Origin of the sequence: Bacillus sp. P14.5, from assembly GCF_003316765.1 — a bacterium.
GTDB lineage: Bacteria > Bacillota > Bacilli > Bacillales > Bacillaceae_B > Rossellomorea.
Window position 1 is genome coordinate 286,711 of the sequence record NZ_NIJF01000083.1, and the last position, 55,368, is coordinate 342,078.

The 55,368-nt window shown below is 41.7% G+C and carries 52 protein-coding genes, 1 other RNA gene, 2 pseudogenes and 1 riboswitch (1 of these 56 only partly in view); of the genes and pseudogenes, 13 read left to right on the forward strand and 42 right to left on the reverse strand.

What is annotated here, in order from left to right; translation table 11 throughout:
- The 12 genes from B9Z54_RS16085 to B9Z54_RS16140 all read right to left on the reverse strand — a co-directional run.
- Positions 1–419, reverse strand: the 5' portion of a protein-coding gene (locus tag B9Z54_RS16085) for a dihydrofolate reductase (RefSeq protein WP_113929332.1). 67 nt of this gene lie to the left of the window's left edge; the window shows 419 of its 486 coding nt (coding positions 1–419); its start codon is at positions 417–419; its stop codon lies off the left edge, out of view.
- The gene (locus tag B9Z54_RS16090; RefSeq protein ID WP_113929333.1) at positions 416–1,210 is read right to left on the reverse strand and encodes a thymidylate synthase; all 795 of its coding nucleotides are present in this window, start codon (positions 1,208–1,210) and stop codon (positions 416–418) included. Before B9Z54_RS16090 ends, B9Z54_RS16085 begins: the two co-directional genes overlap by 4 nt.
- 12 nt (positions 1,211–1,222) lie before the next feature.
- A complete protein-coding gene (locus B9Z54_RS16095; RefSeq protein WP_240189964.1) occupies positions 1,223–1,867 on the reverse strand; it encodes an anthrax toxin lethal factor-related metalloendopeptidase in 645 nt (214 codons plus the stop codon).
- 1,089 nt (positions 1,868–2,956) lie between these two features.
- Positions 2,957–3,550: a YpjP family protein gene (locus tag B9Z54_RS16100; protein ID WP_113929335.1), complete on the reverse strand. Its 594-nt coding sequence runs from the start codon at positions 3,548–3,550 to the stop codon at positions 2,957–2,959.
- A gap of 278 nt (positions 3,551–3,828) precedes the next feature.
- Entirely contained in the window at positions 3,829–4,608 is a 780-nt protein-coding gene (locus tag B9Z54_RS16105; RefSeq protein ID WP_113929336.1) for a class I SAM-dependent methyltransferase, read from the reverse strand.
- An 88-nt stretch (positions 4,609–4,696) separates the two neighbouring features.
- Positions 4,697–5,134 (reverse strand): BrxA/BrxB family bacilliredoxin, encoded by a 438-nt coding sequence (locus B9Z54_RS16110; RefSeq protein WP_113929337.1) that lies wholly within the window; start codon positions 5,132–5,134, stop codon positions 4,697–4,699.
- Positions 5,135–5,393: 259 nt separating this feature from the next.
- Entirely contained in the window at positions 5,394–6,518 is a 1,125-nt protein-coding gene (locus tag B9Z54_RS16115) for a conserved virulence factor C family protein (protein ID WP_113929338.1), read from the reverse strand.
- 72 nt (positions 6,519–6,590) lie between these two features.
- Entirely contained in the window at positions 6,591–8,477 is a 1,887-nt protein-coding gene (locus B9Z54_RS16120) for an ABC-F family ATP-binding cassette domain-containing protein (protein ID WP_113929339.1), read from the reverse strand.
- A complete protein-coding gene (locus tag B9Z54_RS16125) occupies positions 8,474–9,121 on the reverse strand; it encodes an HD domain-containing protein (RefSeq protein WP_113929340.1) in 648 nt (215 codons plus the stop codon). The genes B9Z54_RS16120 and B9Z54_RS16125 overlap by 4 nt, the downstream gene beginning before the upstream one ends.
- Positions 9,122–9,209: 88 nt before the next feature.
- Positions 9,210–10,043, reverse strand: a complete 834-nt coding sequence (locus B9Z54_RS16130) for a DegV family protein (protein WP_345840743.1) — start codon at positions 10,041–10,043, stop codon at positions 9,210–9,212.
- Positions 10,044–10,098: 55 nt separating this feature from the next.
- Positions 10,099–10,590, reverse strand: a complete 492-nt coding sequence (locus B9Z54_RS16135; RefSeq protein WP_113929341.1) for a hypothetical protein — start codon at positions 10,588–10,590, stop codon at positions 10,099–10,101.
- Between the two features lie 27 nt (positions 10,591–10,617).
- A complete protein-coding gene (locus B9Z54_RS16140; RefSeq protein WP_113929342.1) occupies positions 10,618–12,306 on the reverse strand; it encodes a formate--tetrahydrofolate ligase in 1,689 nt (562 codons plus the stop codon).
- 143 nt (positions 12,307–12,449) lie between these two features.
- Here B9Z54_RS16140 and B9Z54_RS16145 point away from each other — a divergent pair, with 143 nt between their 5' ends.
- On the forward strand, positions 12,450–13,589 hold the full coding sequence (locus B9Z54_RS16145; protein WP_148952915.1) for an MGDG synthase family glycosyltransferase: 1,140 nt from the start codon (positions 12,450–12,452) through the stop codon (positions 13,587–13,589).
- Complete coding sequence (locus tag B9Z54_RS16150) at positions 13,590–14,405, forward strand: metal-dependent hydrolase (protein WP_113929344.1); 816 nt, start codon at positions 13,590–13,592, stop codon at positions 14,403–14,405. It abuts the gene before it with no gap.
- A gap of 291 nt (positions 14,406–14,696) precedes the next feature.
- On the opposite strand, the gene B9Z54_RS16155 is transcribed toward B9Z54_RS16150, so the two are convergent.
- Positions 14,697–15,392, reverse strand: a complete 696-nt coding sequence (locus B9Z54_RS16155; RefSeq protein ID WP_113929345.1) for an AIM24 family protein — start codon at positions 15,390–15,392, stop codon at positions 14,697–14,699.
- Between the two features lie 14 nt (positions 15,393–15,406).
- Positions 15,407–16,090, reverse strand: a complete 684-nt coding sequence (locus B9Z54_RS16160; protein ID WP_113929346.1) for a class I SAM-dependent methyltransferase — start codon at positions 16,088–16,090, stop codon at positions 15,407–15,409.
- Positions 16,091–16,596: 506 nt separating this feature from the next.
- Between B9Z54_RS16160 and B9Z54_RS16165 the strand changes: the two genes are divergently transcribed.
- Positions 16,597–16,815: a DUF3892 domain-containing protein gene (locus B9Z54_RS16165; RefSeq protein ID WP_113929347.1), complete on the forward strand. Its 219-nt coding sequence runs from the start codon at positions 16,597–16,599 to the stop codon at positions 16,813–16,815.
- A gap of 290 nt (positions 16,816–17,105) precedes the next feature.
- On the opposite strand, the gene mntR is transcribed toward B9Z54_RS16165, so the two are convergent.
- Positions 17,106–17,528, reverse strand: a complete 423-nt coding sequence (gene mntR / locus B9Z54_RS16175; protein WP_113929349.1) for a transcriptional regulator MntR — start codon at positions 17,526–17,528, stop codon at positions 17,106–17,108.
- A gap of 331 nt (positions 17,529–17,859) precedes the next feature.
- On the opposite strand from mntR, the gene cspD reads away from it, so the two are divergent.
- Positions 17,860–18,060: a cold-shock protein CspD gene (gene cspD, locus B9Z54_RS16180; RefSeq protein ID WP_113929350.1), complete on the forward strand. Its 201-nt coding sequence runs from the start codon at positions 17,860–17,862 to the stop codon at positions 18,058–18,060.
- 166 nt (positions 18,061–18,226) lie between these two features.
- Here cspD and B9Z54_RS16185 read toward each other — a convergent pair whose 3' ends face one another.
- Positions 18,227–18,403 carry a zinc-finger domain-containing protein gene (locus B9Z54_RS16185; RefSeq protein WP_113929351.1) on the reverse strand — a complete coding sequence of 59 codons (177 nt, stop codon included), beginning with the start codon at positions 18,401–18,403 and terminating at the stop codon, positions 18,227–18,229.
- A gap of 28 nt (positions 18,404–18,431) precedes the next feature.
- Positions 18,432–19,085 carry a reverse transcriptase-like protein gene (locus tag B9Z54_RS16190; RefSeq protein WP_113929352.1) on the reverse strand — a complete coding sequence of 218 codons (654 nt, stop codon included), beginning with the start codon at positions 19,083–19,085 and terminating at the stop codon, positions 18,432–18,434.
- A 167-nt stretch (positions 19,086–19,252) separates the two neighbouring features.
- Between B9Z54_RS16190 and B9Z54_RS16195 the strand changes: the two genes are divergently transcribed.
- The 3 genes from B9Z54_RS16195 to B9Z54_RS16205 all read left to right on the forward strand — a co-directional run bounded on the left by B9Z54_RS16195 (position 19,253) and on the right by B9Z54_RS16205 (position 21,411).
- Positions 19,253–19,930, forward strand: a complete 678-nt coding sequence (locus B9Z54_RS16195) for a queuosine precursor transporter (protein ID WP_113929353.1) — start codon at positions 19,253–19,255, stop codon at positions 19,928–19,930.
- A gap of 130 nt (positions 19,931–20,060) precedes the next feature.
- A complete protein-coding gene (locus tag B9Z54_RS16200; protein ID WP_113929354.1) occupies positions 20,061–20,465 on the forward strand; it encodes a reverse transcriptase-like protein in 405 nt (134 codons plus the stop codon).
- A complete protein-coding gene (locus B9Z54_RS16205; protein WP_113929355.1) occupies positions 20,458–21,411 on the forward strand; it encodes a DMT family transporter in 954 nt (317 codons plus the stop codon). The genes B9Z54_RS16200 and B9Z54_RS16205 overlap by 8 nt, the downstream gene beginning before the upstream one ends.
- Before the next feature lie 357 nt (positions 21,412–21,768).
- Here the strand turns inward: B9Z54_RS16205 and B9Z54_RS16215 are convergent, their stop codons facing one another.
- Both B9Z54_RS16215 and B9Z54_RS16225 read right to left on the reverse strand, forming a co-directional pair.
- Complete coding sequence (locus B9Z54_RS16215; protein WP_240189965.1) at positions 21,769–22,047, reverse strand: DUF6123 family protein; 279 nt, start codon at positions 22,045–22,047, stop codon at positions 21,769–21,771.
- A gap of 754 nt (positions 22,048–22,801) precedes the next feature.
- Positions 22,802–23,287 (reverse strand): divergent PAP2 family protein, encoded by a 486-nt coding sequence (locus B9Z54_RS16225; RefSeq protein WP_113929415.1) that lies wholly within the window; start codon positions 23,285–23,287, stop codon positions 22,802–22,804.
- A gap of 111 nt (positions 23,288–23,398) precedes the next feature.
- Here B9Z54_RS16225 and sspL point away from each other — a divergent pair, with 111 nt between their 5' ends.
- Positions 23,399–23,539: a small, acid-soluble spore protein L gene (gene sspL, locus B9Z54_RS16230; protein ID WP_113929359.1), complete on the forward strand. Its 141-nt coding sequence runs from the start codon at positions 23,399–23,401 to the stop codon at positions 23,537–23,539.
- A 386-nt stretch (positions 23,540–23,925) separates the two neighbouring features.
- Here the strand turns inward: sspL and B9Z54_RS16235 are convergent, their stop codons facing one another.
- The 6 genes from B9Z54_RS16235 to B9Z54_RS16260 form a co-directional block, all read right to left on the reverse strand.
- On the reverse strand, positions 23,926–24,828 hold the full coding sequence (locus tag B9Z54_RS16235; RefSeq protein ID WP_275887816.1) for a 5'-3' exonuclease: 903 nt from the start codon (positions 24,826–24,828) through the stop codon (positions 23,926–23,928).
- 440 nt (positions 24,829–25,268) lie between these two features.
- A complete protein-coding gene (locus tag B9Z54_RS16240) occupies positions 25,269–26,102 on the reverse strand; it encodes a sulfurtransferase (RefSeq protein ID WP_113929361.1) in 834 nt (277 codons plus the stop codon).
- A 193-nt stretch (positions 26,103–26,295) separates the two neighbouring features.
- Positions 26,296–29,928: a dynamin family protein gene (locus B9Z54_RS16250; RefSeq protein WP_162785257.1), complete on the reverse strand. Its 3,633-nt coding sequence runs from the start codon at positions 29,926–29,928 to the stop codon at positions 26,296–26,298.
- A gap of 205 nt (positions 29,929–30,133) precedes the next feature.
- On the reverse strand, positions 30,134–30,301 hold the full coding sequence (locus tag B9Z54_RS24940; RefSeq protein ID WP_162785258.1) for a hypothetical protein: 168 nt from the start codon (positions 30,299–30,301) through the stop codon (positions 30,134–30,136).
- Positions 30,302–30,789: 488 nt separating this feature from the next.
- A complete protein-coding gene (locus B9Z54_RS16255; RefSeq protein ID WP_113929364.1) occupies positions 30,790–31,359 on the reverse strand; it encodes an isoprenylcysteine carboxyl methyltransferase family protein in 570 nt (189 codons plus the stop codon).
- Positions 31,356–32,429: a type III polyketide synthase gene (locus B9Z54_RS16260; protein WP_113929365.1), complete on the reverse strand. Its 1,074-nt coding sequence runs from the start codon at positions 32,427–32,429 to the stop codon at positions 31,356–31,358. The genes B9Z54_RS16255 and B9Z54_RS16260 overlap by 4 nt, the downstream gene beginning before the upstream one ends.
- A gap of 244 nt (positions 32,430–32,673) precedes the next feature.
- Here B9Z54_RS16260 and B9Z54_RS16265 point away from each other — a divergent pair, with 244 nt between their 5' ends.
- Positions 32,674–33,132, forward strand: a complete 459-nt coding sequence (locus B9Z54_RS16265; protein ID WP_113929366.1) for a chemotaxis protein CheX — start codon at positions 32,674–32,676, stop codon at positions 33,130–33,132.
- 509 nt (positions 33,133–33,641) lie between these two features.
- Here the strand turns inward: B9Z54_RS16265 and B9Z54_RS16270 are convergent.
- From B9Z54_RS16270 to B9Z54_RS16280, 4 genes are all read right to left on the reverse strand, one after another.
- On the reverse strand, positions 33,642–34,412 hold the full coding sequence (locus tag B9Z54_RS16270; protein ID WP_113929367.1) for an SDR family NAD(P)-dependent oxidoreductase: 771 nt from the start codon (positions 34,410–34,412) through the stop codon (positions 33,642–33,644).
- A 77-nt stretch (positions 34,413–34,489) separates the two neighbouring features.
- Complete coding sequence (locus tag B9Z54_RS26230; RefSeq protein WP_275887817.1) at positions 34,490–34,621, reverse strand: hypothetical protein; 132 nt, start codon at positions 34,619–34,621, stop codon at positions 34,490–34,492.
- 287 nt (positions 34,622–34,908) lie between these two features.
- Entirely contained in the window at positions 34,909–36,204 is a 1,296-nt protein-coding gene (locus tag B9Z54_RS16275; RefSeq protein WP_162785259.1) for a nucleobase:cation symporter-2 family protein, read from the reverse strand.
- Complete coding sequence (locus tag B9Z54_RS16280) at positions 36,201–36,785, reverse strand: xanthine phosphoribosyltransferase (RefSeq protein ID WP_113929369.1); 585 nt, start codon at positions 36,783–36,785, stop codon at positions 36,201–36,203. Before B9Z54_RS16280 ends, B9Z54_RS16275 begins: the two co-directional genes overlap by 4 nt.
- A 311-nt stretch (positions 36,786–37,096) precedes the next feature.
- A riboswitch (purine riboswitch) is annotated at positions 37,097–37,198 on the reverse strand.
- A 318-nt stretch (positions 37,199–37,516) separates the two neighbouring features.
- Here B9Z54_RS16280 and B9Z54_RS16285 point away from each other — a divergent pair.
- Genes B9Z54_RS16285 through B9Z54_RS16295 form a run of 3 tightly spaced genes read left to right on the forward strand, consistent with a single transcriptional unit; the run spans position 37,517 to position 39,807 of the window.
- A complete protein-coding gene (locus B9Z54_RS16285) occupies positions 37,517–37,666 on the forward strand; it encodes a cytochrome c oxidase subunit 2A (RefSeq protein ID WP_113929370.1) in 150 nt (49 codons plus the stop codon).
- A gap of 19 nt (positions 37,667–37,685) precedes the next feature.
- Positions 37,686–38,165 (forward strand): cytochrome c oxidase subunit II, encoded by a 480-nt coding sequence (locus B9Z54_RS16290; protein ID WP_113929371.1) that lies wholly within the window; start codon positions 37,686–37,688, stop codon positions 38,163–38,165.
- Position 38,166: 1 nt separating this feature from the next.
- A complete protein-coding gene (locus B9Z54_RS16295; RefSeq protein ID WP_113929372.1) occupies positions 38,167–39,807 on the forward strand; it encodes a b(o/a)3-type cytochrome-c oxidase subunit 1 in 1,641 nt (546 codons plus the stop codon).
- A 326-nt stretch (positions 39,808–40,133) separates the two neighbouring features.
- On the opposite strand, the pseudogene B9Z54_RS16300 reads toward B9Z54_RS16295, so the two are convergent.
- The 13 genes and pseudogenes from B9Z54_RS16300 to B9Z54_RS16360 all read right to left on the reverse strand — a co-directional run bounded on the left by B9Z54_RS16300 (position 40,134) and on the right by B9Z54_RS16360 (position 54,307).
- Positions 40,134–41,728 (reverse strand): annotated as a pseudogene (locus tag B9Z54_RS16300) (carboxypeptidase M32).
- A 136-nt stretch (positions 41,729–41,864) separates the two neighbouring features.
- On the reverse strand, positions 41,865–43,769 hold the full coding sequence (locus B9Z54_RS16305) for an ATP-dependent DNA helicase (protein WP_113929373.1): 1,905 nt from the start codon (positions 43,767–43,769) through the stop codon (positions 41,865–41,867).
- A gap of 197 nt (positions 43,770–43,966) precedes the next feature.
- Positions 43,967–44,152 carry a hypothetical protein gene (locus B9Z54_RS16310; RefSeq protein WP_113929374.1) on the reverse strand — a complete coding sequence of 62 codons (186 nt, stop codon included), beginning with the start codon at positions 44,150–44,152 and terminating at the stop codon, positions 43,967–43,969.
- Between the two features lie 102 nt (positions 44,153–44,254).
- Positions 44,255–44,995, reverse strand: a complete 741-nt coding sequence (locus B9Z54_RS16315) for an AAA family ATPase (protein ID WP_113929375.1) — start codon at positions 44,993–44,995, stop codon at positions 44,255–44,257.
- Between the two features lie 20 nt (positions 44,996–45,015).
- Positions 45,016–45,183, reverse strand: a complete 168-nt coding sequence (locus B9Z54_RS24945; RefSeq protein ID WP_162785260.1) for a hypothetical protein — start codon at positions 45,181–45,183, stop codon at positions 45,016–45,018.
- A gap of 383 nt (positions 45,184–45,566) precedes the next feature.
- Positions 45,567–46,703, reverse strand: a complete 1,137-nt coding sequence (locus tag B9Z54_RS16320) for a THUMP domain-containing class I SAM-dependent RNA methyltransferase (protein ID WP_113929376.1) — start codon at positions 46,701–46,703, stop codon at positions 45,567–45,569.
- Positions 46,704–46,981: 278 nt separating this feature from the next.
- An RNA gene (rnpB, locus tag B9Z54_RS16325) (RNase P RNA component class B) lies at positions 46,982–47,366 on the reverse strand.
- Positions 47,367–47,438: 72 nt separating this feature from the next.
- Positions 47,439–47,747 (reverse strand): cell division regulator GpsB, encoded by a 309-nt coding sequence (gene gpsB, locus B9Z54_RS16330; RefSeq protein WP_113929416.1) that lies wholly within the window; start codon positions 47,745–47,747, stop codon positions 47,439–47,441.
- Between the two features lie 71 nt (positions 47,748–47,818).
- Complete coding sequence (locus B9Z54_RS16335; protein ID WP_113929377.1) at positions 47,819–48,376, reverse strand: SLOG family protein; 558 nt, start codon at positions 48,374–48,376, stop codon at positions 47,819–47,821.
- Positions 48,377–48,817: 441 nt separating this feature from the next.
- Positions 48,818–49,138 (reverse strand): CotD family spore coat protein, encoded by a 321-nt coding sequence (locus B9Z54_RS16345; protein WP_113929379.1) that lies wholly within the window; start codon positions 49,136–49,138, stop codon positions 48,818–48,820.
- Positions 49,139–49,825: 687 nt separating this feature from the next.
- Positions 49,826–51,073 carry a ribonuclease H-like domain-containing protein gene (locus tag B9Z54_RS16350; RefSeq protein WP_113929380.1) on the reverse strand — a complete coding sequence of 416 codons (1,248 nt, stop codon included), beginning with the start codon at positions 51,071–51,073 and terminating at the stop codon, positions 49,826–49,828.
- 44 nt (positions 51,074–51,117) lie between these two features.
- A pseudogene (locus B9Z54_RS16355) lies at positions 51,118–53,414 on the reverse strand (DEAD/DEAH box helicase).
- A gap of 107 nt (positions 53,415–53,521) precedes the next feature.
- Positions 53,522–54,307: an alpha/beta fold hydrolase gene (locus B9Z54_RS16360; RefSeq protein WP_113929381.1), complete on the reverse strand. Its 786-nt coding sequence runs from the start codon at positions 54,305–54,307 to the stop codon at positions 53,522–53,524.
- Positions 54,308–54,446: 139 nt separating this feature from the next.
- Between B9Z54_RS16360 and B9Z54_RS16365 the strand changes: the two genes are divergently transcribed.
- Positions 54,447–54,890, forward strand: coding sequence for an Hsp20/alpha crystallin family protein (locus tag B9Z54_RS16365; protein ID WP_240189966.1), 444 nt, complete (start codon positions 54,447–54,449; stop codon positions 54,888–54,890).
- Positions 54,891–55,368: the final 478 nt, after the last annotated feature.

The window sequence follows — 55,368 nt, forward strand, 5'->3', positions numbered from 1 at the left end:
GTGGAGACCAGTTCATACTCGTCCCAATTTAGATCAGGGAAGTAAGTGTCTCCTTCGAAGGTTTCATGTATTCTTGTCACATACAGCTTGTCAGCATAGGGGATGAATTTTTCGAAAATCTCTGCTCCGCCTGTCACCATAACCTCTACTTCCATCTCTTTTGCATGATGGAGGACTTCTTCTATTTCATGATATACGATGCAGCCTTCCGCTTCATAAGAAACATCTCTCGTAAGGATAATGTTTTCTCTTCCAGGCAGCGGCTTTCCAATGGATTCAAACGTTTTTCGTCCCATTACGATTGGATGGCCCATTGTGGTTTCTTTAAAGAACTTCAAGTCCTCAGGAAGTCTCCATGGCAGTTTATTTTCATGGCCGATGACACCATTTTGATCCATTGCCCAAACAAATGAAATCATACACTTACAACTCCTTTAATATGGGGGTGAGGGTCATAATTTTCCAGTGAGAAATCATCAAAGGTGTAGCTGAAAATATCTTTGACATCCTTATTGATACGAATGAATGGAAGAGAACGGGGCTCTCGAGATAACTGCAGCTTAACTTGTTCTATATGATTTTGATAAATATGAACATCCCCGAAGGTATGGACAAACTCTCCCGGCTCTAAATCACATACATTGGCAATCATCATTGTTAACAGTGCATATGAGGCAATATTGAACGGAACCCCAAGGAAAACATCTGCCGACCTTTGATATAACTGGCAGGACAATTTCCCATCTGCCACGTAGAATTGAAACAAGCAATGGCAAGGAGGAAGCGCCATCTTTTCGATTTCTCCTACATTCCACGCATTTACTATTAACCTTCTCGAATCGGGGTTGTTCTTAATGGTTTGGATTAATTCGGATATCTGGTCGATTGTTTCTCCCCCGGCACCTTCCCAAGAGCGCCATTGTTTTCCATACACCGGGCCGAGGTCTCCAGTTTCGTCCGCCCACTCATTCCAAATGCGGACACCGTTATCCTGCAGGTATTTAACATTGGTATCACCATTGAGAAACCAGAGAAGTTCATGAATGATCGACTTCAAATGAAGCTTTTTCGTCGTGATCATCGGAAACCCTTCACTGAGGTCAAAACGCATTTGGTACCCGAAAGTGCTGACTGTTCCAGTACCAGTCCGATCACCTTTCTTAGTGCCATTGTTCAATACATGTTCGCATAGCTCAAGATATTGTTTCATGTCGTACCCCTTTTACATAGATTCCAATTCTCTGAAAAATTGGTGTGTCGCTGGAGCTGTTTCTTCCAGCTCCTCATTGGTTTTCAAGTTTAGATAATACATCGCAAATGCCTCTGCGAAATATTCCTCTTCGTAATTAAGGAAATAACCTTCATCCGGAAAAAGAAGATGAGCTTCCTGCTTCCAAATGGCAGTGAACTTCATTTTATAGTACAGGTCATCCAGCACGTAACGATTGATGCTGTGTGCCAGTTCATGGAGTTCAAGATTGATCGATCCGTGGCCGGAGCCTTTTTCGCTGTGGCCAATTTTCACAAGAACCAGCTTGGAACCTCCGATACCGGGGACCTCATCCCAAGTTCTTTCTGTATTAGTGTACCCTCTCGGTGTCTCTCCTTTCAAGTGTTGAGTCGTGGGGAAATTTGTTAACTTATCCTGAAACAAGCGGATCATAATTCCTTCTGTTTGAACAGATTGCAGAAGTCTGGGAGGAAGATGGTCAAGGCGGTATATAATATGCCGCACCTGCGATTCATCATATGGTTCCTCAGGCAGGAGTATAATTTTCTCCAGAATATCAGAATTCAATTTAATGTCTTTTTTTATAGGAGCCTTTTCAAGTAATAACCCGGGGTAATCAGCTGAGGAATTTTGCATATAAAAAAAGACTCCTGCAAAGACAGCAGTGACAAGTAATGAAAGTTTCTGATACATCCAATTGTCACCCTTTCTATAGCATGAGGCTTAGAATTAATAGGTTACGGTCAGTTTGACTATGAAACTAGTATAACATATATTACAATAATATTTCTCTGTAAGATTATTGAAAAATCGGATTAATCCGTCAAGATGTTAAAGAAGTACTTAACGGCTTTTCCGTATGTATTGCCTCTTAGGAAAAGGCTGTTTACACATGTATTGGTGCTATAAGAAAAATCCAAAGAGCCGGATTTTCCCCAAGAAACTAAGGGTTTCCTCTCAAATCAGTGAGAGCAGCTCTTTTCTTTTCTTTATTATCAACAGATTATTCCAGGGTATAATGGTTGTTTTTTAGGGATTCGTATCAAATAGCAACAAAGTTTACGAAGAGAGCCTAGTAAAATCCCAAGCGAGGCTTCTCTTCTTTGCTTAAGGGAAAAACTTTTAATAAAGGAAGTTTCAGCAGGTACCCAGCACGCTTGCACTCCTCGGAGTCTAACCTGTATAAGACACCGTTCGTGTGATTCTTCCCACAAAAAAACAAGAACGCGTTGACTAACGGGTTCTGTTTTGAAGTACAAACTTCAAATTATCCAAAGAAATGGTTGAGTTATTCACACCCAAAAAGAATGTCTATTGATTTCCACTCCAGGTGCGTGACTCCGCGGGGCGTGCGGTGAGCCTCCTCGGCTTCGCCTGTGGGGTCTCACCTGTCACGCTAGTCCCGCAGGAGGTCACACACCTTCCGTTCCAATCAAATCATTGCTGACTTTCTTAAAATATATACTCTCCTTTATATTAATATGGGAATAAAAGTGCACAGGAAATCGTGCCACAAATTTTGAAGAACAAAAAGTTCTGTCATTTGCTTTTTAGGTTACATTTTGTATTACCAATTGAACAGATTAACCAACAAGAATACCGTTAAACCAAGGAAAAAGGATTGTCAAAATCGATGCGATTTGGTACTCCTTTTGATATGTAAATTTTTATTTTGTACTCGAAAACAGAACCCGTTACGCGTTGACGTCCTTGTTTTCTAGCATTTTATGACAGGCTGCTCCATTGAGGAGGTACGTTTTTGTCCCAGTATATATCCCCAAGGCTGTGGTGCTCCTGAAAGTTATCATGCTTTGTATGATAATGGAAATTAAAATAGTAACCCTCTAGAGGAGGGTGGTCCCGTCTTACATGGAAACGGATGATATCTTCGCCGCTCCGTTCATCATAAATGTGAAAAATCTTTTCGCTTTTCGCGTAAGCAGGAACTTCTGAAATGGTTAAGTGTGAAAGCTCATTTTCTGGAAATTGCTCTGTCGTTTCTTCAATTGCAGCTTGGATCTTTGGCAGGATGATACTCTGGAATTCATTTTCAATGACCGGCTTGATTTTGCTGCCAAATTTGATATAAGCCTGGTTTTCTGCTTCTGTCAGCATCTTTTGGACAAAGACCTCATGATCAACTTCGGCTTCTTCCGCAGCTTCGGTTACCTCAGTCTGGCTATGTAAGCTTGAAGCGGCTTTCGTATTAGATTTATTTAAGGTCTCATTTTCATTTAAAAAAGCTTGTGAGGGAGTAACCAGGCCAAATGTTAAAATGGATATCAGTACAACAAACGATTTTCTCATCCAATTAGACATCGAGATTCTTCCTTTCTATATGTATCTCTCTCTTTTTTATTATACATATATAGACGGATGAATGGTCAAAAAGGTTTCGAAAATTTTATGAAGGATATTAAATGAGGAATATGGTACTATATTAAAAGAACTTGTATAGAGGAGGAGTATCCATGAACGTTGAGATTATGGTCAGCATCGGTTTCTTGCTTCTGCTGTTTTATTTTATTACCCTTACTATTACAGATTGATCAAAATACTTACACGGAGACGGGATCATGCTAAAAGAGCTGATCCCGTTATTCATGGACATTTATAAAACCATAATGAAATTTTGCCGATGGACGTTTGTCCACCTGGAAGCCAAGTTCTGTGAATAAGGGTGAGTTGTAGTGTTCCTTTAAGATGACCTTTATCTTTGCGACACGTATTGCCTCTTCCACCGATTCTAAGTCAATAGGGTTATAAACAGCCCATTTCCGCAACGGGCTGATTCCGGCAGAGTCTTCTATCGGTTCCTCAAACATGGGATCAAAGTATACCACGTCGTAACTGTTATCCTGCAATGATCTCAGATAGTTCACAGCATCGTCATTTACAACAGCAATTCTTTTCATTGCGGCATCCATTTCCACTACTCCAGAATCCCAGGTTTTCAACCCTTTTTCAATTACATAGGATATTGCCCGGCTCGCTTCTATTCCTTTCACTTTTCCTTCTCTTCCAACTGCATGACTGGCGATGATACTGTCTGAAGCCATACCCAAAGTGCAATCCAGCAGGCTCATCCCTTCCTTTAAACCAGCTGCTTCAATAAATGTATCTTTTTGCCCTTTAAGCATCCTCTTCATCCGAAAAGAAGCAGAATTGGGGTGGAAGAAGAAAGGCAGATCAGAATCTGCTGAAAATAGTTCAAGGCGTTCCTTTCCGACTACCAGGATATCTTCGCCATACCTCTCTCTCAGACCTTTTACGGTTTTCTTTTCTCTATGTATATAGGAGAGGCCCAACTCATCTGCCACCTTTTTTGCCTTTTCGATCATTTCATTGTTTGTTCTCCCCGCCGTTGTAACCAACAAAGCTGTAGTCACCCTTCCATAGTCTGTAATAGAAAATCCAGGAAGTCGGAATGACGCATTCCCTCCCCCCTGGATTCATTACCCCTGTTTAGTTCTTTGTCTTTTCAAGCCCGCTCTGGATATCAGACATGATTTCTTCAATAGAATGGTCTTCGATATTGTCCCGTGGTATGAAATGTATAACTTCCTTTCCCTTCATGATGGCCATGGACGGAGAAGAAGGCTCATATCCTTCAAAATATTCCCGCATTTTCGCGGTGGCATCCTTATCCTGGCCGGCAAAAACCGTCAGGAGTTGATCAGGCTGAATTTCACTGTTTAAAACAGTTTGAGTGGCTGCGGGTCTCGCAAGGCCGGCTGCACATCCACAGACAGAGTTTACGACTATCAATGAGACACCCTCTGACTCTTCCATTGTCTGTACCACTTCTTCTTCTGTTACCAGTTCCTTGAATCCGGCTTGCGTTAATTCTGCCCTCATCGGCTTGACTACTTGTTTCATGTATTCTTCATATGCCATTGACATGCTCATCCATCTCCTTTTCCTATTTCTACCCTCAGGCTTTGACTAAGGTATTACAAATTTGTTTTTTAGAAATCTCTATTCATAAGCCTCATTTCACTTTCGGAAAAATCCTTTGAGCAGAATTAATCCGCTGGATACTAAGATTTTTCTTTGACGAGGAAGCAGCCCTTTTCTTTCTTACTTGGCATTATATTGCCGGTAAATTATTGGGTTATCTTACGTCTTTTACGAAAAGAACCTTATAGAAACAAATTTATCCTTATTGCTTTCTAGCCTCTGTCATCTGCTTCCATACTGAACCTTTGGCTGCTTCTCCGCCTTCAATCCGTTCAATCGCCATTTTCACTTGCAGTTTCACTTCAAATTCAGGATCCTCTTCTGCTGCTTTTAAAGCAGGCAGTACGCTTGTATCTCCTGCTTCATAAAGGAACATGGCCGCACGCCACCGCACAAGCTTATTTTTATCCTGCAGGGCATCCGCCATTTCATCCATGGCCTCCTTGAAACCGAGGTCTGAGAGGCAATCTCCAGCAGTTCTTCTCACTGTCACTGTTTTATCTTTTAAGCCTTTATACAATAAAGGCAGAACCTTTTTATCCTCGATCATTCCAACATACACGACAGCGAGTCTGCGGATTGAGGCTTTCTCATCATTCAATGCTTTCTCAAGAAGCGGCAGATCATCAATATCAGGATCTTTCAAGCTTTCAAGAAGCTGATATCGGGTCTGCCAATCAGGTGCATTGAAATCTTCAACGGTCACTTTTTTTCCGCCTTTACCTGTCTTCTCTTCTTTACTTTCTGGATTCCGGGCTTTTTTGACAAGTGAGTCAAGACGATCTTGCGGGTAGGCTGCAAGGAGCTCTTCCACCACACTCTCACCGATTTCTTCCAATTCGCCATAGCGGGCACCCTGTTCTTTCCATTTTCTAAGGAGAACAACATTATCCCCTTCCATTTGAGCATCGCCTACAGCCTTCACGAACTGTTCGGGCATGGAAAAGCGTTTCTCTTCTGAATCATCTGCCAGCTTTACCTGCATGGGAATTCCTTTGAATTCCTGAACACTTACCGTGACTTCTCCAAAGTGCTCATCCGCTTTCATTGCTTCTGCAGCTGCCTCTGTATCCTCACCAAAAGCTTTTCTGACTCTCGGAAGGAGTTCCTGCCAATCAAATTTGGCATTCCTTTCAACAGCCAGAAAATCGGCTACGTGATAAACTCCTTTTATTCCTTCAATCTCAAGTATGTCCTTGATACGCTTAGGTGCCGACTCCGCATCTTCCCTTTTATAGTTGTTGCTTTTTCCGCCAGCCATTTCTTCATCCAGAATGATTTTCATAGTATTCGGGCTTGGCGTTGGTTCTATGGATTTGATCCTCATGAACTTGACCCCTTTCTCCGTCATAATTATCTTTAGTTTAACATAGACAGAACAAGTTACGAACGGATGAGCTTAATCCTCTGCGATTTCGGAAAGATAGGACCAGCGTTCGATTAACGTTTCCAGGTCCGTATTATACTGCTCTATTTCATCCATGAGCTTTTGGGCTCTTTCAAAATCGCTTCCGACAGCTTCAAGCGCGGTCTCGGCCTCAGCCAGCTTCTCTTCTGTTTGGGCAATCTTGTCATCAATTGCTTCCCATTCTCTTTTCTCGTTATAGTTCATTCTCTTCTTCTTTTCTGAGGCAGGCTTTGCTGATTGTTTAAGAGATGGCTTCTTTTCTTTGATTTCAACCTTCTCATCTGCCTTCTGAGCAAGATATTCTGAGTATTCACCTAGATAGGTGCCGATATGACCTTTTCCTTCAAAGACGAGGAGCTGCTCAGCTGTTTTATCAAGAAAATAACGATCATGTGAGACGGTTATGACTACTCCTGAGAAATCCATGATATAGTCTTCGAGAACGGTCAATGTTTCTGTGTCAAGATCATTGGTAGGTTCGTCGAGCAGGAGTACATTCGGTTTGGTCATCAATAACTTCAGCAAGAAGAGCCTTCTTTTTTCTCCGCCGGAAAGTTTTCTGATTAATGTTCCATGAGTTTGCATGGGAAACAGGAAACGTTCGAGCATGCTCGCGGCAGATATTTGGTCTCCATTTCCTATTGTAATTACATCTCCCGATTCCCTGATATATTCAATCATCCTCATATTTTCATCCATTTCTTCGTGGCCCTGTGTATAGTAAGCGATCTTCACTGTCTGTCCCTGGTTCAAATCTCCCGAATCCAGCTCATCAATACCTGCCAGGATATTCAGGAAGGTAGATTTTCCGCTCCCGTTCTTGCCTACGATGCCGATCCGGTCTCCAGGCTTAATCAAGTAATTGAATCCATCGAGAATCGCCTGTCCGGGGTAGCTTTTTACAGCATCTTTGAATTCAAAGACCTGCTTGCCCAGCCTGCTGCCTGAAAGAGACATATCGATTCCATCACTTGCACCAGAGGGAGACGTGTTATCTTCCAGATTTTCAAATCGCTGGATCCTTGCCTTCTGCTTGGTGGTCCTAGCTTTTGCCCCCCGTCTCATCCAGGCCAGTTCCCTGCGATAAAGATTCTTTTGTTTTTCAGCTATATTCTTTTCTTGTTCATTTCTTTCAGCCTTTGCCTCTATGAATGCCTGATAGTTCCCTTTATAGGAATAAAGGCTTCCTCCATCAAGTTCAAAAATCTTATTCGTTACTCGGTCCAAGAAATACCTGTCATGGGTAACAATGAGGACGGCACCTTGATATCTGGACAAGTACTCCTCAAGCCACTTAATTGATTGATAATCCAGATGGTTTGTAGGTTCATCGAGTATGAGAAGATCAGGTGTTTCAATCAATACCTGTGCCAAGGCTACACGTTTTTTCTGCCCGCCGGAAAGTTCGCCGACCTTTTTTGAAAACTGGGAGATGCCAAGCTTTGTCAGTACTGCTTTGGCGTTGGCATTGGCATCCCAGGCATTATCGATTTCCATCTGCCTCTGAGCTTCAAATAAAACTTCTTGATTCCTCTGGTCCTCTGGGTTTTCCTCTAACTGCAGCAGGGCTGTTTCGTACTCACGCATGGTCTTGATAACGGCGGCATCACTCTGGAAAACCTGGCTGAGTACATTCAATTCAAGGTCAAGGTCTGGTTCCTGTGACAAATAAGAAATAACATAATCATTTGGCTTGGTTATTTCTCCGCTGTCAGCCTCATCCAACCCGGCTATAATTTTCAAAAGACTTGATTTACCTGTACCATTGACCCCTATCAGACCTGCCCTCTCTTTTTCTGTTATTGTAAAACCTATATTTTTGAAAAGGGTCTTCTCCCCATATGATTTGGTGATATTTTCAACTGTTAACATCCTCATTGCTGACCATTCCATTCTTTGTAAAATTGCTTAAGAAAAAGTTCCATAAATTCATGACGTTCCTCAGCTATTGCTCTTCCAGTCTCTGTGCACATTAAATCCTTCAAAAGAAGCAGTTTCTCATAGAAGTGATGAATAGTGGAGGATTTTCCATTCCTATATTCTTCAAGAGTCATCTTTTCTCTGACGGAGAATCCTGGTTCATAAATTGGATTGCCTTTTTTGCCGCCGTAGGCAAAGGTCCTGGCAATTCCGATAGCACCGACAGCATCCAGCCTGTCTGCATCCCTGACCACTTTGGCTTCAAGAGTATGAAGTGCCTCCTCCTTGCCGCCGCGATAGGAAACAGCCGCTATAATATCAAGTATCTTCTCTTTTTCTCCATTATGTAATTCTATACTATTCAGTACTCTATGTAACTTATCCTGCCCCTCCTGCTCACTTTCATTTAGCTTGTCATCTGCCACGTCATGCAGCAGGGCCGCTGCCTCTATCCTTTCCAGGTGGTGGCTTCCTTCATTTTTTCCTATATATAAAGCAAGTTTCCTTACTCTGTCTATGTGATGCCAGTCATGTCCGCTTGAATCTTCAGCATGAATTTCTTTTACCAGCTCTTCAAGGATATTGAGATTATTGTTTATCATGGAGGGTGCCTCCTTTTTTATCTATTTTAACAGATTACAAAAAAAGCTTTTATCAGACAAAAAAGAAGAGGGACGCCCCCCTTCATTCTCAATCAGCAAACCAGCTGATTCCCAAAGTGTTTTCTCCTGCATGAACTCCAATGACCGCACCGAGTTCATGTGAGGAAAAGTTTATTCCAGGGTACTTGCCGGCAAGATCATTCACCCAGGAATCTGCTTCACCTTTATTCAAACCATAAAGAATATAGACCTCATTGATCTCTTTGCTCTGCAGCACATCATCTAAATAGTCTTTCATCCTGCTGTAGCCTTTTACAGTGCTTCTAACCTTCTCCTCGACTTCCAGTTTTCCATCTTTTATCGCCAGGATCGGTTTTATTTTCAGTACGGAACCAAGAAAAAATGATACTCCGTTCATTCTCCCGCTTTTGTGCAGCTGCTCAAGGCTTCCTACCATAACATACGTTTCACCAGTATCAATTTTAGCCAATAAGACCCTTTCTATTTCAGAAGGACTCATTCCTTTGCTTTCTGCTTCCATACCTTGCAGTAAAAGTTTCGTCAAAGGATAGGAGAGAATTTTTGAATCTATTACGGTTACCGGTATATCCACGAGCTGTGCTGCCTGGCGGGCAGAAGAAATGGTTCCGCTGAAAGCAGCCGACACATGAATGGAAAAGATGTGATCATACTCCTCTTGAAGACTGCAGTAGAGCTCCTGGAATACGCCGATGGATGGCTGAGATGTTTTCGCATCAGAACCCTTTTCTTTTAAAAGATGAAATAGTTCCTGCGGAAATAAATCGATGCCATCTTTATACTCTTTGCCTCCTATCAATATATTCATGGGCACCACAAATACATTATTGAGCTTCTCCACCGTCCTGCTTGCCGTACTGTCTGTCACCCAGGCTATCTTCATAATCATCATCCCCCTTACCCTATGTGTATGTCCAGGCCCTGTTTATCTATGAACCTTAAGAAAATAATTCTAGTAAAGAATTCTCTATGTGAACCACAACTTCCTCCAAATCATCCACCATTTCTTCCGTAATGATCCGATTAAATTCAACAATTCCCTGATGAAGAGATGGGCGGCTTGTGGAAGTAACTTTCCGCCATTCAATATTCCTGCTGGGTCCCCACCGTTCTTGCAAGCTGGTAATAAAGGTTTCAGAAAATAGACTTCCTTCTGATTCATATTGAACTTGAAGCCTAGCTCCGGGTTCACCCCCGATCCCCGGAAAAGCCTCTGCATTCCATTCTTCAGCACCGGCAGTCAAGGTTACCGTCACTGTAACATTATCTATTGCAGGGTTGCAGATGGTTAAAGAATACCTCCTTTCCATACTAGCCAGATCGATAATATCTTTTCTATTAATCACCTTCAGTGAGCCCGCTAATTCAAGATCATATAGAGCTCCTTGCAGAATCACTTTAAGATTTTCATAGGCTGCAGGATCAAACATAATCCTTTCCCTCCCTTCGTCCCTGACTTAATAAAGTCCGCTTACATTTCCTTTTTGGTCGACATCCATTCCATAAGCTGCAGGGGTTTTTGGAAGCCCTGGCATTGTCATGACTTCGCCTGTCATAGCAACAATGAATCCTGCCCCGATTTTTGGTCTGAGTTCTCTTATATGTATGGAAAAGTCTCTGGGTCTTCCAAGTTTTTTTGCATCGTCGGAAAGAGAATATTGGGTTTTAGCCATGCATACCGGCAATTGCCCCCACCCATTATCTTCAATTTCTTTAAGCTGTCTTTCTGCTTTTGTAGAAAATTCTACGTCGCCTGCTCCGTAAACATTGTAAGCGACCGTCTTAATTTTATCTTCCAAGCCCACCTGATTGTCGTACAATCTTTTAAAAGATTTTTGTCCATCAGCAATTATATCAATCACTTTGCGTGCTAAATCTTCTCCTCCTTTTCCTCCTTTTTCCCATACTTCGGTTAAAGAAACAGCTGCTCCATGGCTTTCACACCAATTCATAAGATAAGCAAGTTCCGCCTCTGTGTCAGTGATGAACTTATTTACTGCTATAACATAAGGAACCCCGAAAAGGCCGATTGTCTCCATATGTTTTTGAAGGTTTTCTAGTCCTTTTTCAAGCGCAGGTAGATTTTCCTGAGATAAATCCTTTTTGTTCTGACCACCATGCATTTTCAGCGCACGGACTGTTGCCACCAGTACAACCGCATCCGGACTGGTTCCAAGCGCGGATGTTTTGATATTCATAAACTTTTCCGCGCCTAAATCTGCGCCAAAGCCTGACTCTGTCACAACATAATCGGCAAGCTTCAGAGCAGCACGGGTGGCAATCACTGAATTGCAGCCATGCGCTATGTTCGCAAATGGGCCGCCATGAACTAGAGCTGGTGTATGTTCAATGGTCTGGACAAGGTTGGGTTTCACGGCATCTTTAAGAAGCATTGCGAGCGCTCCCTCTACACCAAGCTGTTTGACAGTAACAGGCTCTTTACGCATGTTATAAGCGATGACCATACTTCCCAGGCGTTTCTTTAAATCATCAAGGTCATTCGCAAGGCAAAGTACTGCCATGATCTCGGATGCAACAGTTATGTCAAATCCATCTTCTCTTGGCACCCCCTGTACCGGACCGCCCAACCCGATGACAATCTGTCTTAAGGCACGGTCATTAATGTCAAGGGCGCGTTTCCAAGTAATTCTTCTCTGATCGATTTCAAGTTCATTTCCTTGATGCATATGATTATCAATCATAGCTGCCAAGGCGTTATTTGCAGTAGTTATAGCATGGATGTCACCCGTGAAATGAAGATTGATATCTTCCATTGGAAGAACCTGGGCATATCCGCCGCCTGCCGCTCCCCCCTTGACTCCCATTGTCGGACCTAATGAAGGTTCCCGCAGGGCAATCATCGTTTTGTTGTTGATAGTGTTCAGGGCGTCGCCAAGTCCTACTGTTACAGTTGATTTACCTTCTCCAGCTGGTGTGGGGTTGATAGAAGTGACAAGTATCAGCTTCCCATCCTGGTTTCCTTCCAGTTTATTTAACGTTTCAAACGATAATTTCGCTTTATATTTTCCATACAGCTCTATATCCTCGTCCTGAAGACCAAGAGATGCTGCTATGTCCGTTACAGGGAGCATTTGGGCTTTCTGAGCGATTTCAATGTCTGATAAGTACTTTTTCTTTTGGTCCATTTTCATTCCTCCTGAGTTCAATACGACTTACACTATGTAATTTTAACAAAAAAGCTTTCGTTCCTTCATATACAGTTTACAAATCCTTTGTAACCTATTTTTATAGGATACCATTTTTTCTTTATATTAAGGGGGCTCTGTTTGTGCATAATACAATGAGGATTTTGATTTTGACTGCCCACTATGGAGAAGGGCATGTCCAGACTGCCCAAACACTTGCTGATACATTTATTGAGAAAGGTGTGCAGAATGTCCATGTTTGTGATCTGTACGGAGAAGCCTACCCGGCTGTACACAGCTTTGCACAAACTCTTTTGAAGAAAAGTTTTTCGAAATTAGGGGCTCCTTTGTATAAAGTGTTTTACTACGGCACAGATAAGCTTTCGACTAAAGGCCTTTCTTACTTTTACCAACACCTTGGAAAGAAAAGACTCATTGAATTATTTCAAATGTACCGCCCGGATATAATCATTACAACTTTCCCTATGCATGCCGGTGCCTACTTGCGTTCACGTCCGGCATTCAACATCCCGACATACACCGTCATCACCGATTATTGTGCCCACCCTTTATGGACCCATCCCTTAATAGAACAGTACTATGTCGCCTCCCAACAAGTCAAAAGCACTCTTACCAAATTTGGAGTGAACGATAAACAAATCAGCGTAACTGGCATTCCTATCCGAAAAGGATTTAATACCCCCCCTGCCCGTTCGCCAGGAACCTTCCATAAATTTGGTCTGGACCCCAGCAAAAAAACGGTAGTAATTGCTGGAGGAGGACTTGGGCTCCTTCCTGATATTAATGTAATCTATAAAGAGTTGAATTCTTGTAAAATCCAGATAGTTCTCATGACGGGCAGGAATAGCGACTTAATGAATCATCTTTCAGCTGTTTATAATTCTTATGATAATATCAAAATTTTCGGCTATCTCGAGAACATACTCGAACTTATGTCTGTAACAGACTGCCTTGTCACAAAGCCAGGCGCTATCACGCTTACAGAAGCAGCCTCATTGAATATCCCGGTAATATTAGTAAACCCTAATCCCGGGCAGGAGGCTGAAAATGCACAATTCTTCACCAGTAAAGGGGCAGCCATCATCGCCAAAAAATCTGATTCCATAAGCTCTTATATATCTTCCATCCTTTCAGATGAAGTGCTCAGGCAGCAGTTTTCCAATGGCTATCAATCAATTTATAAAAGAGAAGCTGCATTGAAGATTGCCGATGATATACTTGACCGGAATAGTCATATACATCAACATATAGGGGCCAACTAAATGGATACGCTGACTCATGTTGTCATTGGCGGCGGTATTGCAACCTTAAGCATGCTGGACCCTGTAATAGCTGAAGCAGGACTTTCTCCATTAATCTATGCTTCTTGCATTCTAGGCTCTAATGCGCCTGACCTTGATTACTTTTACAAGATGAAAGGGAAAAGTGCCTATTACCGTAATCACAGAGGCTTTTCTCATTCCATCCCCATGGTAATCATCTGGACGCTTTTGATTTCCTTGCTTTTCGTTCCGTTTGTATCCCCGGCCTTCTTGCTTCATTTAGCTTTTTGGACTTATCTTTCTGTGCAATTTCATGTCATTTCGGATATCTTAAATATTCATGGAACACAAGCACTGCGGCCATTTTCATCGAGATGGATTTCGCTGGACGCTGTCCCTCTCTTTGATTTTTTCATTATAGTCGTTCATGCAGCAGGTTTTGGTGCAGTATTATTAGGGGAGCCTCCCGGTGAAACCTTTCGCAATGTTTATGGAATCCTGGCGGTCTATATAACTGTAAGATTAGCTGTCTCATTTTCAGTCAAAGCACACTTGCGGGCTCATTTCAAAAACGCAGAGAGAATAAAAATTGTTCCTTCAATGAATCTCTGGAGTTTTCGAGTCATCATTGAAACAAAAAAGATTTTATTCTTGGTAAGTACTCAGTGGGAAGTCTTATCATCGATACCATACTCAGCAAATCCTTTGAGATGGAAAACAGTGTTCAACTTTCCTTACAAAATGAAGAGATCACCAATTTCCTTTTCAGCACTCCGTTCGTCCTTCCGAAGATTGTCAATCGAAAAAACAGGATAGAAGTCTGGTGGATCGATCTGCGCTTCAGGAAAAAGGGGTTCTTTCCTTTTATGGCTGTACTGGTTATGGATAAATCCCTTTCTAACGGTAAGGCGTATGCTGGCTGGTTCCACAGTCCATTTCAATTCAAAAAGAAGGTAAGTGAATTAAATAGTGAACTATAAATAGATCGTTATTAGCATAACTTCCTTTCATAACAAAACTCATCAAACAAAACCCCACTCATCAATAGGAAAAAGTGGGGTTTTACTGTACTGAAAGGAAAACATCTTCCCTTCTTAAAGTATTTCTTTATTGCTGTTCACTGTAATACACTTCTTCAAACGGCTGGACTACTACGAAACCTTCTCCTTCGAATTTCATTTGAATGGATTCTCCGCTGCCTCTGCCAAAAAAGGTCTTCAATGAGACATCAGTCACAAAATCAGGCTCAAGATCCCCTGACCAGGCTACAGTAGCATTAGGGTCTGTATAAACAGGGCTTCCCGGCCTCACAATTAGTGTCAAAGGTTCATAATGCGATGTTATTGCCACCATTCCGGTACCTTCGATGTGCACATTGAATAATCCACCTGCCATCATGCCTGCTACCCTTCTCATCAGTTTAATATCCCACTTCATTCCCGGCTGAAAGGCCAGCAGATCATTTCCATTCACATAAATCGATTCATTGCTAAGGTGAAGGATCGATATTTTCTTCCCTTGGTCAGCTAAATATAATTTCCCTTGACCTGCTGCTTTCATTAAAGAAGTGCCTTCACCTGTAAATGCCTTTTTAAACATCTTGCCCAAACCGTGCTCAAGGACACCTTCCCTCTCAAATTTAATCTGGCCTCTATAAGAAACCATCGCACCCATTTTCGCCCACACCTCTCCATCAAGGTTGACTTCGAGCATCCTGGGTGTTTCCAGTTCAAATAATCCTTCACCCTTATCTTCCTGTTGTGTCTGCTTGATAAATTCATCTATTGAAAAACGCTGTTTCATGTCTAAACCTCCAATTAGTTATTTTTAATTCTGAACATGAATAGGGTCATAAATGATAAAGCCTGCTTTAATTCAGAGGAAAGATTCATAATATGCTTCTCGGTCACACCTTTTTTGTAAATCCATTTTTCATCCTCTTTCATCATCCCGCTATCAAGGGCAAGCTTTTCCAGCTCCCATGGCATCATGGTATTACATATTACTTTTTCCCCGTGTAATCGCGGAAAGGAGTTTCCCCGTGGGTGGGCAGTCGGTCCAAGAATACCAATACATAACATTCCATCCTGCTTCACCAATTCTTTAACTTGATTCAAGGCATGGAGAGGGTCTTCGGTCCATTCCAATGAATTAATCATCATGACTGAATCGAATTGTTCTTTCTCAAATGGGGGATTTGAAAGGTCTCCCTGTATAAAATTCAATCCATCCTTTTCTTGCTGTTTTGCAAATTCCACCATTTTTTCCGACAGGTCCATTCCTATTACTTTAAAACCGTTCTCATAAAGCAGATAAGACCCAAATCCGTCACCGCACCCTAAGTCGGCCACCATGCTACCTTCAGGAATGTGCTTCACCATAAAAGGAATAATTTCTTTCCTGCTGCCCTCTGTCCACATATTCACACTTCTGCTATGCCAGTTGCTTGCATTATGATTCCAGCGCTCTTGTGCACTTTCATGCCATTCATTCTTGTTCACTCTGTCACCTGCTTTGTCAGTAAATTATGTAAGTATATTCTCCATCAATACTATTTTCCCACCAGACCTGCAAAATCCTTCTTTTCGAGGCTTCTTTTTAAGGTGTTTCTATCATTTGCGCCGTTTTTATACTGTTTGACTAATCAAGGATGAAATGCGGCTGCAGCCTGGAAGCAGGTGCTCTCTCAGTGGATTCACCCTCCCAGCCATTCAGCAGAATCTGTCCAACTGGCTCTTTTCGTGAACTTTGGTTGCTAATTCATATGAAATTCGTAAGATGAAGTTATTATTCATTGAAGAGATCCTGGTAAGCAAGAAAGAAAAGAGCTGATCCCTCCATGTTAAGGAGAGAAACCTTAGCATCCATGGTACTCCCGTATCTTGGGGATTTTTTTAAACAGCCCCTATCTTTACCAAAATAGCCTTCCAATTTTAAAATCACCCTTTTAATTTTGCTTATTTTGACCATACTAGGTGTGAAAATAATTGTAAAGGGTGGATAATAGATGGAAGAAATCACTAAGATCCAAAGGAAACACGACGGGGAAATCATCAGTTTCCAGACTTCAACAGGACGGATCATCTCTTATCAGAAGGCATTGATGGAAGCTCAAGAGGGAAGTTTAACAGGTGTCAGCTTAGAACTTGATGATAATGGTATGACTCATTTATCCAGCAGTATGGACGGAGATACCGGGTTTTCCGGGCTGCCAGAGATTTTTTAAGAATAAGACTGCTTCCCAATATACTTCTTAATAAGATGCAGAAGGAAATCTGTATAAATAAGGCTCTTTTCGTAAACTTTGTTGCTATTTGACGCCAATTCTGAAAAAAAAAACCATAGTTCAGTGGAATAACCTGGTAAACATGAAAAGAAAAGAGCTTCTCTCCCAGATTTGAGAAAAACCCTTAGTATCGGGGGGAAAATCCGGCTCTTGGGATTTTTCCGAAAAGCAACAATGTATGCGAAAACAGCCATAAATAAAAGAGGACGATTCAGGAAATCGTCCTCTTTTCAGTCGTTCTCATTTTTAGCTTGTATATCCCTTAAGCTTTTAAGAAGTTCATCATTATCTTCAAATAGCTGTACGAGATCCCCGATCCTGTCAATCGAATCCCAGCTTAGGTGATGCTCGATTCCTTCAACATCTTCATAAATATTTTCTTCTTTCACACCGATAATATTCAAGAATTGTTCCAGGAGCTCATGCCTGAAAACCAGCCTTTTCCCGATTTTGGTTCCTTTGGCAGTCAAGACGAGACCCCGGTATTTTTCATATACCAGATAATCATCTTTATCTAATTTCTGTACCATCTTGGTTACTGAGGAGGGATGGACAGACAGGGCATCAGCTATATCTGAAACTCTGGCGTATCCTTTATTATCGATCAGTAAATAGATCTGTTCTATATAATCTTCCATACTTGGCGTCGGCATATCGAACCCTCCACATTGGTAAAATATCATTAAAAGTTTACTATAGATGCTTATTGAATACAACAGCAAGTATTGAAACCATCATTTCCGAACCCATGATGAGCTATATTTTTTCTTCTTCAGCAATGCTCAATCATCATAATTGAAACCTTTAAAATTTTCTCACAAAATCTTCTCAAACTTCCTTGACTCATCAGAACGCCGTATTGTATATTTAAGACATCATTAACAGAATACTATGTCTTCTGCTAAGAATGGCAAAAGGTTCTTACAATGATAATATTTCCAGGAGCACAAAAATGTGCTTGAAAGATTTAGGAGGAACAGTATTATGCAAAACGGTAAAGTAAAATGGTTCAATAACGAAAAAGGTTTTGGATTCATCGAAGTAGAAGGCGGAGACGATGTATTTGTTCATTTCACTGCTATCCAAGGTGAAGGATTTAAATCATTAGAAGAAGGTCAAGAAGTTTCTTTCGAAATCGTAGAAGGCAACCGCGGACCTCAAGCTGCTAACGTAACTAAATTATAATTCTGAATATTATAGATGGTAAAGGAAGCTGTATTGACAGCTTCCTTTTTTACTTTCCTTCAGGCGCTTTACCAGTCTCAAGCACGAAGAGAGCCTTTTTGTGCTTGAAACTGGTAAAGCGCGCAGGAATGCAGCTCATACCCCATGCTTCTTTACATTAAAATTATTATGTTAAGTTTTTGCCCAATTCTTTGATTTGTTGGCCAACTGTACATTTCTCAATACAAAAACGATGAGCATATGTTTTTCCATGTTCTTTCCTAAAGTGCGCTTTCAGCAGGCAGTCCTCACAATATGTGGCATGAAGTTCATCCAACTTTCCTATGACTTGAGTTCGCTCCACTTCCATCACCTTTCTTATATACAATACTTCAATATCTTGAGTGGCTGTGAATAAATGTATCCTCCAGCGCTTGATTTGCCAAATGATCTGCTTCTTTATTTTGTTTCCTGCCGATTGCCTCATATATTGGCCTGATGCCAAGGGATTTTATTTTAGCTTCAATCCGGTCGAGCCAATCATTCAAAGCTTCTTCGTAGCAGGGCCATTCTCCTTCAAGCTGTTTCAGGACCACTTGCGAATCCCCTTTAATAACACAAGGAACATGGTGAACACCAAGTTCTTCGAGCAGCCCCATACATGAATAGAGAGCCGCGTATTCAGCTTCATTATTATTCTGGAGTTCGAGAAGTTTTTCATTCTTCCTGATCCTGAAATCTTCCCCGCCTTTTTGATAATATATCACCATGCCGAGACCGGCAAGTGCATTTTCCTTATTGTATCCTCCATCAAAGTAAACTGTAATATTTTCCGGTTCCTGTTCCAGTTCTTCATTCAATTTGAGGAACTCTTTTCTGTTCCACTCATTCTCCATTTCATCTCTGATGATGATATTCTTCGCTCTCCCTGTTCTCATCAGATCTTCAATCAAATAATCCACATACTTACGATTCATCCATTCGGATTCAAACGTGATCTTCTCTGGTATTTTGCCGTTGTAATTCCAAATCACTTTCATTTTCAAAGCTTCCCTCTCCTCTCAGTCATCTTATTTGTCCAATTCACCCCTACTATGTATAATGTACAAGGTCTTTTATTTAGCGTATTATGCACGCGTTGTGTAAAGAATAGATACTATCGAGTGTTTATAGTATATGCATAATTTCACTATAATTACAGGGAGATGCTGTTATGTTTAATGAATGGTTTGGACTTATTTTCATTCTTGTCAATTTCATCCTGGTGCTGGCGATGTACCGAATCTTTGGAAGGACCGGCCTTTTTGTCTGGATAGGCGTCTCAACTATATTAGCCAATTTGCAGGTCATTAAAACCATTGAGATCTTTGGGCTTACCGCCACTCTCGGCAATGCCATGTATGGGACCGCGTTCCTTGTGACGGATATCCTGAATGAAAAATACGGAAAAAAAGAAGCTCAGAAAGCAGTGTGGCTTGGATTCTTCACCCTGCTGACGATGACGATCATCATGCAGCTGGCTCTTATTTTTGAACCGCATCCTGACGACATCGCACAAGGCTCATTGGAAACAGTCTTTGGGATGATTCCCAGAATCGCTTTAGGAAGTCTTGCCGCTTATCTTGTCAGCCAATTTGCGGATGTTTATATTTTTGCGTTCCTTAAGAAAAAATTTCCGAAGGACTCCCAATTCTGGATCCGCAATAATGGAAGTACGATGATCAGTCAACTCCTTGATACCCTTGTCTTCACCTCAATCGCCTTTTTAGGTGAATTTCCGTTTGAAATATGGATTCAGATCGCTTTCACTACCTATTTATTAAAGTGGATCGTCTCTGTAATCGATACTCCTTTCGGCTATCTGGCCAAAAGGATATCTCCAAAAGAATGATACATGCTGCCGCTTGTAACTTATCTTGGTTCAAGCGGTTTTTCTATGAAAATCCTTGATTGGATTGATGTTTTTTGTATTTCTGATTAAACTGATAATAATTAATTGTTTAAATAGTTGAGGTGAAGAAATGGTTGAAGTATACATAGATGGCGCGAGCGCTGGAGATCCCGGACAAAGCGGGGCAGGCATTTACATAAAAAATAACGGAGAGAACTACTCCTATTCCATCCCATTGGGCATAAAGGAAAATCATGAAGCTGAGTTTTACGCTTGTATTAAAGCACTGCAGATCTGTAAAGAAAAGGATTACAGCGTCCTTTCCTTCAGAAGTGATTCTCAGGCAGTAGTCAATGCGGTAGAAAAAGAATTCGCAAAAAATAAAAAATATGGAACACTCTTAGAAGAAATCTTAATTCTTGCGAAAGAATTTGATCTGTTCTTTATCAAGTGGATTCCCAGTAAAGAAAATAAAAGAGCCGATGAGCTCGCGAGAAAAGCCATCCACTTAAACAGTGAGCCCGCAGATGAATAGACAAAAGCTGGGAGCTGACCTGTCACTGCTGGCGGTCGCGTTTGTTTGGGGAACTACATTTGTCATTATTCAAAATGCCATCTCTACCCTTCCCCCTTTCACTTTTAACACAGTGAGGTTTTATCTCGCAGGTCTCTCTCTTCTCGCCCTCCTGCTTATTAAAGAAAAGGGCAGGATACAACTTAACCCTCGCAGTTTATTGCCAGGGCTCCTGTTAGGCTTCTTTTTGTTCCTTGGTTATGCCTTTCAAACATTTGGTCTATTGTTTACAACTCCGGCAAAAGCAGGCTTTATAACAGGGTTGAGTGTCATCCTGGTTCCTTTTCTTGGCATACTGCTTTTGAAGCAGAGGCCTCTTTCGGCATCCATTACAGGAGCGATATCGGCCTGTTTCGGTCTGTACTTACTGGCTTCAGGTCATGCTCAGTCTGTTAACTTTGGCGATTTGCTTGTCTTGGTCTGTGCATTGGGATTTGCGTTTCATATTATTTTTACAGATAAATATGCCAAGACCATTTCCGCTTTGCAGCTCACTGTCATTCAAATCATGACTGTAGCTGTATTATCATTTCTGTCCATGCTTTTCTTTGAAGATTGGCAGAGCTCCCTTTCCTTGGACACTTTGCTTCAAATGAATGTCCTGTCTGCACTCATTGTTACAGCTCTCCTTGCTACTTCGGCAGCCTATTTCATCCAAACTTCCGCCCAAAAGTACACCACTCCAGCAAGGGTCGCGGTCATCTTGACAATGGAACCTGTATTCGCTGCCCTCTCCTCTTACCTATGGATAGGAGAAGAATTAACAGGACTTGCTCTAGTAGGCTGCTTGTTCATTTTCATGGGTATGCTTGTGACTGAGTTGCCTGGGCTTATAAGATTTGCAACAAAAAAAGCCATAAAGAGGCTTAATTTTAGTAAGACTGTTTTTTTATGGCTTGTCGCTTGAGAGCTTTTTTCTGGTACCATGACCGGCTGGGTAACTAAGGTGTTTTTTTATTACCTTTTCATGGTTTATTTGTTGGATTGGGCATCTAGGGGGACTTTTTGGTAAATCCTTGATAACCTTGGGAAGCTTTTCTTTGATGGTTTGGGCATCCAGGGCTTTCTTGTTGTTTCCCCATCAATGCTTATTTTTTGATTATCGGTGCCTTTGAAATCCCGAGTTAGCTCATATTTAATACAATTGTCTTTGAGATTTAGTCCAAGAATAAAAGAGAACATGAAACAATTAAAGTTTTCGTCTTCCTAAAGCCGGTTAAAGTTCAATTTTTATTTTCATTAGTGCGCATAGAAGTTACCCTGGTCAAGCCAGCAGTTCCAGGCTTTCCACATGCCTCCAGGCGTCCTTCCTCGTCGTAATTTTGCTTGAGTGTAAAGTTTCCAATAAAGACATATAAAAACTGTTATCGAACCTCTTTTGCGCCTTTAACGTAATCTCAATAGCAGTATTGACTATTTCATCAGTGACATTTAGTGACCGTTTCCCAAAGTAAATAAAACCGATTGCATCTTCCCCAAATTTGAATCCTTTGTTCTCTAAATGAATAAGAAATTCTTCAGTTGTTTGTTTACTGTACTTCACTATTTTCCTCACCCTGCATTTTAGTTTAGAACTTCTTCTTGTATGTAATCAACTTTTATCTATTAGTAAAAGGCTGTTTTCGCATTAATTGTTGCTTTCGGAAAAATCCCAAGAGCCGGATTTTCCCCCGGATACGAAGGATTTCCTCTATAAACGGAGGGTGTAGCTCTTTTCTTTCTTGCTTACCAGGATATTTCGGGGGAATTACGGCGTTTTTTTCCGAATTACATATTAAATAGCAACAAAGTTTACGAAAAGAGCCTAGTAAAAAGATTTTTAGCGGAAGTTCATCAGTTTGTACGCGGCTGTAGACCGCTTCCGCTTTTGTCTCCGTCCAGCTCCCGTGCCCCAAAGGGTGGAGGACTGCCAACCTCCTCCTTGCGATAAGTCAACAAGTTCATTTCCTCAACCTTTTAAAGGCAGATACAAAAAAATCGGATCTTGGATTTTTTTCTATTATCAATGGGAAACTTTTTACACGTTCTCTTTCTTGAATGGGAAATGAACATCGGATCGCTTCGCTCAACGTGTTTCCTTTTTCTCATGCGGAGCTGGTACAGTCCGTTCGCCGCTGAGCGGGGCACTTCCGCTTTTGATTCCGTCCAGCTTCAGTGTCCCCAACGGCTTAGCGGACTGCCCATCTCCTCCTTGCGATTAGTCAACATCAACTCACTTCGTTCGTTGTGTTTCCTTTATCTCATGCGGAGCTGGTACAGTCCGTACGCCGCTGAGCGGGGCACTTCCGCTTTTGTCTCTATCTTACAAAATATTTTCTTTTTTGTCTTTGTTTTTTTTCGAGGAGGAAGCTGGCTGCGCCCATGAGGGTGCCGAAGATGGCACCGCCTACTACTTCTGCCGGCTGGTGGCCCAGCATTTCCTTTAGTCTTTTTGGTTTTTCTTCGAAGGGGATGGATCGGTCCTGGTCGGCTTTGCTTATCAGTTCATCTAAAGAATTAACCTTCAATGTCAGTTCACCTGTTTGCCGGCGAATTCCCTGGGCGTCGTACATTACGATCAGCCCGAAGACAAAGGAAAGAGCAAAATCGATAGTTGAAAATCCTCTTTTTAATGCTATGAAGGTTGTCAAAGAGGAAACCCCGGCTGAATGGGAGCTTGGCATCCCCCCGGTCTGAAATAATAACATAGGGTTCCATTTTCCTGTTTTAAAATAATACAACGGAATCTTTAGAGCTTGAGCTGCTACTATGCTCAATAGTGAAGTAACGACTCCTCTATTCATCATTTAACGCCTGCCTCTCGTTCGAGTTATATTCACACCAATAGTGTATCCAATTGATTTAATTACATTAAAACCATCACAGGTGGTGAAAATAAAAACGGAGGTGAAACCATGAGTAAAAACCATAGCAGCAACAGAGGTACCAAGGCACCAGGTGTTAACCCGCAAGGATTCGGACAAGATGGCGTAAAAACGCCAGATCCCAAAACGGAACTTGAAAACAGAGCAAAGCGCTCTAATACAAAAAGATAAGTCTTAATCTTAATCAGGTACGATTAGACAGGAAACGTACCATTAAGTCAGAGCAACCCGAAGATAATGGTACGTTTAGCAGTGAAACATACCATTAAGTCAGTGCAACCCTAAGTTAATGGTACGATTAGACAGGAAACATACCATTAAGTCAGTGCAACCCTAAGTTAATGGTACGATTAGCAGGGAAACATACCATTAACTCAGAGCAACCCGAAGTTAATGGTACGATTAGCAGGGAAACATACCATTAAGTCACAGCAACCCGAAGATAATGGTACGTTTAGCCAGGAAACGTACCATTAAGTCAGTGCCACCTAAAGTTAATAGATAGAAAAGGGACTGTTCAAAGGCATAATGCTTTTGAACAATCCCTTTTATAAATGTTAAGCATGCTGGCTGAGCAAATGATCCTTGCCGATCAAATACCTTCTCAATACTCTTAACTCAAGCTCGTCCATCATGGAGATGGCGTCTGGAGCAATCGATTCCCATTTGGCGGAATTCATATTGAACTCCAGCGGGACATCGCATTTAATTTCAGCAAGCTGGCGGGACACATGCAGCATCTCCAAATCAGTCTCAATTTTCTTTCGTTGAGCCGGAGTCAGGAGATGGATCCCCTCAAGGATTCCTTGGATATGCTGGTGTTCCTGAATAAGTTTAACTGCTGTTTTTTCGCCGATACCCTTAACACCCGGATATCCGTCGCTTGTATCTCCCATAAGAGCTTTAACATCAATGAACTGCGTGGGAGTCAGTCCTTTTTCCTCGATAAAGAAGTCCTTTGAATAAGTGTGATAGTTTCCGAACCCCTTTTTCAAAAGAACAACATCTATATTATCATCAAGCAGCTGAAGCAAATCCTGATCACCGCTCAAGATTGATACTTTTGTCTCTTTGGAAGCACTTTTGGCAATCGTCCCGATACAATCGTCAGCTTCAAAGCCTCTTAATCCTATATTGTAAAGTGCAAACCCTTCTGCTACCTCTTTTGCAAGGTCGAATTGAGGAATCAATTCAACTGGAGGAGCGTTTCGGTTGGATTTATAATCTGTATAAATTTCATTACGGAAAGTCGAGCTTCCCATATCCCAGCAGACAGCTGTATGAGTTGGCCCAATATGTTCAACAGCCATTAGAAGATGCTTCATGAACCCCTGAACCCCGTTGGTCGGCTGACCTTTTGAATTAATCATGAATTGTCCTGAAACGGCAGTAGCAAAAAATGAGCGAAATAGTAATGCCATCCCATCTATCAATAATAAATGTTCGTTATGTTTTTCCACATTGACCACTCCTTTGTTCACCTTAGCATTATAACATATTTCCGTATGAAATTTTTTAGGAATTCTTAGGAGAAGGACATTAGCACATACAGATTATTAAAATTGAGTGATTAATCTCAGCAGCCATTTATCCCCACTGAAAAATTTTCAAGAAATAAGCGGAGAAATCCGCTTATTTGCTAAAAACTTGTCAAAGATAGTCTATTTTACTGTGCATAAGCAGAAAAATTCCGCTTATATACCTCATTTCGAATGTAATTTCGCAGCTTAGCCGGAATAAATCCGCTTATTTTAGAATATTCATGTCCTCCACAGGTAAACCGCCTGCTTGAATGGGAAGAAGTGTTAGGGAACCCTGCTTATCCTCTCGTGAAAGAAGAATTTCAGGACCATAAAAAAGACAGGCTCCTTTAAGAAGCCAAGCCTTTGTTCAATCCTGTCTATTTTTCCTTTTCCACACTATGCTCCTTATAAGACACCCAGTCACTATAGCTGCCAGTATAAAGCTTTGCGTTTCTATACCCTGCTGTCCATAAGGAAAGGATGTTCGCAGCCGCTGTTACTCCGGACCCGCAGTAAACTATGACGGTTTCATCCTTTTCAATATCAGACCATCTTTTCTCGTGATCATCTTTTGAAAGGAAGCTGCCATTCTTGAGTGAATCTGTCCACTCATAATTCACTGCCCCGGGAATATGGCCGGCAACTTTATCAATGGGTTCGTACCGCCCTAAATACCGGTCCCTTGCTCTTGAGTCAATCAGCAGTCCTTCACTTTCTCCTGCCGCTATTTCTCTGACATCCTCTACAGAGGCTGCTATGTCAGGCTGTAAAACTGGATGATACTTCTCAGCAGGATACTCTGTTATCTGGGATGTTACCTCAAAGCCTTCATTCTTCCAAGCTTCAAAACCACCATTTAGAATGAAAGCTTCCTCATGGCCGAGGTATTTTAGCATCCACCAGCAGCGTGCAGCAAATGCTCCTTCTCCCGAATCATAGGCAATCACTTTAGTTGAGTTGGTTATTCCGGCCTTTTGCACTTTCAGGACAAAATCATCTATATCGGGAAGCGGATGGCGACCTCCATGCACCTCAATTTCGCCCGAAAGATCATCTTCCAGGTCAAAATATACCGCCCCGGGAATATGTGCTTCTTGAAAAAGTGCCTTACCGTAATGAGGTTCGCCCAGTTTGTAGCGGCAGTCTATGATTCTGACTTCTTCACTGAGATAATTGGATGAGAGCCACTGTATCTCTTTAATGTTTTCCATCAGCATCCTCCTCCTTTTTCATTAGATTCCTAATGTGTTCTTTAGGACTCCAGCAATTGAACTGATAGTGCGGCTGGGTTTCAAAACCAAGTCTGGTGCATTGGTAGAACATCTCCCCGCTCACCCTCTTTGCAGAAAAGTGCTCACAGGTGGCACATGCATGAAATCGGCTTTTCCTCATATGCTTCTCCCCTTATTGGTCCGAAGACAGTTCGGTGTATATTTCCTTCCACCTCTCCAGGTTTTCAACGGAGTGCAGTGCTTCCAGCCAAGAGTCAATCTGATCTGCGGATTGTGATAATAAGGAGTCCGTCAACCGGCCATGCTCCATTTCCAAATATTCCATAGCCCACTTAAGAATGATGTTTTTTGAATCGTCGAGATAACGATCTGCCGGGGCTTCCAAATCATCCTTCAGCTTTTCCATCACTTTTTTCTTGCCGTTATTCTCAAAAAAGTCCTTCGTGTTCTTGAACAGTCTAAGAGCCGGCTGGAACCGTTCCCTCTCTACTTCTGAAAAAGCATTGGAAAAATTAATGGCTTTTGGTCCTCCCAGTTCATATGGAGAAATAACGAGATCTTCTTGCAGCTTACTGATTTTCCCCAAGTATACTTCAAGTTGCGAATTCAATTGTTTTTCTGTAAATTTTTCTGTTCTTAAAGTTGTTGCCCGCATCTCCTGTGCAAAATCAAACCCGGCTGAATCAAGCAATTCTTCAAGCGCTGAATAAAGAGCTGCCTTGGAAGATGAATGCTGAGAGAACAAAGCCGGATGGAATGCTTCCTTGAAGAAATCGGAATACCGCAGAAATACCCTTTGTTTTACATAATGGATCAGCTCTTTTATCTCTTGAGTCACACGGAGCTTGATGCTTTCCGGAGCCTCGCTCTTTAGGGTATCCTTCAGTTTCTCTTTTAGCTGAAGGAATTCTTCTCTTCTGGCTTCACGCTTCTGTTCATCCATGGAGGAGTTTTCAATTAACGTCCTCAACCGCTCCAGACCTCTTTTCCATTCTGCTTCGGCTGATTGAGCGGCCATCCATTTTAACTCGCCATCGATGAATTGATCGAATTCTTCTTTGAAAGAATCCATTCCAGAAAGACTGGCAGTCTCTTTTTCTATGGCCATCTTGGATGAAACTCCAAAGATTCTAGGGAAACGGATACCGTACTCAACCAGCTGGCTCGATACATAATCAATGACTTCATGCTTTTCGTCCTCATCTTTAGCAAGGTCCACTGCATTGACGACAAAGAACATCTTATCCATTTCAAAGGCATCCTTCACCCTGCCGAGCTGGATCAGGAATTCACGATCTGCTTTTGCAAAAGCATGATTATAATAGGTCACAAACAAAATTGCATCTGAATTTTTAATATATTGGAAAGCCACGCCGGTATGTCTGGCATTAATTGAATCTGCCCCTGGAGTATCCACCAGCGTGATTCCCTGTCTGGTGATAGGAGAATCATAGAAAAGATCAATGGATTCTACGAAGCAAGACTGACTTTCGTTAGCGACAAATCCCTTAAACTCGTCGAGATCCACTTTCAAAACCTCTCCAAGCTGAGACTTATATTGATTGTATCCCTTTAGAAACGCGGCAAGGAATGAAAGATGAACTTTTTCCTTTCCCTCCCCATCCTTGCTGTTTAACAGGTCAGGAATGCGCTCAGCAGCTTCACTGAGTGAGTCCGCTCTATACCGGAATACATTCATAGAATTCTGGACGTCTATCAACATCTCCTTTTCACTTTTCAAGAACACTCTTGCAGTTCCATGCTGATTTCCGTTCATTGGCGGCCTGATACGATTGATTGAAGCTGTAGTAGGATTTGGACTTACCGGAAGCACCTTGCTTCCCAAAAGGGCATTGGCAAAAGAAGATTTACCGGCACTGAAGGCACCAAATAACGCTATGGTAAAGTGCTGATCCCGAAGTCTTTCTGCCTTCTTTTGCAAAACCTCCGCTGTTTGTTTTAATCCCTTTATGCTTTCAAATTTTGAACCCATGTCATTAAGGCGCTGAATTAATGGCTCCAAAGAAAGATTGCGCCCGCCGGCGGCTGATTGCTTTTCCTCATTTTCTGAGATAGCCGTATCCTTTTCCGTCAACGCTTCTTCTACGTCACCTTCACTATATAATACATAGTCTTTCTCTTTCTTCTTCCACTCTTCATCCCACTGGTTGATCGTCTCTGCGGATGAAAGATTTACTTTATCTTCAATGATACTCTGAAGGTTATGAATCTTGATTTCCAAGTCTTCCTTATAAAATTCAAGTTTTTTCAGAGCATCGGTTTTATTCTTTATCTCCTTATACCTTAATTCTAATTCTTCATTTTCTTGGTTTTTCTCTGCTTCAATCAACTCTATGAGCATGTTTTTTAAATTTTCCGTTTCATTTCTTGCTTTTCTTTTCAGCTTCCCTGCAAGTTCTTCGCAGTAATTAAGGACATACTCTCCAGTAACCCTTGCTCCCGGCCTTGCTGTTTCCTTCAGATCTTCTTCTGTAACTTGCACGGTAAGTCCTTCTGATTTGGCAATTAAATCTTCGTCATGAAATCCTGCCTTTTTCATCACAAGACTGCCTAGTCCACGCAAATGCCACTCCAGCTGTGACTGAACATTACTTCCAAGATTTCGAATCAGGTCTTTCATACGCTGCTGCCGTTCTTCTTCTGTTTTCTTCTTGGCAAATATCATGCCTATCTTGAAGTCGTCTTGCAGAGATTCCAGGTACTTCTTGGCCAATTCCCTCGTTTCAAACGGCATTAAGTATGCATTTTTAAGAATCTTTTCCCTTTCCTGATCGAAGATTTCCACATAATGCTTTGAACTGTTTTGGGCAATCTTCTCGCTTAGACTGGACTCTTGTTCGTATAGCGCATCTTTGTCCTTGAAATCTTCATCTGTAATGATATCAGCAAGCGAATCCTGCTGTCCCTTTAAGTTTTCTCTTAGCCATCTTTCATGTTCACTGACAAGGAGGTTGACTCCTGCGGCAAAAGAATGCTGAAGAAGTTCATCTTTATTTTGAAATTGAGTGTTGATCAAGTCCCTGACTTCAGAAAATTCATTATGCGGGTCAGCAGTATCCCGGAGTGATGTGAAAAATATCCTTTCCGGATTCACCTGCCATGCCGAGAATGACTCTGATACCGATTGCTTGAAATTTTCAAAAGACAATTCATCTTCATTATGTTTATCAATTTGATTTACTATGAGATAAAGCCTCACACCATTGTTAGCAAGCTCCCGTGCATATTCGAAGTTCAACTGAGACTGTACATGGTTATAATCCATTACATAAAATACAATATCCGCCAGATGCAGGGCCGACTCGGTTGATATACGGTGAGCATCATCCGTACTGTCTACCCCGGGTGTGTCCAGGACGGTCACTCCATCAGGAAGCTTAGTATCCTTCTTGCCTATTTCGATGCTTTGAACATTTTCTCCATCTTTGCAATATTTTTTCACAATATTAAAGTCATAAGCACCATCGAAGATAACCGACTTCCGATCATGATAATGAACCTTTGCGAAATCTGTCTCTGCATGATGAAGCTTTACCAGATTTGCAGAAGTCGGAATCGGGCTTGATGGCAGTAATTCCTCACCAGCCAGTGCGTTAATCATAGTGGATTTACCCGCAGAGAAATGACCGCAAAATCCCGCGATAAATTCGTTTTTCCAGAACTTATGAGCCAGTAATTCGGCTTTTGCAGCCGTTTCTTTATCACCTGCTTCAACAAGAGTTTCATATAAAGAAGCTAGTTTATTTAATTTCACTGTAGTCTTTTTGTCTGATAGCGTTTGCAAAAGAACCTTCCCCTTACACCTTTGAGTAGTCATGATAATGATATGCATCTTTATTTTAGCTTATAATTCGATTCTTTCCTATTAAAACATAGCGAAAAACCATGGAGGCACGGTTCAAATACCTCAGGAAGCGGAGCACACTATAACTCAGCAAAAAAGGACTCAATATTCAAGAGTGCTTGAACATTCAGTCCTTTTTCGGAAGCTATTGACGATTATAAGCAGGGATAAGTTCCCTTAGTTTTTCCTCATCTTCCGGCACATCAGGAACAGTAACGGCGGAAGCCCCTTTTGTAACGAACACGTTATTTAAAACATACTTCATGACCAACCCATAAACTGCTGCTGTCAAGATGACCAAAAATAAAACCATGCGGAAACTCCTTCCCTCGAACTCGCGTTGAGAATAATTTTCATCTTCAATTAGAATATTATCAGAAATGATAATCATTTTCAATCATATTCAGTGCATTTTTGTTAAACTTTCTGGCATTCCATGCTTAAAGGATAGCCGGGTAAAGTTGAATGGACTTCAGCTTTTTTTAAAAGGCTCTTTTCGTAAACTTTGTTGCTATTTGTTACTAATTCCGAAAAAGTAACCATATTAAGTGGGGGGTAAATCTGGGAACACCGAAAAGAAAAGAGCTACTATCCCCCGATAAGAGATAAAACTCTTAGTATCTGGGGGTAAATCCGGTTCTTGGGATTTTCCGATAGCAACAATATATGAGAAAACAGCCTTTTGAAGAGAGTCTATAGAAAAGCGCCTTCACATTTTATGGTCTTCAAGTAATAAGAATTCATCTAAGAAAAAACCCTCAAATATTCGATAGGAATACGGAAACAATTTTTTATAATATTTCATTCCATTTCTTCTCTTTTCACCATAGGTATAAACCGCTTTTTACCTTGATGCACACTCTGGTAATTTGTTGCATCTTCCAATGCCTTTTCTTCCAGGGGAATTCTTACAGATAAAATAAATTGGTTAAGCAAAGCAAAAATGAAAAGTGTCCAGTATGCGTTGAATATCAGAGGGATGACGATTAGTTCTATCGTGACTATAAGGTAATTAGGATGCTTAATGAATTTGTAAGGACCTTTCGCTATTACTTCAGCCTGTGGCAGGACAATGATTTTCGTATTCCAGTACCTTCCCAATGAAGTAATCACCCACACCCTCCCGGCTTGAGTGAGCAGAAAAAGGATGAACAAGGCAGCCCAGTATTGATTCAGCGGCCTTTTCATAAAGAATTCTTCCGCCAATAAGGAAATGAAAAAAAGAAGATGGATGGAAACCATCAACTTATAATGTTTCTGTCCATACTCTCTGGCACCCTTTCCCTTCATCCATTTTTCATTTCTTTTAGCAATAACCAATTCTGCCATTCGTTGAACCGCGATTACGGTGAACATTAAATAAAACATCATTCCCACCTCATTAGCAGCAATTCAGAACTGAACCCTGGCCCAAGAGCGACGCCAAGTCCGATCTCTCCAGCTTGTATATCTTTGCTCAGGTGCTCTTTCAGTACATAAAGAATGGTCGCTGAAGACATATTGCCGAATTTCCTTAACGTATCTTTTGAAATATCCAGAAGACCCTCTTTTAACATCAATGCTTTATCATAAGCTTCTATTACCTTCTTCCCTCCCGGGTGTGCAACAAAGTGCTGGATATCCTTCAATGACAACTTATGCTGCTTAAGCAATTTCTCAACATTCGGCTTTAACCAGCCTTCAATAATGGAAGGAATATCTTTAGAAAATACAACAAAAAGTCCATCATCTTTGATATCCCATCCCATGACATCCAGCGAATTTTTCATGGTAGTTGATTGCGTCGCAAAAATGGCGGGCAGCGGGCCATCTGCTCTTTTTACAGCCTGGCTTTCATCACCGCTGACAAGGCAGCAGGCGGTTCCATCAGCAAATAAAGAAGTGCCGATCAGGTTGCTCTTTGATCGGTCTCCATGCTGAAAGGTCAGGGAGCATAGTTCGATAGTCAACACCAATACGTTTGCCTTTGGAAAAGCGAGACAGTATTCATATGCCCTTGACAAGCCGCTTGCTCCTCCCGCACAACCTAGACCCCATATCGGAATCCTTTTAACGTGTTCAGGGAATGGCAGATGATTCATGATCCTTGCCTCAATACTCGGTGTGGCTAAACCAGTCGTACAAATAGTAAAAATAGCATCAACATCCTCATATGATACCGCACTGCTGCTTTCAATACACTTCCGAATCGCTTCTATACCCAGTTCGACTGCATTTTCGATAAAAGAATCATTTTTCTCCTTAAACGAGCGTGGCCTTTTGAACCATTCAATATCATGGACAAAATACCTGGATTCTATCTCCCCATTTTGGAAAACAGGTAAAAGCCTTTTTATATCCCTGAAATCCTCCGAAAACAGGTTTTCAGCGAACATCGCCACTTTATCTTGCTTAATGGAGTAGGGGGGGAGGGCTGTTTCTACACTTATAATCTTTGGCATATTTATCTCTCCTTACCTCAGTAAGGATATCTTTACCAAGCCGGTAAAATTCATTCATTTTCTCTATAAATCAGTAAACATGCAGAGTTTTTAACCGATAAAAACTATATACATAAAAACCATGAGAATAGTACTATTTTTGCTGCGAGGAAATTCCCCTGAATTTATAAAATTCATAATCATCATTCTTTTTTCCTGGATTTTATGCTATTCTAAAAAAAGACAAAATAACGGAGGATTCGACATGACTACAACAACCTCAAGTGTTACCGATATAGTAAATGGTACGATACAGTCGATTAAATCGGTCATTCCCCTCCCTGTAAAAGTCGATCAGCCTGCACTGCTTTCGGAGCCGTTAAAGACACATAAAATCGGTGTACTAATTGGTCTTACTGGCGACATTCGGGGGCAGATCATATTCGACGGAGATATAAATGACTTCCAGGGTCTTGGCACAGCCATGTTCGGTATGCTTCTCGAAGGGGAAATGCTTGAATCCTTTGCAGGGGAGCTAGGCAACATGATAGCGGGCAATCTTTCCACACACATTTCCCAGCTTGGCCATTCCATGGATATTACCCCTCCTACTGTCATTGCGGGCGAGTCAAGGCTGTCCGGATTTGACCGGGCTTTAAAACTTCCGATCACATTAGAAAACGGCAGTCAATTCATCGTGGTGATAATGCTCGATCTGGACTGACTGATTTTATGACAAAGAGAGAAGGCATGCGTCATTCGCTTGCCTTCTCTCTTTGTTATTTTATCTAGCTCTCCGCTATTTTACAATGCTTGATTGAAGATTGGCATAGGGCTCGGTGTAGTAAAGATTCCGTTTTTCCATGCCCTTTGGTGTGTCATCCGGTTTTTTACGATGATCTTCGGGTTACGGGTTTTCATTGGCTCTTAGTCCTGTTTTGCGGGCCAACATTATAGGATTTCTCCGTCCTCATTGGTCCGCATTCCTGCTTTGCGGACCAACATCAGGGGATTTTTCCGTCCTCATTGGCCCGTATTCCTGCTTTGCGGTCCAACATCAGGGGCATTCCCCACTCTCATTGGCCCGCATTCCTGCTTTGCGGTCCAACATCATGAAGATCTTCCATTCTTATTGGCCCGTATTCTCGTCTTGAGGACCAATATCACTCCTACCGTCATCTTGCAGGCTGATCAGACTGGTCTATCAACCTTGAACTCCAACAAATTACCTGATCAAAAACCCTGAATCGTCATTCCACCGTCTACAAAGAGGGTTTGTCCGGTCACATAATTCCCTGCTGGAGAGGCCAGGAATACAGCCGGCCCTACAAGCTCTTCCAATTCCCCAACCCTCTTCAGGGGAGTGACAGCTAAAATATCTTTCACGTATTCTTCATCAGCCAGGAGCTTTTCTGTCAGAGGCGTTTTGAAATACCATGGCCCGATACTGTTCACATTGATATTATATTTGCCCCATTCCAGAGCAAGAACCTTTGTCATTTGTATGAGAGCAGCTTTCGTTGCCGCATACACCACTCCCGTCCGAAGGGCTACATGTCCGGCAACAGAGGAAATCGTGATGATCTTCCCGCTGATTTGCTCCTTCATAATCTTACCTGCTTCCTGACTCATCATGAATGCTGACTTCAGGTTGGTATCCATGATTTTCTGCCATTCTTCATCCGTAACATCCAAGGCCTTTGAACGTATATTCATCCCTGCATTATTTACGAGGATGTCTATGGATCCTGCTTGTTCTTTCACACTGGAAACAGCTTTCGAAACTTCTTCTCTTACCGTCACATCTGCAGTCAATATGTAAGCTTTTCTTCCAGCTTTTTCAATATGAGAAGCGGTCTCTTTCAAATCTTCTTCTGTTCGGGAGATAATTGCTACATCAGCACCCGCTTCCGCCACTCCGATGGCAATAGCCCGTCCTATTCCTCTGCCTGCTCCCGTTACAATGGCAGTCTTTCCCTTAAGCTCAAAAGATGGTAAAAACATAACAATCTCCCCTTTAAACTATTTTCCTCATTTTAACATAAGCCGTTTATTTTCATGAGGAGATTGCTCTCACACGACTAATCCTGCTGATCTGATATTTTTTGAAAATGATTTTGGATTGTTATTTTCTTAGTTTCCTCACAGCATAGATCGCACACATCTTCCTTTTCAAACAGTCTCCTGCACCGGTCACAATAAAATTTCTCCATTTCCATACCTCCATGAACTCGCTGATTCCAATATATGCATCGAATTCTATGTCGGTGCCAGGCTTACAAGTAAATTGTTTAGGATTCCACTGATTCAAAAAGTAGATCGACGATTCATTAGTCACTATCTATGTATATGGACTTTAAATCTATGAGAATAGGGTCAAATCTTTCCATTAACCAAGCATTGCTTTTCCCAGTTTTTCAACAAATCGGAGTAAAGTAGAACTATGAATTATAGGAATACCAACAAAAAAGCCCAGATGCATGCTCTGGACTTTGAGAGATCACGAAGCTCTTTGCTCCACTGCTCTCACCGATTTTTCCGTTCTTCTTACATTAAATACAATATTCAGCAGAATGGCTGTCAGGCTTCCTGCTACGATGCCGTTACTGGTCAGGATCTGCAGGCTTCCAGGCAGCTGGCTGAACATGTCAGGAACAACGGTAACTCCCATTCCCATCCCGACCGCACAGGCAACGATCAAAAGATTTTCCTGTGAATTGAATTCTACGCGGCCAAGCATTTTGATTCCATAAGCGACCACCATGCCGAACATGGCAATCATCGCACCTCCGAGTACTGGAGATGGGATGACGGTGGTCAGCGCGCCGATTTTAGGTACAAGCCCCAGCACGACAAGCATGGCTCCAGTCAAATAAATCACATTTTTCGTTTTAACACCTGAAAGTTGAGTCAGGCCAACGTTTTGAGAGTAAGTGGTATATGGAAAGGCATTAAAAATGGCTCCAAGTACAATGGCTGCCCCTTCTGCACGGTATCCCCTCGCCACGTCATTCTCTTCGATTTCTTCGTCACATATGTCACTTAGCGCAAAATATACCCCTGTGGATTCCACCAGGCTGACCATAGCAACCAGGATCATGGTTAAAATGGCTGTTAAATGAAATTCAGGCATTCCAAAGTAGAACGGCTGGGCCATGTGGAACCAAGAAGCTTCAGCTACCGGTGAAAAGTCAACTTTGCCCATGAATCCCGCTGCTATCGTTCCGGCCAACAGTCCCAGCAGAATGGCTACCGCTCTAACAAATCCTTTAAAGAAACGGAATAATAATATGATGAAAAGAAGAGTTCCGAAAGCTAAGCTGATGTTGGAAAGCGCACCAAAATCTGCAGAACCTTCACCGCCAGCCATGTTATTCATCGCCACGGGAATCAAGGTGATACCAATAATGGTCACCACAGATCCAGTGACTACCGGCGGGAAGAAACGGATCAGCTTGCCAAAGTATTTGGAAATCACCATCACGAACAGACCAGAAACTAAAATGGAACCGTAGATAGCAGGGATTCCATATTGCCCGCCAATGGCAATCATCGGCCCTACTGCGGTAAATGTACAGCCAAGCACAACCGGAAGCCCGATACCGAAGAAACGATTCTTCCAAACTTGTAAAATGGTCGCCACACCGCACATCAGGATATCAATCGAAACTAAGTAAGTAAGCTGCTCACCAGTAAGGCCAAGCGCACCGCCTACAATCAACGGAACAATGACGGCTCCTGCATACATGGCAAGAACATGCTGAATCGCAAGTGATGATAGTTTCAAAGAGTTCATGTTAATACCCCCTCAGCGAATTGCACTTTTCCATCAGAAAGTGATTGAAGCCTTGCAAGAGATTCTACTTTGTACCCTTTTTCTCTTAAAATCTTTCCTCCATCCTGAAAAGCTTTTTCAATGACTATGCCAATGCCTGCGATGGAAGCACCTGTTTGAGAAACTATACTGATTAGTCCCTCTGCAGCTTGTCCATTAGCAAGAAAATCATCTATGATCAGGACGTTGTCATTTTCTTTTATGTACTTTTTAGAAATAGAAATGGTATTTGTTTCTTCCTTTGTAAATGAATACACTTCGGCGGTAAGCAGACCTTCCGTCAAAGTAAGCGACTTTCTTTTCCTGGCGAAGACAAGAGGCACATTCATAGTCAGCGCTGCCATCACTGCAGGCGCGATCCCTGAAGATTCAAGAGTAACAATCTTTGTGATGCCTCTATCCGCGAAAAGCCTGGAAAACTCCTCTCCAATCTCTTTCATTAAAAATGGGTCGACCTGATGGTTTAAAAAGGAATCCACTTTCAGAACTGAATCAGATAATACGCTGCCCTCTTCGATGATTTTCTCTTTTAACTTTTTCAATCCATTCTCCTCCTTCCGCCCTTAACAATAAAAGGCTGTTTTCGCATAAATTGTTGTTTTCGGAAAAATCCCAAGTGCCGGATTTTCCCATAGATACTCATTTTTCGCTCTCTGAACAAAAAGAGCAGCTCTTTTCTTTCTTGCTTACAAGGATATTTATGGTGAATATAGCGGGTTTTTCGAAATTGCACCGAAATAGCAACAAAGTTTACGAAAAGAGCCTAACATAAAAAGCTCAAGGGCATCACACTCATCATATGAGTGAGACAATGCCTTTGAGCTTTTAAAATCAAAGAAAACAGAAAGAAGCTTTCCATCCATTGCTCACTCATAGTCGAATAATTTACGGTTATCCGGTAGAGACTTGCGGGCCATATTCCCGCCGTTATATGAGTAAGTGTTATGTAATTTATTCATAGTATATCAGTTTCAAAAGTAATTTCAAGTCTTTTTTTAAACATATACGAACGTTAAATAAATCTAACTACTTTTTGTTCGGATTATCTACCTTTCAATAATTGGTCTTTTAGGTAATCAAGGGGGCCCCCCGAAGGACAATCTTACGACTTGAGATACCCTCATATAAACTCCTGAACAGCTCTAAATCACTCTTCTTCACACTTCTTTCACAAATAATCTTTTCAGGTGTGACTTTTATCACAGATAGGACACAGTTTCATCTTTATTATTAAGGTATCAAGAATGTTAGCTACAGGAAAGGAGTGAGCCGCATGGCAAATCCGCAGTTAAATCACAAGACGAAGGTAAAGACCGAAGATTCCTCATCTTTGAAAGGAACTTTCGCGGCCGTATTGTTTCTCGGGCTGTTTCTTATCCTCAGCTGGTTTGGTGTTTTTTATATTTTCATAGATCGTTTCTAAGTGGAAGGGGAAGATTGTTATGCATATGCACCGTTATGAAAAATGGTGGCTGGCTTTTGGTACTGGGTCTCTTATTATATTCTTAATAATTCTAGGAATCGGCGCTTTTCATTCAGGCCACACTCCGCCGAGCGCCAAGGCGTATATCGATCCTGAGCAGGTAGATCAAATAGCTCCATTCAGTGAGCCAGGATTAAAAAAAGTGGAGGGCAAAGATTGGGATTATGAACTGGTCGTTGTTGGTTCAGCCTTCTTTTATTTCGCTGGCGAGGAAATTGAAGTTCCTGTTGATTCAAGGGTGAAAATCATTGCGACTACAAAAGACGTAGTGCATGGATTTCAAGTGGCAGGCACCAATATAAACATGATGCTCGAGCCGGGCTTCATCAGTGAATACGTAACAACTTTTGATAAAAAGGGTGAATACCTCGTATTATGCAATGAGTATTGCGGGACAGGTCACCATATGATGCAAACAAAGATCAAGGTGGTGGACTAACATGATGACTAAAGTTGATAGAAGAGATGGCCGGTTAGCACTCGCCCATATATATGTAGCGTTCATTGCATTGGCTCTAGGCGGACTTGCAGGATTGCTGCAGGTATTAGTCAGATCAGGAAGCTTCACTCTTCCGGCCAATATTGGATACTATCAGGTATTAACTGTCCATGGGGTTTTATTGGGACTTGTACTTACAACATTTTTTATCTTAGGTTTTCAGCATGCAGCAATATCCAGAACATCCGGCACCTATCGCAGCGGTTCTCGAAAAGCAGGCTGGATTGGATTTTGGGTCATGCTGATCGGGACAGCTATGGCTGCTGTCATGATATTATTGAATGAAGCTACTGTTCTGTACACCTTTTATGCTCCTCTTCAGGCTCACTGGATTTTCTATCTTGGTTTGACTTTTGTTGTAGTGGGCAGCTGGATCGGCGGAGGTGCTATGATTGCCGAATATATCCACTGGCGAAAACAGCATCCGGGCAAGCCGAGTCCGCTTTTGACCTTCATGGCCATCATCAATACTGTTCTATGGATTGTAGCAACCTTAGGTGTTGCAGGAACGGTATTATTCCAGCTCCTCCCCTGGTCGCTTGGATTGGTCTCTGAAGTTGATGTGCTGATCAGTCGTACCCTTTTCTGGTATTTCGGCCACCCGCTTGTGTATTTCTGGCTTCTGCCCGCTTACATGGCTTGGTATGTGATCATTCCAAAAATCATTGGCGGAAAAATATTCTCTGATTCACTGGCCAGGCTTTCTTTTATCTTATTCCTGCTCTTCTCCATTCCAGTAGGCTTTCACCATCAACTCGTTGAGCCGGGAATCGATGCATCTTGGAAGTTCTTACAGGTTGTTTTAACCTTCATGGTTGTCATTCCATCACTAATGACCGCCTTCTCCTTGTTTGCAACCTTTGAAATGTATGGAAGATCCAAAGGGGCAACAGGATTATTCGGCTGGTTCAAAAAACTTCCTTGGGGAGATGCACGTTTTACTGTTCCATTCATCGGAATGGCAGCTTTCATCCCTGCCGGAGCCGGGGGACTGATCAATGCTTCCAATCAAATGAACCAGGTTGTCCATAACACGATATGGGTAACAGGCCATTTTCATTTGACACTGGCGACTTCTGTTGTATTGACCTTCTTTGGAATAGCTTACTGGCTCGTCCCTCATTTGACTGGACGCGTTCTTACTAAAAAAATGAACAAACTGGCTATCGTTCAAGCAGTGGTTTGGGCAGTGGGAATGAGCATCATGTCCGGAGCCATGCATGCTGTCGGGCTGCTCGGTGCACCAAGACGTTCTTCCTTCTCAACTTACGGGGATGCACCTCAGGCGCTCGATTGGATTCCTTATCAGGTCGCACAGGCAGTCGGAGGTACCATCCTATTCCTGGGAATCATCTTGATTCTTTATATCTTCGTCAACTTGGCATTCTTTGCTCCAAAAGGCGAAGAGGAGTTCCCAATTGGTGAAGCAGCAGAGGAAGCAGAAAAGACTCCGATGGTACTGGAGAATTGGAAAATCTGGCTTACGGTTCTCGCTGCTTTGATTCTGATCGCCTATACGATTCCGTTCGCTGACATGATTCAGAATGCACCGCCTGGTTCCAAAGGGTTTAAGTTGTGGTAATAGTGTTTACAGGCCTCTTTTAATAGAGGCCTGTTTTTTTGTGTTATTTAGTGTTTTTTTATTATGAGAGCTGTAGTGAAGTCTGCATCCGTTTCAGGAACATTCGTTTACTATTTCTCTTTAGACGCACGCCGTCTCCTTCTCGCGGTACATTATCTCAGCTTTTTTTCCTTTTGATGTACCCCGCTCCCTTTGCACGGTGTATCCTTTCCATTTTTTACTGTAGAGGTATTTCTGCCTTTAATGTCCCCTCTATTCAACAAATTTCTTGGCATAGAAAAAACGGCAGACCCATCAAAGGGACTGCCGGTTTCAACTGAAAATTATTAAGATAGGTTATAAACTCCAGAATACTTCTCAGTGAGGTAATTTACAAGATGTGTGGCATTCAACCCTTCACCGGTCACCTCAGTAAGGATTTCAAGCGGTTTTTTCATTTTACCCCACTGATGGACATTCTTTGTCATCCATTCACGGATAGGAGCAAGGTCGCCTAGTTGCAGCAATTCATCATAATTCGGAAGGTCTTTGATCATCGCTTCCTTGAATTGAGCTGCATACATATAACCTAAGGCGTAAGATGGGAAGTAGCCGAAGCTGCCGCCTGCCCAATGGACATCCTGGAGAACACCCTTTGCATTGGTCTCTGGCCTGATTCCCAGATACTCTTCGTACTTATCATTCCAGATCTGCGGAAGGTCTTTCACTTCAATTTCATCATTGAAGAGACCTTTCTCGATTTCATAGCGGATCATGATGTGCAGCGGGTATGTGAGTTCATCTGCTTCAATTCTGATTAAAGAAGGTTTTGATTCATTGATCGCGCGATAGAATTCTTCCAGCCTGACTTCATCAAACTGTCCTTCGCCAAACTCCTTAAGCAGGGAATAATTCTTTTCCCAGAAGGAATAGTTTCTTCCAACAAAATTCTCATAGAATAGTGATTGAGATTCATGGATTCCCATGGAAGTGCCTGTAGCAAGTGGTGTTCCTGTGAGGTCACCGGAAATATTTTGTTCATAAAGCGCGTGTCCGCCTTCATGGATGGTGCCGAAAACCGCAGTTCTCCAGTCACCTTCATCGTACTTGGTTGTTACCCTCACATCTCCAGGGTTCAAGCCAATGGCGAATGGATGGACCGTCTCGTCCAGTCTTCCTGAATTGAAATCGTATCCCATTTGCTCCAGGATTTTAAGGCTGAATTCTTTTTGCTTTCCTTTGGGGAAATGCTCGAAGATAAAATCAGTCTTGGGCTTGCTGTCACTTTCACTTATGCGCTGCACGAGAGGAACGATTTTTTCACGAAGCTCGCCAAATACTCTGTCGAGAACTTCTACAGTAACACCCGGCTCATACATATCGAGCAGCGTATTATATTTATTGCCTTCGTAACCCCAATAGCCAATAAACTTCTTGTTGATTTCCACCAACTTTTCAAGGTATGGCTGGAAGGAATCAAAGTCATCATTTTCTTTTGCGCCTTCCCATGCACTTTCGGCTTTGGATTGAAGTACGACATATTCCTTATATTCATCTGCAGGTATTTTTTATTGCGGTCGTATTCTTTCTGGCACTCTTCCAGCACCTTCAGGACCATTTCCGGCAGATCGGATTTATGTGCAGATAATTTTGCTATGTAAGCTGCCATGTCTTTGCTTGTCGACATTTCAAACACTTCAGAAGACAACAGTCCGATTACTTCGGATCGCTGTTCAATTCCATTCTTAGGAGCACCTGTCCTTAAGTCCCAAAAAATAAGACCCAGCGCTTCGTTGTATGCTGACATCTTCTTTACATATTCTAAAAATTCTTTTTCAATTTCTTTAATTTCTGTTGACATGTTACTCCCCCTACTCTCTATTATCCTTGCTATTTTATCATATTTTTCTGATAAATACTCTTTCTGAAGACTTCCTGCCATGAGTTTTTAATCGTATTGGAAAACATTCTGCTGCTGCCACCTAAACATTCATAGTATATTAATATGGGACAAGCGCTTTAAAAATGCATAAAAAGAAAAGCGGAAAATTGAATTTTCCGCTTTTCTGTATTCTATATTAATACGGCAGCACAGACTTGATTTGAGGCAGGAGAGGCAATTCCTCTTCTTTTAATAGAATGGATACTGATCCCTTATCCTCCGATGTCCTTATCAGCCTTCCGATCCCCTGTTTAAGACGAAGAAGCATGTAAGGAAGATCGACTTCTTCGAATGGGGTTTCTGCATGATTTCTCTTAGCGTCAAAGACCGGGTCCTTAGGAGGGAACGGCAATGAATAGATCAGCACCTGTGACAGCGATTCCCCCGGTATATCAAGCCCTTCCCAGAGGTGGTAGGAGCATAAAACACTGTTGATTTCATTCTGGAACCTTTCTACAGCCAAGCTGATCTCTTCATCTCCTTCATAATACACCGGGTAAGGCAGTTCCTTATCCTGAAGGTAATGCTTGAAGGTATCGAGGTCTTTTTTAGTTGAAAACAACAGAAGTGTCTTCCCTTCATTATCTTCTATCTTATTCAGGCAGTACTGAAGTTTTTCTTCTGAACTTCCTGTACGCAATGGCGGGATATCGATTTTCATATTATCTTCATAGTTAAATGGTGATTCCACAGAAAATGATTCATACTGATCAATTCCGAGGCTGTTCGCCAGATAAGAAAAGTCCTTGTTGTTTGAGAGAGTAGCTGATGAAAAGACAAAAGGAATCTTTTGGTTGAATACTTTCTGCCTTAAGATTTCCTCCACAAGCCGCGGCATGATAACGAGCGTGTCGTTTCCTTTATTGGCTTCAAGCCAGTTGATGCCCTTATTCTCTTCAAGGAAAAGCTTCAATGAGTATAGGATTTGTTCCAGGTACTCTTCAATCACCTTTAATAAGTATTCATCCATTACATACATCTCGGATTCAAACACCAATTCTTCGGTCAACTTATCTATTAAACCTACCAGTTTCCGGCCTTCCTCTTTCACACTTGCTGTCTTTTCAACATGAAGGCGGAACGCTCCCTCTTCTTTTTTGGCAGCCTGGTTCAAGCATTGGAACCAATAATCATTTTGATTAATGATATCCTCAATGAGATACATAGTATTTTCCCGCATATCACTGGCCGTCATTTTCTCCAGCAAGCTTTCAAGTGTTTCTTTTCTAATCCGGTATGTCAATGCTTTCTGGGAGGCGAATTCAAGCAAGTGTCCTTCATCAAAAATAACGGAGCTTGCCTGCGGAAGCAGCGGCAGCTGCCCTTCCCTCACCCTCGATTCTTTCGTCCAAATATGCTCCATATAAAAATCATGTGAAACGACAATCAAATCAGCTGCTTCACGGTAATAATCCCTGTTAAGGGTCTGTCCGCAGCGATGACGCTGAGCACAGGACATACAATCCTGAAGGTTGTCCCAGCCGACAACTTCCCATTCGTTATCCGTCAACCCGCTATACTCTTTCCGGTCTCCATAACGGTGATATTTAGTCATGGAAGATTTGCCATGAACAAATTCGGGAAGAGTGTTGAAGATTTCCATAAATTTATCATCTTCCAGCATCTCAGAATCCAGCTTCTGTAAACAAAGATATTGTTCCCTCGACTTTGCCAGCCTTACGTCCACATCAAGGTTCAATGCCTGTTCGATTTTCTTGATGTCGCCTTCCTTTTTAACAATCTGTTCAATCAACGTCTCATCCGCGCAAGCAATAATGGCCGGCTTTCCCGTATACCTGGCATATGCCAAGGCATAAAGTAAGTAAACCAGCGTTTTTCCTGTTCCCACACCTGCTTCGGCAAACATTACTTTTTTGTCCTGAAATGATTTCAGAACCTGAAAAGCCATATAGATTTGTTCATCCCGCAGCTCAAATCCTTTTTCAGGGAGAATGTCATAAAACACATCTCCTATCCAGTCACCAAGCCCCTCGTAAAATGACTGTTCCTTGGACAATGCAAATGGTAATTTACCTCTCATAGCTTCCTCCATCTTCACTCTGAAATCTATTATATATTAATGTGTAATTTCCTAATCCATAAAAGATTAATTTTATACTTTAACATAGAAAAACGCAAGCATCTGCCTGCGTTTCTGGGATAATGATATGAGTTTTCTTCTAAAAGAGCTTCCCTATTCTGTTCAATAGATTTCTAAGAAGCGGACATCTCTTGTTCTCAGGAATGGTTGCGGGGATTGCTGTAAAAAAGTTCATAAGCAAGTGCATTCGTCAAATCTTCCTTCGCTGACAACAACCCTCCAATCACCTGGCTGTCCATCTGCATTTTTTCTTCTTCTATTAATTCCATTGTAGACTGTAATGCTTTTGAAATACGACTGTAGTCTATTGACGATCTTTCCACTGCGTTTCACTCCTCATTTACTTTATTGAGTAGTATACGCAGGTTTCCAGGCGGTTATGACCGTTACATTAAATGATCGCCTTACAACATCAATTAGCTCCCTTAATCTTCCTCATCCAGAAACAATTCTTTCAAAAATTTTTCCCGTCTGTTAAGAAAACCAGAAGTGATTTGATAATGTTCCGTATCTTCATAGCTGATTGGTTCTATAGGACTCTTATCAAAATTATAGATGGTTGAATCAGGGTACCCAAGAAGGATCGGAGAGTGCGTGGCGATAATGAATTGAGCATCCCCTTTGTCCACTAATTCATGTATAATTCTCAAAAATGCCAGCTGCCGGGCTGGAGATAAAGCAGCTTCCGGTTCATCCAGAAGATATATGCTTTCCTCACCGAAACGGTTAAGAAACAACGAGAGGAATGATTCCCCATGAGATTGCTGATGCAGTGACTTTCCTCCATACCCCTCATACATGAATAAGGGATCGTCTTTTGACAATTCATCCAGGTAGGAAGCGAAATGATAGAAACTTTCCGCTCTTAAGAAAAATCCCTTATTAATTTTTGGAAGCCAAGATAGCCTGATAAAATTCCCTAGATCAGACTGAGAGGCTTCGAGGGAATAATTCGTATTCCTGCCCCCGCCGGCATTGTTGAACCCGCACTGATCGGCAACCGCTTCAAGAAGGGTCGACTTTCCTGATCCGTTTTCTCCTGCAAAAAAAGTGACCGGACGCTTCAGTTCCAATGATTCGAAATTATTAAGTGCCGGTATGGAAAAAGGATATAGGTTGTCATTAGTTATTTTATCTCGCAATAATGTAATCCGCTTTAAATACACCGCCTCGACTCCTTTATGATTTATTTGTTCAGATAAACAAAACCGAACGAGAAAAGGAACAAAAGAAGAAATACAAGGATGATTCCTCCATTACCCTTCTCAGATTTATCCTTCTGTTTATTCCTTTGAATGACAGAATAAGAAAGAACTGCACCTAAAACGAATATTACTGGAAAAAACCATTCCATTTCAGATACCTCCTTTTCAATAAATAACTTCTTAAATTCCTGTTACTTGGATTCTAAGGATAAAGTTATCTCTTTTTCTGTTATTCCTGACTCCATATTATCTATATCCTGCCAGGCAGACTGTACCTCAAGGCTCTGATATTTTCCATTAACATAAATTTTATAAAGAAACGATCTTCCCTTGCTTTTAAATGCTAATTTGCCTTCTTCGTTTTACCTATAGGGATTGAAAGCGGAAGGCGAGCACTTTCCTGCTGAATTAGCGGGCTTCTACTTTCAGCACCTAACTCGCTCTTGGAAATGCACTTGGAACCGAAATCCATTTCCACGAGACAGCTCATAGAAAAAACCGCCTGGATGCCATGCGGTTTACTTGAGCTAACTTAGTCTTTTCTAGGTGGTCTAGGTCCCCAATACTGGTAGTAATCCGTTCTGATGAATCCATTGAAGAGTTTTCTTTTCTTCGTGGCTTTTTTGCCATAGACTTCTTCAAATCCTTCATGGGAAGTCATGATGTATTTAGACCATGTATCCATCTTTTCAAACGCGTGGCCCATAGCCTTATACATCTCTTCCACTTCTTTTCTTTCGCCTATACGTTCGCCATAAGGCGGATTGCCGACTATGACTCCATAGCTTTTGTCACTATGGAAATCCCTGACCTGCATCTGTTTAAACTGAATAAGTTCACCCAATCCAGCCTCAAATGCGTTGTTTTTCGATACTTCAATCATGCGGTGGTCGATGTCGGTACCAAGGATTTCAAGCGGCTGGTCATAGTTGGCAAGGTCTTCTGCTTCCATCCTGACATCATCCCATACTTTTTGAGGCATCCAAGGCCACTCTTCAGATAGAAAGTCCCTATTGAAGCCAGGAGCGATATTTTGGCCAATCAATGCAGCTTCAATCGGAATGGTACCAGATCCGCAAAAGGGATCCGCAAATGGTCTGTCCGCATTCCATGTTGTCAGTTGAATCAATGCGGCAGCAAGGGTTTCTTTTAACGGAGCCTCCCCTTGGCCGATGCGGTAGCCGCGCTTATGAAGCCCTTGCCCGCTTGTATCCATGGTGAGGGAAACCACGTCTTTATGGATCGCAACTTCCAGTTTGAATAACGGCCCGCTTTCCTCCAGCCAACTGGAACGATTATAAGCTGTCTGCAAGCGCTGGACGATTGCTTTTTTGGTAATAGCTTGACAGTCAGGAACGCTGTACAGCTTTGATTTTACCGATTTCCCTTGTACAGGGAACTCAGCGTCTTCCGGCAGATAATCTTCCCAGGGAAGTGATTTTGTCTTTTCAAACAATTCGTCGAAGGAATAGGCTTTAAATTCACCAACCAGGATTTTCACACGGTCCGCGGTCCTCAGCCACATGTTTGCACGTGCAATGGCTTTTTCATCACCTTCAAAGATGACTTTCCCATTTTCCACTTCACATTCATATCCAAGGTCTCTTACTTCCTTAGCGACCAGCGCTTCAAGCCCCATTGCCGCTGTAGCAATCAATTTGAATCTCATACTTTTTCACCCTAACTTTTAAAATATATACAACAGCATCCAAGCCGTTTAGGTATTTGATTCTGCAGATAATATGTACGACACAATCTCATTTCTAAGTGTAACCATTGGAGATGACTTTAAGCAACAGATACATAAAGAAACCTTGATTTTAATGTAGAAAATACATTGCCATCATAATCATGTCAGTATTCAGAAGTATCCCAACAAAATAAAAGCTCTCCTCTAAGAAAAGGAGAGCATCTTGTAAATAATTTTTTATAATCCCCATAATAACATTCTGTAAGCCATGTTTTGTTCCTTCGTACTGCAAGCGATGGGTCATCTCGTACTCCGGCGGCAATCATCTATCTACGAAACAGAAGTTTCGTCCTTCTTCTCGTTGAATTCCTCAAAGAAGATGCCCCTACCATATTTTGGGTTTCTCGCTCGCGGGGTTTACCTCGTTCCACTCTTGCAATTTCTTGCAAGACTCCGTCACTGTGGCACTTTCAAGGTATTCACACCATATCACAAGGACTTAGGTGTTTTCCCTGCCGTCAATCTGCATGCACAGACTGCCCTAGCTTATGAATTGGCTAGGCACGAACACTACGGGCATCTCAGCACCGTGCGAGCATGGACTTTCCTCTACAACAAACGTTGCAGCGATTACCTGAATGTTATTATTAGTATATCCAAAAAATAATTATACAGAAGAACAGGCTTAAGTACAAGGGCTATTATTTTCCAGAATCAATCGTACAGTTTGTTTCCAAATACATGCTTCTCCAGGTTCGACAGCCTTTTAAGGATATCAAAATTAGTCGTTCCGGTCTGCTGCTGCTGCGGAGACGGAGTGCGGCGGTTTGATTCTTCAACCTGTTTCTTCAAGCGCAGATTTTCTTGCTGCAAATCTTCAATTTCCTGATGGAATGTTTCATAATCTTTGATGATCAAATCAAGGAATTTATCCACGTCTTCTTGTTTGTAGCCGCGCATTCCAGGTTTGAATTCTTTTTCAAGTATATCTTTTGCGGTCAATTTTACTTTATCAGATATCATATTTTCACCTCTAAATTCAACCAACATCAAGTATATTTTTTCAAAAAAAGCGCTATTTGTCAATTTTTCTTTCAATCAATAGTATTATATTGTTCCTCTTCCACTATCCATTGTAAATCCATGAAAGTAATCTGCCTGATATCAAGAGGATGACTTTCCTTGTATTCCTTGGCTGCTTTATAGAAATATTGAGGAGAACCTTCTTTTTCTTCATCATATAGGATGATAAGGGCTTCACTTTTATGCAAAAACAACTGATCCCTGTTACGGAACTGCGCAGGGCTGGTATACGGCTGCTTCGAGACGCTGTCGACAAAATCAGCTTGAGATGTGATCATCTCGTAATACTCTTTATTATTTTCATTCCAGTTTTCTTCCTGATTCAGAAATGGGGTCAATATTGCAAGCTTCAAATCAGGATACTCGATCTGCAAGTCAAAAACTACTTCGGCAGCCCATAATTCTGTTCCCATCTGTCCGCTTATCAATACCCATTCCAAGTCATCTTCCAGAAGGGACTCGAGCTGCTTTTGGATTGCCGCCTTAATATACTGCAATGCTGGTTCATCTTCTTTAAAGATGCCCAATTCATATGATTTATAGCCTGTTACGGCTGCCACTAAACCCACCTGCTTACCTCCCTGCAAATGACTTTATTCTTTACACTATAATCAATTCTCCTTCCTTTGTAAAATATAGTCGTATTTCGCTAATGACTGTTTTTTAAAAATGGCTGTTTTCGTATTTACTGCTAATTTTGGAAAATTACTAATCATATGATTTTTGACTTTGCTTTCAATTGGATCCTATAAAATGAAACTTTACTTTTAAACAAGGGAAACGAGATCCCTTCCCGTTGATTTCAGCTTCTCTCTTTAACACGCGCTATGTATAAGGCTGTTTTCAAAGATTTGTGCTGTTGAAAAGAGATGGATTTCCGCTCCAATCCTTCAATATAAAAGGCGGAAGAGGATAAAATAGCATTTAAAAGCACCAATCTTTTATAAAGGATCCTTTTAAAAACACACAAATAAAAACCAAGGACAGCAGAGTGCCCTTGGTTGTAAACATTATCTTCCCTGTCCATAAGGTCCCATAGGGCCGCCCATTGGTCCCATTGGTCCCATCGAGCCGCCAGGTCCTCCTGGTCCTCCTGGGCCTCCCGGTCCTCCCGGGCCTCCTTGACCACAATTGAAATGCTGGTGTGAAACGCTATCCACCATGGATTGTGATTGAGGGAAATAATGCTTATGCTGGTACATTTGGTTATTTACTATAGTCGTATGTTGTGGGTGTACATGTGGCACTTCATACGTTGAGAAGTTATTTACTGTACAGCATTTTGTAGGATGCATAACTGTCGGAAGAACTTGATTAGGTCTGCAGTGCATACTAATTTCTCCTTTCATCTTTTGTTTCGTTACATTAACAGCCTATGATGAAAGGGTAGAACATGTACTAATGCAAACACCTATTTTTAGGGTTCGGCCGGCTTATCGAGGGTATTCTTTTTAAAAAGGCTCTTTTCGTAAACTTTGTTGCTATTTGATAAAAATTCCGAAAAAAACAGCCATAATATACCTGAATAATAGGTTTGATAATAAAAAGAAAAGAGCTGCTCTCCCCGATTCGAGAGAAAATTCTTAGTATCAGGGGATATCCGAAAGCACCAAAATATGTGAAAACACCTCTTTAAAGAAACCCAGGCAGATGACCATCCTATAATGCAATTAAGCTATCCGAGCAACGTATAAGAGCCGTCTTTCATGCTTGAAAAGATGAAAGCGGTTAAGCATATGACAACAAAAAAAGAAAAACTAAAGCTCTACTCATCAATTATCATCCTATCTCAAATTAGAATCGGCGAATTTCAACACAATTCAACATTTTACAAAAGTACAGGAGATTCCTCAATAAGAAATCACTGGGAATAGTGACAATTGTTTGACATTGGATTGCAGGTTCAGCCCCTATGATGAGACTTACATCTTTATCCCTCTGAAATTTTAAATTGTTTTCTTCTTTCGACATAAACCGGAAAAAATTAGCGATTGCTGCGGCTGCCCGGGAAATGACTGTTATTTCGCTAATTTTCTTTCCAATCTCATCAATCTTTTCTCAAGGTCCCGTAAAGTTTTTTCATTGAATAATGCTCTCTCCTTCATTTCCTCATAAACTTTCTCACTAAACATTATAGCTTTATCAAGTACTTTGAACTGATGTTCTGAAAGTTTAGCCAATTCAATGCCAGCTTCTAATCTAAGATCATCCGGTCCCATTTCCCACACTTCTTTCCAAAAGTCATATGCAGTAGAATATTTTTTCAACCGCTTATACTGAAAGGCCAGCGAATGTTTGGCAGCGAGTGATTCAGTACCATCCGCTTCAGAAACAAGTTGTTCCAATCTTTTCACAGCTTGCTCCTTATCTCCCAAGTAGTCAAACCATTTTCCGACCAGAAGCTTTTCATCAGTGCTTTGGGTTGAATCGATGCCGAGTATTTGAAAGCTCAGGTGAACATAAAGGACAACCAAAGACAGGATATCCAATTCATTATGAAGAAGTACCTTTAACATTCCTTCCGGGTCTTTTCTCTCGACAAAATCAAAATATATCATCGGGGCTAAGTAACCCGGAACATCATCTGTTCGATGGAAATCCAGAATCTCTTTTTCCACATTGCTTAGCTTGACTGAATCCATCTTTGATTTCCAAAGCCTTCTGCTGCCGTGGAACAAATCAAAGTGACCAAATGAAGGAAGTTTAGGTACATGCTCTCTTATAAGAGTATGCCTGGTTTTAACCTGCGGCCAGTCAAACGCTTTTCCGTTATAGGTTACCAGTGTATTATAGTCTACCTTTTCCAGGAAACTGTGATAAAGAGGAATTTCACTGCCCGGCTGGGGAAGGATATGCTGCCTGAGAACAAGCTTGTCACCTTTTACCTTTGCATAACCCAGCAGAAAAATTGTATTGCCGGTCCCGCCTCCCAGCCCTGTTGTTTCTGTATCAAAAAAGAATAAATCTTCCGCAGCAAGTCCCTTGGAAGATAAAGGGTGTGTGCCTTCAAATTGATTCCAGGCAGCTATGGCGTCCTTTATTTGTCCCAACCGATATTTTCCATGATGATCGGACAAGCTGTAAGTCTTCTCGAGAATTAGACAGTAATCTTCATCTAACTGATAAGGTTTGACTCCATTGGCACTCCAAGTCTCCATGAACGGAATATTAGTTTGCTCAACAGGTTTCGGTTTTTCAACAGGCTGGTCCTGTTTATCCCTTACAATATGATTCTTCATGCGGTTCAACTTGTTTTTTAGTGACATAGTCTCCCTCCCTTCGCCATTAGGCAGCTATTAAAGAATGTTGATTATTTTGGATCACTTGATTCGTTATCAGGATGTGCTTTGAGAAACATGTCCAGCAATTTCACTGAGTCGTTTTTCGCCTCTTGTGACGAAATATCCGTACCTATACAAGAAGGACAGCCATTTTCACATTGACATCCGGAAATCATCCTCTTCGCTTCCAGCAGGATCTCCCCCATTTGATCATAGACTTTCTCACTGAGCCCTACTCCTCCTGGATAGCGGTCATAGATAAAGACAGTCGGTTTGTCATTGTGAGCCGCTTTTACTTGCGGAACCACATAAACGTCACTTGGATCGCACATGACGAATAAAGGCACTATAGCCTTCAAGCTTTGCGCCAGTCCGATTAATCCCTGTTCAATCCGGTCTGTCGACAAATCGATTTCCTTCTTTAACGAGACCCATGTTGAACTGGTATGAAGTTCTTCTTCCGGCAGATGAATCGGACCGGAACCGATATTTTCATGAGTATCGAATTTGATTTTTTTAAAGATGGTCGCCATCGCCTGCACTGTGACATCCCCATATGCTGTTTCAGCAGATTCACTTGCCATCGATTTATCTTCTTCAAGCACACGCAGCTGGACAGCTAAGTTGGCGTCTGTGAAGTAGTCTACATCCACTTCCCTTACAAAGGCTTTCTTTTCTTCCCAATCCAGCAGTTCAACCTGAAACTGGATACCCTGGTGAAGATAAATCGCTTCATCATGAAGAAGGGTCATAGCGGAAAACCTGTCCATTTCTCCAATGACTTTTACGTTGGCAACATCACTTTGATCAATGATGATGACATTCTCCTGGGAAGCAGAGCGCAGACTGATGTTATGGGCAGGAAATGAATCGTTCATCCAATACCATTTTTCGCCATTTTTGTGTATTACCCGTTCTTCAGCGAGAAACTCAAGGATGTCTTCTATGTACAAGCCCCCGAACTGCTCCCCTTCCTTGAAGGGCAATTCATAAGCTGCACACTTCAGATGATCTATTAGAATGATTAGATTGTCCGGATTGATACGTGCTGTCTCAGGCGAATTCTCGAAAAAGTATTTAGGGTTCTCAATAATATATTGATCGAGAGGGCTGGAACTCGCCACCATGATGACCAATGCCTCATCCTGTCTCCTGCCAGCCCTTCCAGCTTGCTGCCAGGCACTTGCAATCGTTCCGGGATACCCGGTCATCACACATACTTGCAGCTGGCCAATGTCCACTCCGAGCTCCAAAGCATTTGTACTGACGACTCCATAAATCTCTCCGTTACGCAGGCCCTTTTCGATTTCTCTCCGCTGCGTAGGAAGATACCCGCCTCTATATCCCCTGATGGATTTAGGACCTAATTGGGACTTAACCAGCTCCTGCAGGTAGGTTAAAATTATTTCCACTCTCACTCTGCTTCTTGCAAATACTATGGTCTGGATTTTATTTTTCAGAAGAGCACCAGCAATGTCCCTGACTTCCAGCGTCGCGCTTCTTCTGATATTCAATGGCTTGTTGACGATAGGTGGATTATAGAAAACAAAGTGTTTCTTGCCGCTCGGAGCCCCGTTATTATCGATCAGTTCCATTTTCTTCTCTGTCAGCCCTTCTGCAAGCTCATTTGGATTGGCAATGGTTGCCGAAGTGCAGATGAAGATCGGGTCACTTCCATAAAATCTGCAAATCCTCCTGAGCCTTCTGATAACGTTGCTCACGTGGCTTCCGAAAACACCGCGGTAAATATGCAATTCATCGATCACGACATATTTCAGGTTTTCAAACAGAGATACCCATTTTGTATGATGGGGAAGAATGGCAGAATGAAGCATATCCGGATTGGTAATAACAATATGTCCGGCTTTCCTGACTTTCTGACGGATATTTGCAGAAGTGTCACCGTCATATGTATAGCTGTTGATCGCAGCATCCGCTTCGGCAATAATTTCATTTAGTTCACTCTTCTGGTCCTGGGCCAAAGCTTTTGTGGGGAAAATATAAAGCGCTCTGGTATTCTGATTTTCAAGTATCGACTGCAGTACAGGCAGATTGTAACAAAGTGTTTTTCCTGAGGCAGTCGGGGTTACGGCCGTAAAGCTTTTTCCGCTCATGGCCGTATCAAAAGCAGTCGCCTGATGGGTATAAAGGTTTTCTATCCCCCGCTTTTTCAACGCATCTTTCAGTTTAGGATGAATCCGTGCCGGCAGTTCCCTCAGCTGTGCTTTTTTTCTTCTATAGTATGCCAATGGACAATTTGCCTTTTATGTTCTGTTTGTTTTTGAAATTGGTCTATCATTTCTTGCAAGTTTCTTTTCCGAAGCATGCTTCTTCACCTCTCCTTTTATTTTAGCGAATAAACGTTCGAATAAAAAGAGAAAAAAATGTCAGGTAATAATTGGCTTCGCCAACCTCACCTGACATTTCTTCTAATTATGAGTTTTCAGAGATAAAATTCTTTATTTCGAATGCCAGTTTTTCCGGCTCTTCATAGATTCCCATATGCCCCGACTGCTCAAGTAAAACTTTTTTAACATTCGGGCTGTCAGAGACGAATGTTTTTTCTTTTGGTACTACATTGTCATTGGTGCCTGCCACCAGTAATACCGGAAGGCCGCCTTTTTCAATGACATGTTGAAAATCACCCCTGCTGCGCATGGCTTTTAATGTTTCTTTCGCCCCCGCTGGACTGGTATTATATCCTATTTGTTTGGCCTTATCGATTTGCTCTTTTGATTCTGTCAGTCTGTCCTGATTAAATAGATTAGGAACCATCCCATCAATAAAGGAATGCATGCCTTCTGAATCAATTTTTTTGATAGATTCTGTCCTTTTTTCCTTGGCTCTTTCATCGTCTGGCAGTGGAGTCGAATGGATCAATCCAAATCCCTTTAGCTTGTCAGGAAAGTTTTCCGCAAAGGATAGCGTCACATAACCACCGAGAGAATGTCCCAGCATATATACCTCTTTCAGCTGTTTTTGGTCCATAAAGTAGTGGATGTCTTTGGCCATTTCTTCTATGGAATATCCACCTTCCGGGATACCGGATTCTCCATGCCCGCGAAGATCTACTGCAATTACACGATATTGGTCTAAAAGAGGCATCACTTTTTCCCAATACTCCTGGCTTCCGCAAAAACCATGCAACAGAATGACTATTTGTCCTTCACCCTGATCTTTATAAGAGAGTTCATTTATGCCGACACGCTGAGTATCCATTCCATTCACGCCCTTCCTCAGAATCTATTCTTTATAATGCCCTCCAAAAAATCGTATAAACGTATAAAGGCTATAACACACTTCATTGCAGCACTACATAAAATGAATAGTGAAAACGGATGGAAAGGAGACAAGTATGATGGATGGTAACCTGCCTGATAAAAAGAGACCCAAGTTCGGTGAACTAATGGACTCATTCTTTCAAGAAAAGCCAGTCCGAGGTATCCTTGAAAGCATAGATGGTTTTTTTTCTTCGCCCTTTCCTTTTGGAGGATTTCCGGTGGAGCTTAAAGAATCAAAAACTGATTATACAATTACAGCAAAACTGCCCGGGGTGAAAAAAGAGCAAATCGATATTGATATTTTTCAAAATTATGTAACGCTCTCGGTTCACAATCAGGAAGTCCATACCTCTGAAAATGAAAAAGCAAATGTTTTTTTCCACAAGCAGGTGAAGCAGCACAACTCAAGAACCATACCCCTTCCTGGCATGGTGGATGAACGTAAAGTCAAGGCTTCCTACGAAGATGGAGTATTGACGTTGAAGCTTGGTAAATTAAAGGGAAAGAAAGTGGAATTATAAAAGAAAAATACAGCGGCCTGGTCAGCCTCTCTTACAGATTTTAACGAGAGGCTTTTAGCTTTTTATATTGGCTGTTATAAAAGTAATGGATTTCCACTTCAGGCGGGCGTTGAGCCTCCTCGGCTTCGCCTGAATAAAAAGTGGAAGCGCCTTGATCAGCCCCGACAGGCAAATGTTCTCAAGAGAAAAAAAGGCGGTTTTCCTTTTATTCTCTTGGGGTTATTTGACCTCGGCGAGCAGGCGGATAAAATAAGGGGATATTTTCCCGTTATTTGCAAATTGGAACTCATTTTGTAGGTGAATAGAGGGAATTTTTCCCCTTATTAAAAGAAAAAGCACCTATATTCTAGTGGTTTGGGTCGAATAAGGGGAAATTCTCCCTCTATTTGAGCTATTTCTAGTGGTATTTATTAAATAAGGGGAATTTTCCCTCTATTTGTTAAAGAGCAAGCTCACTTTTGAACCCGAGGGGCTAGGC

Excerpts from the sequence above, each read along its gene's own strand:
- B9Z54_RS16305 (WP_113929373.1), bottom strand. The coding sequence starts at position 43,769 with ATGAGAGGTAAATTACCATTTGCATTGTCCAAGGAACAGTCATTTTAC.
- B9Z54_RS16150 (WP_113929344.1), top strand. The coding sequence starts at position 13,590 with ATGGATACGCTGACTCATGTTGTCATTGGCGGCGGTATTGCAACCTTA.
- B9Z54_RS16205 (WP_113929355.1), top strand. The coding sequence starts at position 20,458 with ATGAATAGACAAAAGCTGGGAGCTGACCTGTCACTGCTGGCGGTCGCG.
- B9Z54_RS16120 (WP_113929339.1), bottom strand. The coding sequence starts at position 8,477 with ATGAGGATGTTAACAGTTGAAAATATCACCAAATCATATGGGGAGAAG.
- B9Z54_RS16110 (WP_113929337.1), bottom strand. The coding sequence starts at position 5,134 with ATGTCAATGGCATATGAAGAATACATGAAACAAGTAGTCAAGCCGATG.
- B9Z54_RS16140 (WP_113929342.1), bottom strand. The coding sequence starts at position 12,306 with ATGGACCAAAAGAAAAAGTACTTATCAGACATTGAAATCGCTCAGAAA.
- B9Z54_RS16200 (WP_113929354.1), top strand. The coding sequence starts at position 20,061 with ATGGTTGAAGTATACATAGATGGCGCGAGCGCTGGAGATCCCGGACAA.
- B9Z54_RS16125 (WP_113929340.1), bottom strand. The coding sequence starts at position 9,121 with ATGATAAACAATAATCTCAATATCCTTGAAGAGCTGGTAAAAGAAATT.
- mntR (WP_113929349.1), bottom strand. The coding sequence starts at position 17,528 with ATGCCGACGCCAAGTATGGAAGATTATATAGAACAGATCTATTTACTG.
- B9Z54_RS16090 (WP_113929333.1), bottom strand. The coding sequence starts at position 1,210 with ATGAAACAATATCTTGAGCTATGCGAACATGTATTGAACAATGGCACT.
- B9Z54_RS16195 (WP_113929353.1), top strand. The coding sequence starts at position 19,253 with ATGTTTAATGAATGGTTTGGACTTATTTTCATTCTTGTCAATTTCATC.
- B9Z54_RS16100 (WP_113929335.1), bottom strand. The coding sequence starts at position 3,550 with ATGTCTAATTGGATGAGAAAATCGTTTGTTGTACTGATATCCATTTTA.
- B9Z54_RS16275 (WP_162785259.1), bottom strand. The coding sequence starts at position 36,204 with ATGAACTCTTTGAAACTATCATCACTTGCGATTCAGCATGTTCTTGCC.
- B9Z54_RS16265 (WP_113929366.1), top strand. The coding sequence starts at position 32,674 with ATGACTACAACAACCTCAAGTGTTACCGATATAGTAAATGGTACGATA.
- B9Z54_RS16155 (WP_113929345.1), bottom strand. The coding sequence starts at position 15,392 with ATGAAACAGCGTTTTTCAATAGATGAATTTATCAAGCAGACACAACAG.
- B9Z54_RS16285 (WP_113929370.1), top strand. The coding sequence starts at position 37,517 with ATGGCAAATCCGCAGTTAAATCACAAGACGAAGGTAAAGACCGAAGAT.
- B9Z54_RS16290 (WP_113929371.1), top strand. The coding sequence starts at position 37,686 with ATGCATATGCACCGTTATGAAAAATGGTGGCTGGCTTTTGGTACTGGG.
- B9Z54_RS16225 (WP_113929415.1), bottom strand. The coding sequence starts at position 23,287 with ATGAATAGAGGAGTCGTTACTTCACTATTGAGCATAGTAGCAGCTCAA.
- B9Z54_RS16165 (WP_113929347.1), top strand. The coding sequence starts at position 16,597 with ATGGAAGAAATCACTAAGATCCAAAGGAAACACGACGGGGAAATCATC.
- B9Z54_RS24940 (WP_162785258.1), bottom strand. The coding sequence starts at position 30,301 with ATGGTTTTATTTTTGGTCATCTTGACAGCAGCAGTTTATGGGTTGGTC.
- B9Z54_RS16115 (WP_113929338.1), bottom strand. The coding sequence starts at position 6,518 with ATGAGGATCAAATCCATAGAACCAACGCCAAGCCCGAATACTATGAAA.
- B9Z54_RS16345 (WP_113929379.1), bottom strand. The coding sequence starts at position 49,138 with ATGCACTGCAGACCTAATCAAGTTCTTCCGACAGTTATGCATCCTACA.
- B9Z54_RS16295 (WP_113929372.1), top strand. The coding sequence starts at position 38,167 with ATGATGACTAAAGTTGATAGAAGAGATGGCCGGTTAGCACTCGCCCAT.
- B9Z54_RS16095 (WP_240189964.1), bottom strand. The coding sequence starts at position 1,867 with ATGCAAAATTCCTCAGCTGATTACCCCGGGTTATTACTTGAAAAGGCT.
- B9Z54_RS16320 (WP_113929376.1), bottom strand. The coding sequence starts at position 46,703 with ATGAGATTCAAATTGATTGCTACAGCGGCAATGGGGCTTGAAGCGCTG.
- B9Z54_RS16135 (WP_113929341.1), bottom strand. The coding sequence starts at position 10,590 with ATGTTTGATCCTGCAGCCTATGAAAATCTTAAAGTGATTCTGCAAGGA.
- B9Z54_RS26230 (WP_275887817.1), bottom strand. The coding sequence starts at position 34,621 with ATGGAGAAATTTTATTGTGACCGGTGCAGGAGACTGTTTGAAAAGGAA.
- B9Z54_RS16260 (WP_113929365.1), bottom strand. The coding sequence starts at position 32,429 with ATGCCAAAGATTATAAGTGTAGAAACAGCCCTCCCCCCCTACTCCATT.
- B9Z54_RS16350 (WP_113929380.1), bottom strand. The coding sequence starts at position 51,073 with ATGTCACTAAAAAACAAGTTGAACCGCATGAAGAATCATATTGTAAGG.
- cspD (WP_113929350.1), top strand. The coding sequence starts at position 17,860 with ATGCAAAACGGTAAAGTAAAATGGTTCAATAACGAAAAAGGTTTTGGA.
- B9Z54_RS16365 (WP_240189966.1), top strand. The coding sequence starts at position 54,447 with ATGGATGGTAACCTGCCTGATAAAAAGAGACCCAAGTTCGGTGAACTA.
- B9Z54_RS16255 (WP_113929364.1), bottom strand. The coding sequence starts at position 31,359 with ATGATGTTTTATTTAATGTTCACCGTAATCGCGGTTCAACGAATGGCA.
- B9Z54_RS24945 (WP_162785260.1), bottom strand. The coding sequence starts at position 45,183 with ATGGAATGGTTTTTTCCAGTAATATTCGTTTTAGGTGCAGTTCTTTCT.
- B9Z54_RS16270 (WP_113929367.1), bottom strand. The coding sequence starts at position 34,412 with ATGTTTTTACCATCTTTTGAGCTTAAGGGAAAGACTGCCATTGTAACG.
- B9Z54_RS16130 (WP_345840743.1), bottom strand. The coding sequence starts at position 10,043 with ATGAAGATAGCCTGGGTGACAGACAGTACGGCAAGCAGGACGGTGGAG.
- gpsB (WP_113929416.1), bottom strand. The coding sequence starts at position 47,747 with ATGATATCTGATAAAGTAAAATTGACCGCAAAAGATATACTTGAAAAA.
- sspL (WP_113929359.1), top strand. The coding sequence starts at position 23,399 with ATGAGTAAAAACCATAGCAGCAACAGAGGTACCAAGGCACCAGGTGTT.
- B9Z54_RS16360 (WP_113929381.1), bottom strand. The coding sequence starts at position 54,307 with ATGGATACTCAGCGTGTCGGCATAAATGAACTCTCTTATAAAGATCAG.
- B9Z54_RS16240 (WP_113929361.1), bottom strand. The coding sequence starts at position 26,102 with ATGGAAAACATTAAAGAGATACAGTGGCTCTCATCCAATTATCTCAGT.